This is a genomic window from Vibrio sp. 10N.222.55.B11, assembly GCF_041473705.1.
Taxonomy (GTDB): Bacteria; Pseudomonadota; Gammaproteobacteria; order Enterobacterales; family Vibrionaceae; genus Vibrio; species Vibrio crassostreae_C.
Window position 1 is genome coordinate 1 of sequence record NZ_JBFRST010000039.1, and the last position, 57,671, is coordinate 57,671.

The window sequence follows — 57,671 nt, forward strand, 5'->3', positions numbered from 1 at the left end:
TGCTAGGTTTCCAATCATTAATTATGTTTAGAGCTTGAGAAACATCCATAAAAAAATCCAAGTGCATTAAATACACTTGGATTTTGACAGCTCTGAAGGATCCTTCAACCGATCGCTTTGGCTTTAACTGATCGGCATTAACGCATCGGCGTTCCTTTTTATTATCTGCTGATTAAAAACAGATTGATTCAAAGGCTATCAACAAACAACCTTAACAGCCAAACCACCTTGAGAAGTCTCACGGTATTTAGCGTTCATGTCTTTACCTGTTTCTAGCATTGTTTCGATAACTTTATCTAGAGAAACAGTAGGAGCAGAAGAGCGACGAAGCGCCATACGAGTCGAGTTGATTGCTTTAACTGCAGCAATACCGTTACGCTCGATACATGGTACTTGTACTTGGCCAGCAACTGGGTCACATGTTAGACCTAGGTTGTGCTCCATGCCGATTTCTGCAGCCATACATACTTGCTCAGGGCTACCACCCATAAGCTCAGCAAGACCAGCAGCAGCCATAGAGCATGCCACACCAACTTCACCCTGACAGCCAACTTCAGCACCAGAGATTGAAGCGTTACGCTTGTAAAGACCACCGATCGCGCCAGAAGCTGCGAAGTAACGGATGTAATCTTTCTCTGTCACTGTTTGGATGAACTTATCGTAGTAAGCCAATACAGCAGGGATGATGCCACATGCGCCGTTTGTTGGTGCCGTTACTACACGGCCGCCAGCTGCATTTTCTTCGTTTACTGCGAAAGCAAACATGTTTACCCAGTCAACAACCGACATTGGATCATTGGTTGTTTTTTCTGAAGTCATTAGCTGTTGGCGAAGTGCTGCTGCACGGCGAGGAACACGTAGTGGACCAGGCAGGATACCTTCAGTATTCATACCGCGATCCATACACTCACGCATAGTTTTCCAGATGTTAGCGAAGTAAGTGCGAGACTCTTCGTCTGAGTGGAACGCTGCTTGGTTTTTCATAACCAGTGTACTGATAGAAAGACCGCTTTCTTTGCACTGATTAACCAGCTCTTCAGCTGTTGTGAATTCGTAAGGTGCTTTGATTGGGTTTTCTTCTTCTTTGCCGAAGTTCTCTTCGTCAACGATGAAACCGCCGCCAATTGAGTAGTACGTTTTTGAGTATGCAACTTCGTCACCAACCCATGCATGAATGCTCATGCCGTTCTCGTGTAGAGAAAGGTTGCTAGTGTGGAAGTTCATACCGCCATCGCGTGGGAACGATACTGTATGACAGTGCATGCCAACAGGAAGGCGCTCAGTTTCTTCTACGCGAGCAATGAAGCCAGCAATAGAATCGATATCAACACGCTCAGGAGTATTGCCAGCAAGACCCATGATGATTGCGATATCTGTGTGGTGACCTTTCCCTGTCAGTGATAGTGATCCATATACGTCCACGGTGATTTTAGTGATGTCGCGCAATTTTCCCATTGAACGTAGGTCATCAATAAATTCTTTACCCGCTTTCATTGGTCCAACTGTGTGTGAGCTCGATGGACCAACACCGATTTTATAGATATCAAATACACTAATCATAGCGATTACCTCAAAAAGAGAGCCTCCCAAGGGGAGTCGGGAGGCTCATTTATTATCATTATATTTTTTGTCTAATCTCGCGATATAAGATGGATGCCATCTTATAAAAACGGCTTGAGATTAAAGAGCGCCGTAGATTACAGAACTAATAGCCGCTAGACCACATAAAGCTGTAAAGATTTGCACAGGTGCTGAAGTTTTGTACTTAGCCATAGCTGGTACTTTCTGCATCGCGAACACAGGCATTAGGAACAGGATAGCTGCAATCATTGGAGCACCCATTGTTTCAATCATACCTAGGATACTTGGGTTAACTACTGCAACAATCCAAGTTGTAACAACGATGAACGCTAGAGATGCTTTTTCAATCTTAGAGATTGAAGAACCAGAGCGAGACTTGATTAGACCAACAAGACCTTCGTGAGCACCTAGGAAGTGACCGAAGTAGCTAGAAGTAATCGCTGCGAATGCTACAAGAGGACCCATGTAAGAGATAAGTGGAGACTCGTGAACGTTAGCTAGGTAAGAAAGAACAGAGATGTTCTGTGCTTGCGCTGTTGCTAGTTGCTCTGGAGATAGAGAAAGCACTACAGAGAATACGAAGAACATTACAAAACCCATCAGCATCATTGCTGCGCCACCAGTGATCGCGTCAGTTTTCTTAACTGCGTCATCACCGTATACACGACGTTGCTCTTTAGAGAACTGTGAAATGATTGGGCTGTGGTTGAAAGAGAACACGATGATTGGAATAGCAAGCCAGATAATAGAAGGCATTGTTGACCATTCTGGGCTTACGTCCATCATTGAAGTGTTCCAATCAGGAACTAGGTAAAAAGATAGCGCTAGTAGGATGAATACTAGTGGGTAAACCATTGCTGAAGTTGCTTTAAGCATCAGCTCTTTACCGAATACAACACCTGCTGTCATAGCAAGGATAAGTGCACCAGAAAGAAGAGGACGTGGAATAGATTCCATACCCATTTGGTTTACTAGGAAAGAATCAACTGTGTTTGTGATACCAACACCGTAGATAAGAACGATCGGGTAGATAGCGAAGAAGTAAGCAAAAGTAATAATGTTTGCGCCAGTCTTACCGAAGTGCTCTTCAACTGTGTCTGTAATATCAGCTTCAGGGTTTTTAGCAGACAGTACGAAACGAGCTAGAGATTTGTGTGCGAACCAAGTCATTGGTGCCGCAATTAGAGCTAGGATAACTAATGGCCAAAAACCACCCGCACCAGCTTTGATTGGAAGGAATAGTACGCCAGCACCAACTGCTGTACCGAATAGTGATAAACACCAGGTAAAATCTTTATAGTTAAACTTGCTTGAATCTTTAACGGCATTTGCCGAAGAAGTTGTTGTGTTCATGTTAAATTACTCATTTTTTGGGAACAGGAAATAAGTCGGGGCTAATTCTGCAGAATTTTCTTCTGCAAAAAATAGATCTAAATCATGTAATGAAACGGCGTGTCACATGATATGCGAAAAACGGATTTTTGATCACGAAAATAGCGTGCCACAGGTGATTTATGTTTATGCTTGGTATTACTTTTATTTATGCGAAAGGCGGGGTTGTATAGATTTATACCAGGGAAACGTTTGCGTAAAATTGCATTAATAAATCTGTTCCATAGAAAGTCTGGATTTTGTTAACAGAGATTAAACAAAACGTAGTTGCTATGTAATTTGTTGCACTACATGTTGCTGCAGTGAATGGATGATTTGCGCCGTAACGCCCCAAATTAGGTGCTCTTGGAAGGGCATAGCAAAAACTCGATGCTTGATTTGTTTAAAGTTAACAGTGTGGCTGTGTAACTTGGCTTGGTCTAAAACATAGGTAGCGGGCACCTCAAAAATTGAGGCAACTTCGTTCTCATCGATGATGGCTTTATAGTCAGGATCGACCATGGCAACAATCGGCGTCACAGAAAATTTACTAATAGTACTCAATGCAGGTAATTGCCCAACAATTTTAACTTGATCCGATCGAATTCCCACCTCCTCATGGAGCTCTCTGAGTGCAGTGAATTGCATAGAAGGGTCAGAAAGTTCGTGTTTACCACCAGGAAAGCTGACTTGGCCGGGGTGATGCTTTAAATGAGCCGCTCTTTTAGTAAAAATGACATGTAAACCATCTTCTCTTTCAACTAAACCTACCACCACTGCCGCTTTACGTAATTGCTCGCCACTGATGTGCGAAACACGCTCTACTGACTCTGGGTGATAGCCAACGGTAGGGTTAAGTTGGAATTGCTGAAGGAAGTTTTCTTTATTCATATCAAGCCAATATATTGATTATTATGATTTTAATTATAGACATAACCGTGGGTTGATTACCAATATTGAGTTTTTCTTCATTCACTTTCCCTCTTTTAGTTATTAATTGGGCGTCATGAGGGGCTGTTTACCGATGAATCTCCTCAAAATGACGATTTTTGCTATATTCAATATGTGCATACAGGCGAGTAAGCGTTATCGATGTCATAAAATTGGGTGACGAAACGTAGATTTTTTGTTTAAGAATTTGATAACAATAACTTAGTGGACCATTCTAAAAAGAAATAGAAGAAAAGGTATGAGATGAAAGGAATCATATTCACCGAATTTTTAGAGCTTGTTGAAGACAAGTTTGGGCTAGAGCTTTTGGAAGAAGTTCTAGAAATGTCAGAAGATGAAGGAATCTATACGTCGGTCGGCAGTTACGACCACAAAGACCTTGTCAGGTTGATTATCAACTTGAGTAAGAAAACCGATATTGATGCGGCAAGCTTGCAACGCGTGTTTGGGCAGTCTGTATTTAAGAACTTACTGGCCTCATTACCGAATAAAGCGAGCCTTGCTCACAGCAATACCACCTTTCAATTTATTCAGCACGTAGAGCGTTACATTCATGTTGAAGTGAAGAAGCTCTATCCAGATGCTGAGCCACCTGAATTCAGTTTTATCACCACGACCGAAGCACAACTTGTTTTTGACTACAAAAGCGCAAGGTGTATGTCTCATGTTTGCTTAGGGCTTATTGAAGGATGTGCTGAATACCACGGTGAATCTATCGCGGTGGAGATGACGCCACAAAATGATGACCAAAGCGTGGTTAGGTTTAATCTCAAAGTAGAAAAGTAATATGGATCTGGCATCTGCCCTAGAGAAGAAGCTTAAGCGTCAAATCGCGGCAAGGAAAGCGGCTGAAGGATTGTTGGAACAGAAGAGCCTCGAACTGTTCGAGGCTAACCAACAGCTTGAGCTTGCTTTGCGTCAGTTAGAAAAGCGCTCCAACGCGAATATACGCCGCATTGAATTCCAAGAACAAATCGACAACCTGTTGATTGATTTTGGGCGCGCGTTTCTAAGAAATGATCTCGATGATGTCATGCTATCTGAACTAACGACCAACGTGACTAACAGTTACTTAATCGAAGCCAGTCGTTTGATTCTACCTCCCAAGCTCATCCCTCAGTTACAGACCTATGATTATGGCGATGAGACTGTCGAGGTGTTAGAGCAAGACATTCAAGAACCTCATTGGCAAGACAACCTACTGACCGTGCCCTTAGAGGTTGAAAAAGTCATAGTTGGTGCGTTAATCGTCAGAGTCAGGTTGTTAGACCAAGACTACGAGTTTATCCAAAGCCAACTGTTGTTGGTCACGGACCTTATCTGCAGTGCCTTAACCCATCAACTAGCAATCAACCGAAATATTGAATCACGTAAACGAGCGGAAGAGTCCGAAAGGGCAACGCGTGACTTTGTGGCCATGATTAATCATGAGTTAAGAACTCCACTTAATGGCTTACTAGGCAGTGCCGAGTTGATCAGTGATACCGAACTGAATAGCTCTCAGCGTGAGATAGTGAACAACCTGAGCCAATCTGGAGAGTTTCTCCGAACCATCATTAATGATCTATTGGATTACAGCAAAATTAACGCAGGGATGTTAGAGCTTATTCCAAAGAAATTTGCCCTACGTGATTTGAGAAACACGATTGAAAGCATCTTCGTCAATCGAGCAATTGAGAAGCAGCTCGAATTCAATATCAGTGTTGCGTCAAACGTTCCCTCCCATTTCCAAGGCGATTTAGAGCGCATCACACAACTGTTTGTGAACTTAATAGGTAATGCGATTAAATTTACAGAAGAAGGGCATGTGAATGTTGATATTGAGTGGGACAAAAACCAATTTGTTTTCTCTGTAGAAGATACCGGAGTCGGAATCGCTGAATCGGCGCATAAGACGCTGTTTGAACCTTTTACGCAGGCAGATAACTCAAGTAGTCGGAACTATGAGGGCACCGGGCTTGGCTTAGCGATTTGTCGCAAACTGGTGGCTCTGATGAATGGCGATATTGGGGTGACCAGTGTTGTTGGCTCAGGCACGACCTTTACCATCTCGATTCCTCTTCAAGTTGTCGATGTTCCGGCAGAGAGTGATAGTGTCGCCAAGGGCTTTGAGTCTGAAGCGGAATTGTCACTACTTAAAGTGCTGGTGGTTGATGATATTAAGATGAACCAGATCATCATCCAGCAAATGCTTCGTAAACATGAGATTGAACCTGCTATCGCAAGCAATGGTGTCGAAGGGTTTGAGCTCGCGTCAGACAACGAATACGACATTGTATTCATGGATTGCAGAATGCCTGTTATGGACGGGTTTGAAGCAACAGAGAAGCTAAGAGAGAAGGGTTACGTTAAATCTATTGTGGCACTGACCGCCGGAACGACATTGGAAGAACGCGAACGTTGTATTCAGTGTGGAATGGATGACATTTTGAGTAAGCCTTACACCGCCAACGATCTGAAAGAGATGCTCAAGAAGTGGGGTGTCTCAGCGGTGAAGGTCGCTTAAACACGCGAATAAAGCGTTGTGAGTTATGTACTCTAACTTACAGACTAAAAAACCGAAGTGATCTTACGATCCTTCGGTTTCTTTTTATATCGAACTTTTGCTAGCCGTTAAGCTACGGAACTCGCAGTTAATGACACTAGGTTTAGCAATCTTCAAGTACCGGTAGAATTCGACTCAGCTTATCCAGTGTTTCTTGGTATTCAGAAGCACAATCACTATCAAATACCACACCACCGCCAGCCCAAGCATAAAGCGTGTTGTTCTCGGCGACTAATGTACGAATGGTAATACTGGTATCCATTCTGCCATTTCGGCTGATGTAGCCAATACTGCCGCAGTACGCTGAACGTCGATGCGGTTCTAACTCTTCAATGATCTGCATCGCGCGAACTTTTGGTGCGCCAGTAATCGATCCTCCAGGGAAACAGGCTCTCAGAAGGTCAGTTGCAGAGTATTGGTCATCAAGGTCCGCTCGTATCGTGCTCACTAAGTGGTGCACGGCAGGGAAGCTTTCAATATCGAAGAGCTTTGGTACATGCACTGTGCCCGGTTTTGCTACTCGGCCAATGTCATTACGAAGTAGGTCGACGATCATCAAGTTTTCCGCCTGATCTTTATCGGCGCTTGCTAGGTCTTGCGCGTTGGCATTATCAATCATCGGGTCCTCAGAACGAGGTCGTGTGCCTTTGATTGGCTTGGTTTCAATGACGTTGTCTTTGAGTTCTAAGAAACGCTCTGGCGAAACACTGATGATTGCGCAGTCGGCCAAACGGATAAAACCCGAAAAGGGCGCTGAGTTGTACTGTTCTAACTTGTCATAAGCCAGCCATTCACTACCTTGGTATTGGGCATTGAAGCGCTGAGCCAAGTTAATCTGATAGCAATCGCCGGATAACAGGTACTCTTGAACACTATCGAATTTCGTTGCGTAGTTCTGTTCGCTCATATTGGATTGCCACGGTGTGGTTAACCCAAAGGGCGCATGTGATAGGTGTGATTGAGCCATCTGCTGCATTAGCCAATCATGATGTTCATCGATATTGCTACCGACAATACACGCCGTTTTCAATTGGTGGTCAACGATAACAGCCCATTCATACAAGCCAACTGCCATGTCAGGTGCTTCAATATCACGCTTTGCGAGTGATGGAAGTGTCTCGACTCTGCGCCCTAAATCATAGCTAAAATAGCCTAAAGCGCCGCCAACGAATGGCAACTGAGTGTGCTCTTTAGTCGCAGGCAATAATTGTTGCTGATATTGGTCGAGTAGTTCGAAAGGATCAGAGTCTGAAACCTCGCACGTCTCATTAACATTAACGGTCGTTTCTGCACCGATTGTCTCGAAGGTGGCGATGGGTTGAGCAACTAAAATATCGTATCGACTATCAACGTGGCTTTCTGAAGCGGAGCGTAATAGCATTGCCCACGGCAGGTTTTCAATATGGGAAAACAGCTGTTTAGCTAAAGTTGATTGATATTCAAGCGGCTTGATTTGGATAGAGCGAAATTCGTTGTTATTCATTTGTTTAATTTGTGACAAAGAGTTCGATCACTGCATGGCGTGTGAGAGGAAGCAAGAGTATCATAAATTGAAAATAAAATGGGTTCTTGATTAGAACGGAGTAATCCAAGTGGTTTAGTTTAAAGCTATGCAAGCGATTGCTAAAGCAACTAAATACAGCTCAACACAATAAAAAGCTAAACCACCTAATTCGATTTGGCACATATAGTCAAACTGTGAACCCACATGGAACCAGAACAATAAAGAGGCATGCAATGACGGTTATTCGTAAGCAAGATGTGATCAGCAGTGTCGCTGACGCACTTCAGTACATTTCTTATTATCACCCTTTAGACTTTGTCCAAGCCCTAGAAAAAGCGTACGAGAAAGAAGAGAGCCAAGCAGCAAAAGATGCGATCGCTCAGATTCTTATCAACTCGCGCATGTCTGCGGAAGGCCATCGTCCAATTTGTCAGGATACGGGTATTGTTACTTGTTTCGTGAACATCGGTATGGATGTTAGGTGGGAAACGGATCAAACAGTACAACAGATGGTTGATGAAGGCGTTCGTCAAGCTTACAACAACCCAGATAACCCATTGCGTGCATCTGTCCTAATGGACCCTGCAGGTAAGCGTATTAATACCAAAGACAACACACCAGCGGTTGTTCACATTAATATGGTTCCAGGCAACAAAGTTGAAATTCAAATCGCGGCTAAGGGCGGCGGTTCTGAGAACAAAACCAAGATGGTTATGCTGAACCCTTCTGATGATATTGCAGAATGGGTAGAGAAGACGCTGCCAACAATGGGTGCAGGCTGGTGTCCACCGGGTATGCTAGGTATAGGCATCGGCGGTACGGCTGAGAAAGCAGCTGTGCTAGCGAAAGAATCTTTGATGGAACACATCGATATCCAAGAGCTTATCGAGAAAGGTCCTGAGAACGCAGAAGAAGAGCTTCGTTTAGACATCTTCAACCGTGTAAACAAGCTTGGCATTGGTGCACAAGGTCTTGGCGGTCTCACTACTGTGGTTGATGTAAAAATCAAAACAGCACCAACTCATGCTGCTTCTAAGCCTGTATGTTTGATCCCGAACTGTGCAGCAACGCGTCACGTTCACTTCACACTAGATGGCAGCGGCCCAGCAGAGCTAACGCCACCTAAGTTAGAAGAGTGGCCAGACATCACTTGGGAAGCGGGCGCAAATACACGTCGTGTTAACCTTGATGAAGTGACTAAAGAAGACGTACAAGAGTGGAAGACCGGCGAAACGGTTCTTCTGTCAGGTAAGATCTTAACCGGTCGTGATGCTGCTCATAAACGTATTCAAGGCATGCTAGAAAGCGGCGAAGGCTTACCAGCTGGCGTTGATTTCAAAGGTAAGTTCATTTACTACGTGGGTCCTGTTGATGCTGTAGGTGATGAAGCGGTAGGTCCTGCGGGCCCAACAACTTCAACACGTATGGATAAGTTCACTGACATGATGCTGAACGAAACTGGCATTATGGGCATGATCGGTAAAGCGGAACGTGGCCCTGCAACGGTTGAATCAATCAAAGAGCACAAAGCGGTTTACCTAATGGCGGTTGGTGGTGCAGCTTATTTAGTCGCAAAAGCAATTAAAAAAGCACGCGTTGTTGCGTTTGAAGATCTCGGTATGGAAGCGATTTACGAGTTTGAAGTTGAAGATATGCCTGTAACGGTAGCGGTTGACTCTAACGGCGTGAACGCACACCAGATCGGCCCTGACACGTGGAAAGTGAAGATTGCTGAAGCTGAGAAAGCGTAATTAATCGACGCCAAAAAATCGTAATTGTCGCTAACTTCAGCGTTTGAATTGCAATTTTTGACAGAAAGTTAAAGACAAAAGTGCAGCATTATCTGCACTTTTGTCTTATTATCAATGATATAGTGATAAACACATAGTTTGATATAAGAACATAGGAGAGAGGAATGCCTCGTTTTATTCAGATCCTACAGATTATCTTGGCAGTGGTGATTGGTGCTTTTGTTGGCTACGACCTGATCTTGAAAGGGATCAGTATCTTTGATAATAAATACGTGACGATTACATGTGCGCTTTGGCTAATTGCAGAGATTGCGCTGTTTGTTATCTACAAGTTGATTGAAGACGATTAAACGTCGGATATCGTGCAAAAATTCTAAAGCCCCTGATTATGAATGTAGTCAGGGGCTTTTATTCATCTAGCATTAAGAATGTGTATTGCATACTCATCAACATCAACATAAGCAAAAGCATACAAACTATCCCAATTGGGAAAGAACATAGGCTTGCCTCTCTATTATCATAACCAGCTAGCCTAACTATCACGGAGTCGTTCAAATGAAACACCTAACTCAAGAAATGAGTGACTTTATAAGCAGAGGAACGGATTCTCATATTCGAGTAGCGGTCACGGGTCTTTCTCGTGCGGGTAAGACAGCATTCATAACTTCGCTGGTTAATCAGCTTCTTCACACGTCTACCCATAAAAACCTGCCACTGCTTGCATCGGCGAGAGATGGAAGAATTATTGGCGCAAAGCGCATCCCGCAACACAACATGATGATTCCACGCTTCTCTTATGATGAAGCGATGGAGTCGTTGAATGCACAGCCACCAGAATGGCCGGTACCAACGCGTGATGTCAGTGAGATTCGTTTAGCCATCAAATATAAGCCTGCGAAGGGCGCAAAGAAGCTACTGAGTAAAAACAGCACCCTTTATCTCGATATTGTCGATTATCCAGGTGAATGGTTGCTTGATTTGCCGTTACTGGATATGGACTTCGATACCTGGAGCCAATCTCAGTTTGCCGCATTGAAAGGCGACAGAGAAACTTACTCGCAACAGTGGAACGTAATGCGTGGTGATATCGATTTGCTAGCAGAAGCGGACGAAAAGAAACTGGTCGCGATTGCCGATAGCTACACCCAGCACCTTCATACTTGTAAAAGTAACGGACTGCATTGGGTACAACCGGGTCGATTCGTATTACCGGGTGAGCTTGAAGGCGCGCCTGTGTTGCAATTCTTCCCGTGTCTCGCACCTGAGGGTAAGTTCTCAAAAACAAGTAACTATGCGGTACTGAAAGCGCGTTATGAAGAGTATCAACAGAAGGTCGTGAAAGCGTTCTACAAGAATCACTTCGCGACGTTCGACAGACAAATCGTGTTGGTGGATTGCTTACAGCCACTTAATGCGGGCTATGACTCTTTCATGGATATGCGTGGCGCGTTAGAACAGTTACTTAAGAGCTTTAAGTACGGTCGAAGCAATATCTTAAGACGTTTATTTGCGCCGAAGATCGACAAGATCTTGTTTGCAGCCACCAAGGCTGACCACGTGACACCGGATCAACATCCGAACTTGGTGTCACTGTTACAACAGATGGTACATCCGGCTTGGCAGCAGGCGGCGTTTGAACACATCGACATGAGTTGTATGAGTATCGCGTCTATTCAAGCGACCAGCGCGGGTTATATCTCGTCTGGCTCAGACAATGTTCCGGCGTTGCAAGGTGTGACTTTGGATAATGTCCCTCAAACCATGTATCCGGGAGAGGTGCCGCGTAAGTTGCCCAACAAACAGTATTGGGAAACCAACCAGTTTGATTTCACGAGCTTTAGACCGATGGAGCAACATTCCGATGAGCCTTGCCAACATCTAAGAGTCGACAAGGTTTTAGAGTATCTCATTGGCGACAAGTTGAAGTAATTGAGGCAATCAAAATGAGTGAATTAAAAACAAAGCAGGTCTTTAATGAACCGTTGAAGACCTCTTTTGATGAGCAAGACAAGAGTGACGTTGGCCCGGATTTAGGCGCTCAACAACTGTTCACAGAGCAAGAGAAATTTGTCCCTGTCGCACCGCAAGTGAAAGCTGATCTTGATGGTGAAGCTGAGCAGCAATTGGAACAAGTGATTCGACCGAGCAAAAAGAAGAAGTGGTTTGGAACGGGTTTATTGGTCGCTTTCTCTGGCCTAGTTGGATGGCAGGCAATTGATTCGGTCATTACCGCGATTCAATCGGCTGACTGGCTGGCGTTAGGTTGGGCAGGCTTCATTGCTGCCATTGCTTCATTGGGTTTAGGCGCAATAGGCAAAGAGCTGTGGAAACTGCGTTCACTTAAAGATCACTTTAGTGTGCAAGAGCAGAGTGAAGAGCTACTCCAAAGTCAAAGTGTCGGCAAGGGCAAAGCGTTCTGTGAAAACATCGCCAAGCAAGGTGGCATTATCGCTGAGTCTCCTTCGTACGATAAGTGGCGAAACAGCATTAACCCAGCACACAGTGATGCAGAAGTGTTGGATATGTACGATGCGTTAGTCGTGAGTCAACAAGACAAAGTAGCGACTCAAATCGTCACTAAGTTTTCGACCGAATCGGCGGCTTTGGTTGCAGTGAGTCCATTGGCGGCGGCTGATATGTTGCTGGTGGCTTGGCGAAATTTCACCATGATCGACAAGCTTGCTGATGTGTATGGCATTGAGCTTGGCTACTGGTCTAGGATTAAGCTATTTAAATTGGTGTTAATCAACATGGCAGCAGCGGGAGCCAGTGAACTCGCAATTGATGCAAGTATGGATCTCGTCTCGATGGATCTTGCAGGCAAAGTCTCAGCTCGAGCAGGGCAGGGGCTAGGTGTTGGTATTCTTACTGCAAGACTGGGTCTAAAAGCCATGACATTGCTTCGACCTATGCCTTGGCATAACGAGAGAAAAGTAAAACTGGCAGACCTCCGCAAAGCCGTCCTTTCAGAAATAAAGCGTATCACTCTCAAATAAAGCATTTAAAGCTCAATAGTTTGAGAAGAAGAGTAAACATATGTTTACTCTTCTTCTTGACTGAACTCAGAGCTTAATCCACACTACTGTCAACTTATCCTGACACCTATAATAGGACTATTTGTGCGTCTTGAAGTATTGTGTGAAGACAGACTCGGCTTAACACGTGAGTTGCTCGATATCTTGGCCTCAAAAAGCATTGATTTAAGAGGAATCGAAATTGATGTTAAAGGTATTATTTACCTAAACTGCCCTGATATCGATTTTGATGCTTTTAGTGAACTTATGGCTGAAATTCGCCGAATTTCAGGTGTGAAGGATGTACGTAAAATCCAATTTATGCCAAGCGAAAGGCATAACACAGAGCTGATTGCTCTGCTGGCAAACCTACCTGATCCTGTTATTGCGATTGACCTTAAAGGCTCAGTCGATATGGCTAACCACGCTGCATTGAACCTTTTTAATAAGCAAGAAGACGCAGTCATCGGTGAACCGCTAGCGACGTTTGTTCCTAGTTTTAACTTTGCTCGTTGGATCGAAGGCGATGTAACGCGCCATCGTGAAGTTGTCGTGTTGGATGGTTTAGATTTCTCGATTGAGATCCTGCCGATTTACCTTGGTGGTGATGTCAACGAAGCGGTACTGGCAAGCGCAGTAATGACGATTCGTTCTTGTAATCAAGAGATGAACTCGCCAGATTCAATCCCAGAACAGAACAACCTAGGTTTCGAACATTTTGTTGGTGTCTCTAATCGCCATAAAGCCTTGATCAGCCAAGCTAAGAAATTGGCTATGCTGGATCAGCCTCTATTAATTGAAGGCGACACAGGTACAGGCAAAGAGATGTTGGCGAAAGCGTGTCATAACCGTTCAAATCGATCGTCTTTCCCATTCTTGATTCTAAGCTGTGCATCGATGCCTGATGACGTAGCGGAAACGGAATTGTTTGGTCATGCGCCGGGTTCATTCAACCATGAGCAAGGTCATAAAGGTATTTTCGAACAAGCGAATGGCGGTACGGTATTTTTAGATGAAATTGGCGAGATGAGCCCGCATCTTCAAATCAAGCTGCTGCGTTTCCTACAAGATGGTTCATTCCGTCGTGTTGGTGAAGAAGAAGAGATGCACGCGGATGTTCGTATTATTGCATCAACGCGCCACCGTCTTTCTGAATTAGCCGACTCGGGTTCGTTCCGTGAAGATTTGTTCTACCGCTTGAATGTACTGACTCTGTCTATTCCAGCATTGCGTGAACGCTCAAACGACGTAGCGCCACTGTTGGAACTGTTCGTTGCAAAGTACGCGCAGCAGTTAGGTATGTTAAAACCAAAACTGACTCAAGAGTTAGTCGACCAGCTTGGTAATTACCAATGGCCGGGCAACATTCGTCAGTTAGACAACATGGTTCTACGCGCACTAACAGAGTTGGATTCAGACACGCTAACGGTTGAGCAATTCCACTTGCCACAGCTTGAAACATTGACGGCAGGAATGGCGAACCTGAGCTTAGACGGCTCGCTCGATGAGATCATGAAAGACTATGAATCTCAGATTCTAGAGAAGCTTTATCAGTCTTTCCCATCCAGCCGTAAGCTAGCAAAACGTTTGAATGTATCTCATACCTCAATTGCGAATAAGCTTCGTGATTACGGTATCAGAAAGAACTGATCGAATAAGAACAAGATTATGGAAGATTTGAGTACACCAGAGCGCATTTATAAGCATGATGGTAATCTGATTTTACGCACGGCTGAAATCGATGACGCTGGCATGATCAGCGAGTACTTTCAGGTTAACAGAGAGTACCTGAAACCTTGGGAACCGATTCGCGAAGACGCGTTCTTTGATAGAGCGAGTTGGGTGCAGCGACTGATCAAGTTAAACGAGCTTCATAAAATGGGGCTAGGCTATTACTGTTTATTGATTAACGCTGACTCTAATGAAATGTTAGGCACCATATCGTTCAGTAATTTGTCGCGTTTCCCGTTCTACGCTTGTAATGTCGGTTACTCATTGGCGCAAAGTGCACAGGGCCACGGTTACATGCGCAGAGGTTTGAGCATGGCCAAAGACTACATGTTTGATGTGCAGAACATGCACCGCTTAATGGCGGGCTACATGCCTCACAACGAACGCAGTGCTGGTGTATTAGAACATCTTGGTTTTGTCCGAGAAGGTTTTGCTAAAGACTACCTACAGATTAACGGTAAATGGGAAGACCATATACTGACGGCATTAGTTAACCCAAACTGGGAAGATAGACGCGCTGTATAGAGATCAATAGTCATTAGGCGTAAGTACCAATTAAGCGTAAATACAGATTTAGAGGCAGTGACGACATAGATAAAATGAAACCGTCACTGCATCAAAAAGAACAGATAGGCATGGTAAATCCATCAGCCTGAGAAGATATTTGAGGAATTTTGATGTCATACACAACTTTGGACGAATACCAAAGAAAATGGATTTTCACACACCAGTCAATGCCGCTGCCGGCAGAGGACTTGGAAAAGATTAAGCCAATGACACAGGCGAGAGCATCTCAGTTCTGGAAAGAGAACGTGAGCCCTCAAAGCCCAGACGCAGAACGACTGAGCTCGCAAGACTGGCCAAGCAAAGCATCGAACTGGAATGAAGAGATCAGCTGGATGGCGCATTGGGAAGCGGATGAGCCTGAAATGCCAGAAGAGATTCTTAACTTTATTGATTGGCAAGATGACGTAACTGTTTATTTTTGTTATGAAAAGTACAATGTTCTTGAAACCAAATGGGCGATTTTCAAGAAGCATTGGAAGAACTTTTTGTTCTACGATGATGGCCCGATTTTAATCGGTCGTCGTCGTTCAGAAGCCCTTTGGTTTGCTACCAATGGCAAGGTGAAAATCGGTAACCGTGCTTAATCTCGGTGTGATTTAATCGAGTGAGTGTTGGTGTTTCGATCAACAGATAGAAAAACAAAAAGCGAGCATCGAGCTCGCTTTTTTTGTGCCTAATGATCTTCGAAGATCATGGGGAAAGACCCACTATTTGAGCCCAACTAAAGGTGACCATATCCACTCATTTAAAGCGAGTGAATTACGAAATTGAGATCGCTATCTCATTGGGTTAGTTGAAGTTTCATGGGGTTGAGCTATCTTTATATTACTGCCTTAGTGGAGGTGAAGTATTATGATTTGGGATACTCTCGAACGTGTAAATAAACTTCGCAAGGAAGCAATGGAGGATCCAGAGTTTTTGGATTCAGCAAAAATGCATGAGGAATGGCTTTTAAGCGAAACTCATAATCAATCGAACAAAGGAGCAAAAGAGAAGAAACCGAAAAAACTATCTGACATTTATGAAAATACGGATTTTCCTATCAACCCAACTGGAACCAAACATTAACAATGATGAACTGCAACACGGTTAAGGCTCTTAACCAAAAAGCTATAAGTCGATTACACATACCAGCCTTAAGCCACCAATAAAAAAGCCACTTTCAACGAATCGAAAGTGGCTTTTTCTTTTCTTGCTAGCTTCTTTACCATTAGCAACGAAAGCTAATCGTTTTCAAACCTAGTTATTGATTAGGCTTAATCCGCTTGGTAACGCATCACCAAACACACGCTTAGATTCACTCTCAGAAAGCTCAGTCACTTCACTCACTAGTGTTAACCATGAGTCAGGTACCTTGCTTTGCTTAAGCTTCTCAATCACTTGATTGCGATAGTCGTCAGAGATATCAAACTGACGGTCACCGGTTTTTCGACAAATCATCACCGCTGCGAAGGCGATCATCTGCTCTTTCTGCCAGTTCTGTTCAAGCAGTTTTGGTAACCACTGTTCAGCTTGCTCTCTAGGAATTACGCTGTGTTGGCTGCCATACAAAGGCGTTCTTGATGCTAATCGTCCTAGCGCCCACCAGTGAGCCTGTTCAAATTGGTTATGGTTGATCGCTTTGCTTAAGAACCAACTTGCCAGCAGCACTTTGTCTTCAACCTCAAGTTGCTCAAGTGACGCCGCTAAACGGACCATGGCTTCATAACCATTATCTTGCGCATCTTTGGCTGTCTTAGGGTTCTTCATTGCACCTGGGTGAAGGTATTTAGCGATGTCAGCCAAGATACTCTCTTGCTGCTCTTGGTTTAGCCCACCAGCGACACGACGCCAGAATACCCACCAGTCTGTCCAGCCTTGGTGGTTCTTGAACTGAATGTTCTGTTGGTAAAGGCCCCAAATCTGTTCGATACGCCATGAGTCAGTCGGATCGCCAAAGCCAGGACGTAGCGAGTATCCCGCCAAACGTAGCCAGTTCTTCTCGTGTGCTTCTGAGCGACGACGACGTTTACGACCTAATGAGAAGGTATCAAATAGATGACGAAGGGTCGTGAAGTCCCATTCATCGCGTTTACCTAGTCGCTTCTCAAGATCTTTCGATAGTGTTTTGATCTCTTTCGATTCAGCACTCTTCTTGTTGCCGCTGTACAGACGAGAAATCAACTCCTTACACTCTTCCAATCTTGGGTGAAGCGCGGAGGTATCAGATTCATCGCCTTGCTTGTTTCTTACTTCAAACTCGAGCAACCAACGCTTAGAGTCATCTTCTATACTCACACACTCCATTTTCAATGTGCCGACTTCGGTTAACTGACAAGCGAGCAGTACTTCAACACGCTCTTTTTGGTTGGCTTGGAGCTCTGCAGTACCTGAACCTTCCAGTGTAGAAATATACGGTGGAAGAGGGGAGAACAAGTCGGCATCCACATTGACCATCACACCGTTTTGAATGGCGGTGTCATGAGCAATTTGATCGTGTGTTGAAGTCAGAAGATTAAATCGTACTGGCTCACCTAAAGTCAGCGAGAAACGACGGCTGTTCAAGCGTATCTCTTGGCCTTCTTCGGTTCCTTTGGCAAGCAGACAAAGCGCTTTACCCATCTTGTTTTTCTCTTGCAGATGCAAGAAGTAAGAACGGGCAGCACCGCCACCGATTTTCAGCTGTGCACCGCGGCGTGCTTTACCAAAGGCAACCGCGCCAAGGGCAACAGACCAATCTGGATGAGGGTTATCAAGCACTGTGATAGGAGAACCGTTCCAGTTGCCAAGTAGCTGAGTAATTCGCTCTGTTACCAGTTCACTGTTAAACACACCACCATTGAGCAGCACGCCAACTGGAATTGCAGGTTTGGTATCATCAAACTCAACAGAGTCTGACTTTTCCAATGCGGCTTTAGATACTTGCTGATGTGTCGCTAGGAATTCGGCAACGTGCTTACTCACCGCAGGGTCAGCCACGTAAGGCAGACCAAACTCAACCACAGCACTGCGGCGTTTGTCGGGTGTTTCAGTAAACTCAGAAAGCGGGAAGAAACCTTCCAATGCGATTTGATGGACTTCTTGTTTAGTTAAACCAATACTCTTAGTACCGCCAAGCAGTTTTGAACCGCTGCCCAGCATGGTGATCTTTACATCATCGGGCGCATTGGCAGAAAGCAGGCTCTCTTTTGCGGCGCGAGTCTGTTGAATCAGTTTGGTTAGGCTAGAGGCATTGAGCTTTTTGTTTTGATTGAAGCGTTGCTCAGCGAGGTGAGCAAGCGCTAAATCGAGGTTGTCACCACCGAGCATCAAGTGTTCACCAACACCAATACGGTCGAGTGCGAGCTCGTTATTACCGTCGCTGTTCGCATCGAATTTGGCTTCAATTAAGCTTAAATCGGTGGTACCACCTCCAACATCACACACTAGAATCAGTGGGATTTGTTGAAGTTCATCTGCTGCGGTTTGTTGGTGACGGGCATACCAGTCATAACAAACGGCTTGCGGCTCTTCGAGTAATAGAATCTTACCTAAGCCCGCCAGTTCTGCGGCTTCGAGTGTTAGCTTACGTGCTGTCTCATCGAAGGAAGCAGGAACGGTAACCACAACATCTTGGTCTTCCAGCTTGTTGCTCGGGTTACGGTAGTTCCATGCTTGGCGAATGTGGTTGAGGTAGCTTGCACTCGCCACAACTGGCGAGACTTTATCGACATCAGCTGCGCCAGCCCAAGGCAGAATGTCGGAGTTACGATCAACCGCTTGGTGTGATAGCCAACTCTTAGCACTCGATACTTGGCGGCCTTCAACCTTAGCGCCTAATTCACGAGCCCATTCACCGACGATAACGTTCTTAATATCGCCTTCAACGGGGCTTGGTTCCCACGGCATCGTCAGGTCAGAAGGGGAGATTTGACCTTGTGCTGGGTGGTAACGAAAGGATGGAAGTAGGGGCTTGCGAACCACTTCACCGGGGCCGATGAGTTGGTCAATATCGAAAAGAGAAACGGGAGCATGTTGTAGGTCGTCGTTGATTTCACAGTAAGCGACAACCGTATTGGTTGTACCTAAGTCAATGCCGACTAAAAAACGAGGAGTTGCCATACAAAACCTTATTCTTCCAGAGTGATGACCAGTTTTTTGATAGCTTTGGTCTTATTGTTGTTATTCGTAAACGTCATTCCTGAGAAACAGGCAGGACTAGATTGAGAAATGCATTGATAAAGTAACGGCACCCGCTAAGGTGCCGTTGATTCATTATGCTTGTTCGTTTGAGTCGTTATTCGAGTCTTCACGAACATCGAACTCAACGTGCCACTTCTGACCGTTGTCAGTAGCAATCGCTTCTAGGTGTAAGGTGCCTAGCTCAGTAACGCGAGAAGCCAAAGTCACTGGAACCACTTCACCTTCGCGACGGCCTTCAGAAACCGGCAATGTCACTTGGATTTCAGGAAGCTCATCAAGCTCTTCAGGCGCCCAGTGATCAAGGTGCGTACCCGCTTCATCTTCACGACGAATGGTTGAACCGAAGAACTGGAAGTGTACTGGCTGACCAATCACTAGACCAAATTCTTGGCTAGGTACTTGTACGCTTGAACCTTCTTCCATACCAAATGGTGCAACACACAAAGCTTCCATCGGAGGAGCCATACCTGGGATAGCTGGCATCGCGCTTTCAATTCCTACGTAGTAAGAAGAAGCGATACCACCGCGGATACGAACGCCTTGGCCACGACGAACTGCGCCGTAGTATGAAGCGCCACTTGCAACCGCTAGGTCTAAATCTAAACCTGAAAGCTGTTTTGCGAACTCTTCGTCAGCATTGATCAACCATTCGTTGATCGTATCTGAAAGACGATCAGCAAGTAGGTTCGATTTTAGAACACCACCATTGAACAGGATTGCTGTTGGCTTGATGAAGTCTGCCGCTGGCGCTTCTGACCCTTGCGTACCGGGCATACCGGGCATGTTTGCAAACGGGTTGAAATCTTGCTGAGCCGTTTCGCTATTTCCAGAAAGCGCGTTCGCTTGCTTAGAAAGGAATGCGGCAATGTGACGAGTAATACCTGCGTCTTGAGCGTAAGGCAGGCCCATTTGAGTCAGTGCGCCACGCGTCTTTTGTACAGGGTGCTCAGTTACAGCAACTTTAGGGAAGAAGCCGTCCACTAATGTTTGTTGAACTTCTTGCTGAGTCAGTTCTGTTTTCAGTGTTGCGCCAAGCAGTTTAGAACCACGGCTTGGAACAACGATAGGCACAGATTGCAGTTCAGCATCGTTAAGCAGTGCTTCTTTCGCATCACGACATGCGTGAGTCATTGCTTGAACCTGCCAAGGAGCCAGTTCTTTGCCTTCTTGCGCCAGTTTCATTTTCAGACGGTAAGCCAGTGCTAAGTCCATGTTGTCGCCGCCAAGTAGGATATGTTCACCTACTGCGATACGGTTCAGGCTTAGGTTGCCGTCATCTTGTGTTACTTCAACTAACGAAAGGTCGGTTGTACCACCACCGATATCGACAACAAGAACGATGTCACCAACGTTTACTTCATCACGCCATGTGTCGTTGCTGTTATCAATCCAGCTGTACAGAGCCGCTTGTGGCTCTTCAAGAAGCGTTAGGTGAGTGAAACCAACATTACGTGCAGCTTCTGCTGTTAGGTCACGAGCCGCAGGATCAAACGAAGCTGGAACCGTGATCGTTACATCTTGGTCTGCTAGTTTGTGTTCTGGGTTTGCGTGGTTCCATGCGTCTTTAAGATGCTCAAGGTACAATTCAGTTGTCTTAAGCGGAGATACTTTTTCAACTTCTTCAGGGCTGCCTGCAGGAAGGAAAGCATCGCGACGGTTAACACCACCGTGGCATAGCCAAGATTTTGCACTTGCTACCAAACGGATAGGGGTTTTCGAACCAAGGTTACGTGCAATAGCACCAACCAGTGCTTTAGGCTCAGAAGACCAAGGAAGAACGCGAGATCCCGCATTCATTTCATGTTCGTGCGGTTGGTATAGGAACGAGCCAAGTTGGCTGCGAGTTTCTACTGTACCTGGCGCCGTCAGTTGAGGGATTTGCATCACCTCAACGCGAGCGTCTTCATTGCTTGTGTCGATGTAAGACAAAACGCAATGTGTAGTACCTAAATCGATACCAACACTGAACTTGGGTGCCTGGTTTTGCTCTTGAGAAGATGGCTCTTGAGCTGAATGACTTTGGTGTTCCATTATAGCTCCACCTCTGCCGGTGCAATTACAGATGCATCGTAGTTTTCAGCAAGCTTAGGCAGGTTCATGTCAGTTGCTTTCCAACCTTTGTGAACCAGTGTGCCGTTGAATGGCGCATTACCCGTTACGTTGCCAGTTAGGCGAATTTCTTGAGGGTTGAAACCTTCAGCAATAGTGATACGTGTTTCTTCATCTTCAGTGCGGATGTGAGACAGCGTTACGTAATCAGCCAATACTTTTTGACCGCCAGTGTGAATAACACGAGCTGCTGCGCCAACTTCTTCATCAGAGAATGACGTTAGGTCTTCTTTTAAGAAGTCGATAAGGCGCGCTTCTTGCTGCATGATAGACAGTAGCTGCATTGCAGAGTCTGTTGGTGCTGTAGCAAGCTTAGATTCAACTTCTACTACTTTTTCGATCACACGTTCAACTTCTACTACTTTCTCTACTTCGACAATTTTCTCAACTGGCTTTTCAACTTCAACGACCTTTTCTACTGGTTTTTCTACGACTTTCTCAACCACTTTGGTTTTACGAGAAACGGCAATTAACAGTAGTAAAACGCTTGATGCAGTTAGGCCTGCGTGAAGCATATCAAACGTTTGTGGGATTAGGTTCAAATCAACGATCATAGTGATTTCTCTTTAAAATTGATTTAACGGTATATTCGTCGGTTTAAAGGAATATACAGGTTGGAAAGAAACTCAGTGGCATAAGGCCGAAATGGTCACTTTCAAGCTATAAATATGGGTGGATACTAGCATATTCAAGGCTTAAGGGCTTTATTTAATGTTTTCAATAAACTGGCTTTTTGGTGAGTTAGCTTAAAAGTTAATCGAGATTTGTTGGTTTATTAGCCGTAAATGTCCATGGGTTGTAAATAGTGTTAGTTTTATCCCATTGTGAGAGTCAAAGATAAATAGAGCCTAGCATTCCGGCAGTGTATACTTTCGACTCAAAATAACATCATATGGGAAGCTGTATGCCCCACACTACCGACCCTATAACAGGGTTGAAGAAACGAACTTTGCCGTTAGTTGTCTTTTTTGCCACATTTTTGATGACGGTGTTGTGTTTTGTTTTGGTTGCGGCGAATCAAAATAGGTCTTTGAATGAGAATCTGGATAGCTTTGCTCAGCATCAAACGCTCAGTTTAAAAGCGTTTATTGATAACGATGTCGCTTATATCGGTTCCGGTGCAAATTTTTTCTATTCTAATGATGTCGATAGTCGGGATCGATTTGATCGTTTTGCTCAGCAAACGATTAACGGTTCGAAAAGCCTGATCGGATTGCAGTGGATGCAAAAAGTAGCGGTAGAAGATATCGCCGCGCACACCGCCAAAATGAAAGCTCAATACCCATCCTATAGAATGTTTACTATCCCTAAACATGGGCCAAAAACTTATGGTTATGTCTTGGATGGCGAGCCCGTATTTATCGCGACAGATATTTATCCGAATGATCCAGTGAACAACGGTGTTTTGGGTTTTTACTCTTCTCGTGAGCGGTTTAATCTGGTCATTGATAACATTAAAAAAACACGTGAAGCGAATATTTCAGACAAAGTTCGTCTGTTGCAAGACGGTTTAGACAGCAACACACCTAAGAGCGGAATGTTGGTCTACCACCCTGTGTTTGATGGTCAAACGGACAATTTGTTAGGGGTTGTGATTGGTGTTGTTCGTACCACATATTATTTTGAGAAACTTCTGGCATCTACTGTCGGCGATATGGACGTTTATGTGCGTGTTACCGATAGCGGATTTGAAGCTGAAGATGCCCCGATAATGTTCGAAACCAATGGTTATGAAGCGGTAACTGGGCAGCACATTACAAAGACGATTACATTAACTAACCGTGAATGGATTATCGACTTCAAGATAGATGCATGTATTTCATTTAATGGTTACTTAGTGTTGGCGGGAATCGGCATAGTTGGTACCACTATCTCATTACTGCTTGCTTATATTGTGAACCTGCAAATTCGAGAGAAAGAGCGCTTATATCGAATGATTGATGAAAGAACAGAAGAACTTCGTTTTCTTGCCAATCATGACAGTTTAACGGAAATTTATAATCGCCGAGCTTTTAATAAGATGCTTGGTCAATCGATACAAAGCGATAAGCCGTTTAGCTTAATAGTGTTTGATGTTGATAAGTTTAAAGAGATCAATGATAAGTTTGGGCACCCAGCCGGTGATGCGTTACTTATCCATGTGATTAAGGTTATCTCAGTGAGCTTGAAGTCTGGAGACAACCTATTCCGGATGGGAGGGGATGAGTTCGGTATCATTTCGAGCATCACTGAACATGACTCATTGTCTCGCTATTTAGAATGTATTTTAGATACGGTGAGTGAGTCTCATTGCGAGCATTCTGGCCAGCTATTGAGTTGCACTCTAAGCATCGGGGCAACCATCCGCACTAATGAAGACATTGAAGCGCTCCTTCAAAAAACTGACAGCATGTTGTACCTAAGTAAGTCAAATGGCCGAAATCGAGTGACAATTGCAGGCTAAATGAGCACTTGATACAACTGGGGTCGAGTTCTTTATTAGGCTCATGTACAATTTCACGAAATTTTTGACGAGAGAATTAGGCGACGTATGAATCACAATCGAGTGGTGTGTTTCGATTTGGAAATGTGCTGTTGGAGCGAAGACGGTGTGGGAACAACAGGGGAGATCATTGAAATTGGTCTTGCTGAGATCGATCTTGTATCTGGAACCATCGTGAAGCGCGCGCAATATTACGTTAAGCCCGAAAAAGACGAAGTCTCTCTATTTTGCGCCGAGTTAACGGGCATTACCCCTCGTAAAATCGAAAAGCAGGGTCGCCCATTAGAGTCTGTTATCAAGTCGATGATTAAGAACTTCGGTGGCCCAAAGAAAATCTATGCAGCGTGGGGACGCGACGATCTTATCTTACACAAAGAGTGTATTGAGAAAGGCATTGAACCTCCGTTTAGCGAGTTCTTAAACATCGCAACGCTTTACCGTGTTCAGAATCGCTTGAAAGACAAACGCATTGGTCACCGCGCTGCTCAAGAAGCCAAAAATATTGAGTGGGAAGGTCGTCAGCACTCGGGTTATGTCGATGCTTATAATCTTGCGAAACTCACATTAACTATGTTGTAGCTAAATTTTTAGCTCCTCTCAGCCCTGTTTAGTCAGCTTTCAGTTTACCGATTCAAAAAAGCGACCGGTTTCTTAACCCGTCGCTTTTATTTATTTCAGTTTCCAATTCATTATTTCAGGCACTAATTTTCGCCTAAAACACTTAACTTACTCTTGATGAAGTCACAGTGGTCGACGTAGAGCAGTTCTGCTGTTTTACGGATCACAGAATCTTCGATAGGGTCAATTTCCCCGTCGGCATGCGCTACTTCCCACATCGCTTTGATTAAGTCGATTCGCACTGGCTGAGATAGGTCTCTGAGTTGCGATGTAAAGTCATACAGCGATACTGATTGCTCTACTTTCGGCTCTGCTTGCGCGAGCAGTACCTTTGCTTGTTCTTCATCTAAATCCAGCAAACGCTGCAGAAGCTGTAGCTTAGCGACTCTTTCTGATTCATTGATCTGATGGTCGGCACCCGCGACTTCACACAACAAACTCGCGATGGCGATATTAGGTGATGTGCCTTGGTTTTTGCTTAGGTCCTGGCCTTCAATCAATTGTTTAAACATTGATGTGAGAGAATTGAACATAACGAGCTCCAGTTAAAATTTGTATCGAGTTCCGTAACGCTGATAGCTATCAACTATAACCATAAGCATAAGCATAAGCATAAGCATAACTATTGGGTCTACAGAGTGTGATCGCAAGCGTCTTTACTAAAAACTGACATTACGGATACGCGAGCGATAAGGAGCATTTTATCAATCGGGCTCTGGGAAACGGGTAATTTTACCGTCGCCACTGAGTGTCGTGATCGATTGCGGTTTCCCATCAGTGTCTAGCCTCAATTCTCCAATCGCACTGCGGTTTGAAAGGCGATAGAAGGTCTGATTGTCAGGGCTTCGCTTTTCGATCTTCAAGCGTTTACGCTTAGTGAAGTAGTTCAAAACTGAGCGAGGGCTGTATAACAGGCGGTCCCATACATCGCAGAATTTAAGCAGCGGAGCAGGGAACTGATTTTTAATACCACTGCAGGTGATTTGATAGATGTTCGGGCTGTTGCGACGATACCTAAGCTTGATGTCATAAGCGAAGGAGTAGTGAACATCGCCAGAAAGTACCACGAAGTTGGTCGGTGTTTTGGTATGGGTAAAGATGCTGATCAGCGTATTAGCACTGCCCGGATGTGCCATCCAGTTTTCAGCGTCAATCACTAATGGCTTGCCGATTGTGGTCGCCATCTTTTGCAGTGTTTCAATAAACTTCACGCCAAACATCGGTGCAGCAGAAACGATCACCACTTTATCTTGATTCATTAACTGATGTTGAAACTCAATCAAGGCTTCCCAGTCCATTAAACCTGAAGGCTTGTTCATGCGTGACTCTGAACGCCAACGACGCGTACGAGTATCCAACACAATGACTTTGGGTGAGGTATCTATTGTGTAATGCCACTCTTCAAAGCGACTCAGCATCTCAATAAAGGCTTGATGCTTGTCTGGCTCGATGTTGCCAATAGAGTGAGTAGTCGCTGCATTGCCGGCTTCATTATGAGTTTGTTTACTAATGCGCGGTTGTTTAGTAATGAGCGGTTGAGCGACAAAAAGCTGTTTTGCTTGCTCGATAAACGTTTCATCGAAGCTCTCCGGTTTGTTACCCCAACCTTGACACATCCAGTAAGCCGCAAGGCCGTTACCAATGACTTGGGTCGCGAACTGGTTTTGGTCGACGGCATGCTCCCAACCCACGGTAAGGTTCCAATCATCCGTCACATCGTGATCATCGAAGATCATGTACGTTGGAATATGCGCGAACAGACGTTGCACTTGCGGTAAGCCAGCAATGAAATCATCCATGATGACGCTTTCATCACGCCATTGTTGCTGCTCAGTCGGTGTTAATTGGCGTCCACCTTGAGTGAAGTTATTCTCAATTAAACGCTCTCGATTGACGCATTGCCACAGTGTCGGAGACCAAACCAATAAGTACATCGCGATAAACTCAGACAGCGTGACCAAGTGGTTTTCACAATCGGTAGAGCTAAAAATCGGCACGCCACGGTTCGGGAATAACTTATCGATCATCGATTCTGAAGCTGTGTGGTGCGGCAAATAGTGATGACGCTGGTATAAGTGGTATTCACTGTTATACAGAGCGTCACTGTTGTTGATTTGTTTAATTTGCGAGTCAGTCGGTAAGCTTTCGCCTACAAGGCCAAGCAGGTGAATCACTTGTTGAATAGCATCAAGTGTTGGGCCTGCCACATGGTCGGCGTAGATCTGATCGCCGCTCATCATCAGCATGTCGGGTCTTTCAGCGACGGTTTGATCGGCCATCTTGTTATCGGCTGCAACTAGGCTGTCTTTGCTTGGATGATGCGGGTTGCGGCAAGAGCCATGAAGAATGTAATCAGCTGAGGTCGATATCTTAAACTCAACGCGAGATTTACCGTTGTAAACAAGGTGAGGGGCGAGCTCTTTTAGTGAACCTGACTCTGTGTGAATGTCATATTCAAGCAGCGTATTAGTCGGAAACTCACCTTGTAAGCGAATTAGCGTTATCCACGCATGTGTACCGATTTGAATCGAATCATGTTCTTCAAGCGATGAGGTATAAAACGGCTGGTCTTGTGCTGCTTCAGAATCGTCTATTTCTTGAGTATGAAGCTCGGCTCTGCCTGTAAGAGGCGAGCTGGTGGCTAACCAAAGTACCACTTCAGTCGCGGTGGTTTTTCTTAAAATGGGTCCGGCGAGTAACAGGGGAAGAGATGATGTCGTAGAGGGTTTCAATACGGTACCTAAAATCGTTGGTGGCTAGTCGTCGTGGTGTTCTTTTGTTTCGAGCTTGTTCGTGTCTGGCTTTGTGGTTCCAAGCGTTGATGCTTCAAATTCTACTGAGTCAGATTCTGTTGATTATGCTCTGCAATCTCAGGCTCTGTCGTTTCAGATTCTGTTGATTCAAGAACTTCGATAACTTCTGAGCTAGAAAGTTCATGGCCCATTAGAAATATTGCCAATAGGGCATCGGCTTTGGTCTTGGTATCGGAAGGCTCGTCTAATAACAGTTCGAGCTTTTCTCGAATCATAGCAATCTCGTGCTCAACAAAGCCACGGCCTTCTTCATCCCCTTGATTGTCTTCAGGGGCATTATCGAATTCAAGAAATAGCATGTCACCGTCTAGGTTGGTATCCACCAAACGCTCAGGCAACCACGCCTCACCCATAACAATATCTGGATCGGAATCTTTGGGTAAGTGATCTATAATGTTTTGTAATTCGGAGACTTTCACAATACTTTCATTTAACCGAGAATATTCTACATTGTAACGGTCAATGCCGAGCAAACCTAAAAATAGTTAGCCGTCATGGTTAATAAATGTCTAATCAGTAACACAATATTTTTTCAAAGAGTAATTACACAAGAATGAAGCTCAAATATTTACCGACTCTTCCTTCATCTGGATTGGTTTTACTAGGTAGCGCTTTCCTAAGTGGCATTTTCGTAAGTGCTAATGCGTGGGCCGCTGAAGAGCAAGAGTGGGGCATCGCTGCAATGTTCCGTACAGCAAGCATCCCTTATGACACGTCTGGTGGCGACCAATCGGTTAGCTCATTCGTACCGATGCTGTTTTTCAAGAACGATTATGTGTTTATTGACGGTACTGAGATGGGGGCATACCTCTATCAAACTGACGATGAGAAGTGGTCTTTCAATGCTATCTCTCGCATGCGCTTTATTGATATTCCTGCATCTGAGCAGAACGCGATTGAAGGCGATACGGCGGACTTTGGTGCTCAACTGACCTACCAACTTGATGATTCTTGGTCTGTCGAGACGGAGTTAATGAGCGACAGTGAATACAACTTCCACGGTAACTTACGAGCTAAAGCCAAGTATGAAACTGGAGATTGGGAGTTTTACCCGAGCGCGACGCTGCGTTATAAAAGTGCTGATTTCAACAGTGAGTATTACTCCGCATCTAATGAAACCATTGGTGCTGGTGTTGACTTAAATGTTGGTGTTGAAACGCGTTACCATGTGGTTTCTAACTTGTACTTATTGGGTTCAACCAGTGTGACTCGATTGGACGATAACGCTTACGATTCTTCGATTGTTGAAGACCGTTATCAGGGGGAATTGTACCTTGGCTTTGGTTTCTTTAACGACAAAGAGAAAGCGCCAAAACCTAAACTGAGCAATGCGCCGTACTTACGTGTCGCACACGGCTGGGGAACGCCATCCAATATTGGCGACATCATGAAGTTCAATCGAGAGAAAGACGAATACAACAACCAGTTGACCTCGTTCTTCTATGGACACCCGTTAACCGATGAGATCTTCGGTTTGCCACTGGATATCTATTTAACCCCAGGTATTGCGCACCACTGGAGTTCAGACGTTCAATCGAGCAGCACCGAATACATTATCGCAATCAAGGCGTACTACACCTTTGATTGGCCAACTCAGTGGCGTGTTGGTGTGGCAGAAGGTATGTCTTACATCGATTCGATTACCTATATCGAAGGCTCTGAGATGGACCGTAAAGGTTACACCGCAAGCCATCTATTGAACTACTTAGACTTCTCATTCGATGTCAACGTTGGCGACTTGATTGGTAAGAATGACTTGAACAACTTATGGTTCGGTTATTCATTGCATCACCGTTCTGCAATCTTTGAAAAATCCTCTCAGTATGGTCGTATCAAAGGCGGTAGTAACTACAACACGGTTTACTTCCAATATGAGTTTTAAGCGCAGTTTTTAACGTTAGCTTTAAACCAGAGTTGACTAAGTACGAATTACATTTGACCGCGCTTTCATAGCTCCTGCGAGTGTTAGCGAGATTAATCAGCCTGATAGCTAAAGGTTTTCCCTTTGCTGTCAGGCTTTTTTGTTTGAGACTTGTGATATAATCGCGCGAGTTTAATAAGTACAAGAATAGGACACGCTTTGACTTCGTCTCCGGAAAAAGCAGATAACAACAAGAATGCAGCACAGCCAAGTTCTTCACAGAGCAAAGCGAAACCAAACCAAGCTGCATCGAAAAAATCTGCTGAACAATCAGCGACAAACAACAAATCATCTCAGAATAGCCCAGCCTCTCTTCGTAAAGCGCTCAACGAATGTATGATACGCGATCGCTTCCGTTTGAGTAAGCGAATTGCTGGTGCGAGCAAAATTAAGAACGAACAAGCTAAGCACGCTGTCTTTGATGAGATTGCGTTAGACATTGCTAAGTCGATGATGACGGCAACTCAGCGTGCGGCACAGAAACCAACGATTGAATACCCAGAAATTCTCCCGGTTAGCCAAAAGCGCGAAGACATCGCGAAAGCCATCGCTGAAAACCAAGTGGTTATCGTGGCGGGTGAAACGGGTTCGGGTAAAACCACTCAGCTACCAAAAATCTGTTCTGAGCTTGGCCGCGGCCGCTTTGGCTTAATTGGTCACACTCAGCCCCGTCGTCTTGCGGCGCGTTCGGTTGCGAACCGTATTGCTGAAGAGATGGAAACACAGCTGGGTGAGTTCGTTGGTTATAAGGTTCGATTCAACGACCAGATTTCTGACAATACCCAAATCAAACTGATGACCGACGGTATTCTACTGGCGGAGATTCAACACGACCGTTTCTTAAATCAGTACGACACCATCATTATCGATGAAGCGCACGAACGTAGCCTGAACATCGATTTCATCATGGGTTACCTGAAAGAGTTACTGCCAAAGCGTCCTGATCTGAAAGTGATCATCACGTCGGCAACTATCGATCCAGAGCGTTTCTCTAAGCACTTTAACAATGCACCGATCATTGAAGTGTCTGGTCGTACTTACCCAGTTGATACGCGTTACCGCCCATTAGGTGGTGATGAAAGTGATTCAGACCGCGACCAAATCGAAGGCATCTTTGAAGCCGTTGATGAGCTGTGTGATGAAGGCCTTGGCGATATCTTGATCTTCATGAACGGTGAGCGAGAAATTCGTGATACCGCAGATGCATTAAGTAAACGCAACCTTCGTGATACCGAAATTGTCCCGCTTTACGCGCGTCTATCGGCGGGTGAGCAGAACCGTATCTTCCAGTCTCATACTGGTCGACGCATCGTTCTGGCAACCAACGTGGCAGAAACCTCGTTAACCGTTCCGGGCATCAAGTATGTTATCGACCCGGGTACGGCGCGTATTAGCCGCTACAGCTACCGAACTAAAGTACAACGCCTACCGATTGAACCAGTATCTCAAGCGAGTGCTAACCAGCGTAAAGGTCGTTGTGGTCGTGTTGCGGAAGGTATCTGTATTCGTCTGTACTCAGAGGAAGATTTCGAATCACGCCCAGAGTTTACTGACCCAGAAATCCTTCGTACTAACCTAGCGTCTGTAATTCTTCAGATGACAGCGCTTGGTCTAGGCGACATTCAAGCGTTCCCATTTGTTGAAGCGCCCGATAAGCGCAACATTCAAGATGGTGTAAGGCTGCTTGAAGAGCTTGGTGCGATCGCCACCGTTGAACCGTCAGCGAACAAAAACAAGAACCACGGCGACGACAAGAAGAAGCTAACCGCGATTGGTCGTAAGCTGGCAAAACTGCCTATCGATCCACGTTTAGCGCGTATGGTAATTGAAGCGCCACGTAACCGATGCCTACACGAAGTGATGGTGATCGCGTCTGCGTTGTCGATTCAAGATCCGCGTGAGCGTCCATCAGATAAGCAACAATCGTCTGATGACAAGCACAAGCGTTTCTGCGATAAAGAGTCTGACTTCATCACGTTTGTGAACTTATGGGATTACATCAAGCAGCAGCAAAAAGCATTGTCGAGTAACCAGTTCCGCAAACAGTGTAAGCAAGATTACCTCAACTATTTACGTATCCGTGAATGGCAAGATGTGTACTTCCAAATTCACCAAGCAATGCGTGAACTGGATACTAAGTTGAATACAGAACCGGGCAGCTACGATGGCATTCACATGTCACTGCTATCAGGTCTGCTTTCGCACATCGGTATGAAAGACCAAGAGAAGAATGAATATCAAGGTGCTCGTAACGCACGCTTCCATATCTTCCCTGCGTCTGGCTTATTCAAGAAGCAGCCTAAGTGGATCATGTCTGCTGAGCTGGTGGAAACCTCAAAACTATGGGGTCGTGTTATCGCGAAGATTCAACCGGAATGGATTGAACCGCTAGCGAAACACCTGATTAAACGTAGTTACAGCGAACCACATTGGTCGAAGAAGCAAGCGGCAGTAATGGCACACGAAAAAGTGATGCTTTACGGAATCCCAATCATTCCAAAACGCTTAGTTAACTACGGTGCGATTGATGCCACTGTCAGCCGTGAATTGTTTGTACGCAGTGCATTGGTTGAAGGTGAGTGGGAAACCAAACATACGTTCTTCAAACAGAACCGCAAGCTCCTGCAAGAAGTGGAAGAGCTTGAGCATAAATCGCGTCGTCGCGACATCTTGATCGATGATGATGAACTGTTCGACTTCTATGATCAACGTGTTGGCGAAGAGGCAGTGTCAGGCCGTCATTTTGATACGTGGTGGAAGAAGACCAGTCAGAAAACTCCTGAGCTGCTTAACTTTGAAAAGTCGATGCTGTTCCGAGGCGATGCTAGCCACGTTACTGATTTGGATTATCCGAACTTCTGGCACCAAAACGGTATTAAGTTGAAACTGAGCTACCAATTTGAACCAGGTGACGACAACGATGGTGTAACGGTACACATTCCGCTGCCTATCTTGAACCAAATTGACCAAAACGGTTTTGATTGGCAGATCCCAGGCCTGCGTCAGGAACTGGTGATTAGCCTAATTAAGTCACTACCAAAAACGCTACGCCGTAACTTTGTACCTGCGCCAAACTACGCAGATGCGTTCTTGGCACGTGTGACACCGCTTGAAGCACCGTTACTGGATTCTCTTGAGAAAGAGCTACGCCGCATGACGGGTGTGGAAGTGGTACGTGATGACTGGAAGTTAGACCAGATTCCAGAGCACTTAAAGGTAACATTCCGCGCTGTAGATCATCGCAAGCGTAAGCTGAAAGAACAGAAAGATCTGCATGAGTTGAAAGAGAGCCTGAAAGACAAGGTTCAAGAGACGCTTTCTAAAGTGGCAGACGACGATATCGAGCAGCAGAACCTGCACACGTGGAGCTTTGGTGAATTACCAAAAGTCTACCAACAGAAACGTGGTGGCTACGATGTTAAAGCCTTCCCTGCGCTGGTGGATACCAAAGACAGCGTAGAGATCAAACTGTTCGAAACCGAGCAAGAGCAAATCTCGGCAATGAAATCGGGTCAGCGTCGTTTAATCTTGTTGAACGTGCCATCACCGATCAAATACTTGCACTCGAACCTGCCGAACAAATCGAAACTTGGCTTGTACTTCAACCCATACGGACAGGTACTCGATCTTATCGATGACTGTATCGCTTGTGGTATTGATAAGCTGATTGAAGAGAAGGGCGGTTTGGTTTGGGAACCAGAGCAGTTTGAAGCTCTGAAAGAACACGTACGTGCAGAGCTGGGTGATACCGTAGTAGAGATTGCTCAACAGGTTGAAACCATCCTAACCACGGCATTCAGCATCAGTAAAAAGCTGAAAGGACGCGTGGATCTTTCTATGGCATTCGCACTTTCTGACATAAAAGCTCAAGTAGAAGGTTTGATTTTTAAGGGTTTTGCCACAGAATGTGGGTGGAAACGCTTGCCGGATATTCTACGCTATATGAGAGCGATTGAACGCCGCATGGAAAAACTGCCAATTGACCCGAACAAAGATCGTCTTCACATGATCAAAGTTGAGTCAGTAATGAATGATTACAAAGAACTGCTGAATAAAATTCCAAAAGGGATCGCGGTTCCAGAAAATGTAAAAGAGGTGCGTTGGATGATAGAAGAGCTTCGTGTAAGCTTCTTCGCACAGCAGCTCGGTACGCCTTACCCAGTATCAGATAAGCGTGTTAAAAACGCGATTGATGCTTGCTAAAGGAATAAAGCTAGACGCAATGGCAAGGTTTGGGTATAAATCTTGCTTATTGCATTACTAATTGAATAGTTATTACATACAGGGCGACTTGGTGGCAATTTATTACCACTCAAGGCCTGCCACTAGGACGAAAAAGGTCGAATATGAAAAAAACGTTATTGGCACTAGCACTACTAGGTGCATCTTCAACAGCAATGGCTGATTCTTGGTTGTACGGCGGTGTAATGGGTGGTCAAAACTCATTCGCTGGTGAAGATGAAAACGCGGTGGGCATCCACGTAGGTACAGGTATCCTTCCACTAATCGGTGTTGAAGCGGGTTACTGGGATCTAGGTTCTTTCGGCAGCGTTAATTACGGCAACCGCGATCTTAAGAATTTAGACGCAAGCACTGCTTACCTAGCGATTAAACCAAGCATCGATTTTGGTCCTCTTCACGTATACGCGAAGGGTGGTCTTCACTCTTACGAGCTTAAAGCTGATGGCTTCAAGCAAGACGATGTTGATATCATGTACGGTGTAGGCGCTGAATACTTCATCTTTGGTCCACTATCTGTAGGCGCTAGCTACCAAAACTTCAAAATGAAAGATGACGACTCTGGCGTATTCACGCTAAACGCAACTATCCACCTACTGTAATTACTTGCAGTCAGTGACAGACGTACCGTTGGTCACGGATATTTGTAGAGTTCGTAAGAATTCGTAAAAAATGCCAGCTTGATAGCTGGCATTTTTGTATCTGTTAACCGTGTAATCGCTACTCTGTTTTCTTATAACAGATAGCAAGCGGATGGTTATTTTTTACTGTTCAGAATACGCTGAATTCTTGGGTTAATCGATTTACCGTGTTTACTTTCGTACTCTTCACGTTTTAAATCGTTCAGGTTCTTTACAGAGTTAGCGGCAAGAAGGAATTCTGGTAACTCAGTTTCAAGCATGCCTTTCTCATCTAAACGTTTCGCTTCCAAGTAATACTTCTTGAACAGGCCATCGAGTTTGTTTTCAGCCGTGCGCTTTAAATCGTACAGTTTATTCTGGATTAACCATTGCTCAATCTTATTATCTGCAGAGCGTGACAACACTCGAATACGGCTATCCAACAACTCTTCTTCAGTCAAAGAATCTTTCAGGATCCAAAGCTCACCCATTTGCGGCGGCCAACTGTTGCCAAGTTGAATACGTTCATGACAGTGCATTAGCACGCGGTTAAGGCCGTCTGAATCGACTGAGTTAGCAAATTCAATAAACTTACCGCTCGGCTCGCTACCGTATTGGTATTCCCATTGTGTTTCGTACACGCTTAAGAAAGAACCAAACACATGGATACACCAATCAGTCAGCTCTAACTCTGCCGGATCTTGATCGACAACAGGCACTTTTTGAGACGAGCCTGCGTCGGTAGCGTTAGGTGTCGCTACATTAACTTCAGTGCTTTTTGCTTCAATTATTTCAGATCGTGCAGGAACGTCAGATACAACAGGCTCAGAAGGTTGGCTTTTTGCCTTTTTGAATGAGCTGCTGCCTGAAGCGTTCAGATGGGCTAAGCTTTTGTCTATACCCATTTCCTTGAGCTTGTCCTGCATTTCCTGAATATTGAGCGGTCTTCTGCTGTTGTTGTCTTTCATTTTGCTTCTCGTTAACTAGCCAGTACTGCAGCTTGGATTCAATCCGAGATAGTGGCATTAATTCATTAGCTTTGGCTTTATACCAAAGGACAAATTTCTTCCATACTAAACTATGGTCACCGGCCAAGCCGGAGAATTTAAACGCACGTTCTGCCCATGATGGGATCTCTTCTTCGTTGAGATCATGAGTAGAAACGGTGTTGCTGTTCATTGAGCCTCGGCCTTGTGGGCGAGGAGCATATTGCGTGTTTTGCATTGGTGCCGGAGCAGGCTGAAACTTGGGTGCAGGTGCAGGTGCAGGTGCAGCTGCAGTAGAGTAAACCGGAATACTATTGACCGGTTGAGTTTCAACTTGAACCGCAGCTTGCTCTTGCTCAATGAGCATTTTGAACACGTGTATCTCTTTCTTGTCTCGATAATCTACTTTTACTTTATCGAGGAAACCTTGGTCGACTAGACACTTAAGGCAATCGGCTAAACCGAACGTCGAGAGAGCACAAAGTTGACCTGCTGTTTGTAGGCACACATTGGTGTAGCCGAATTCGTCAGCACCGTCTGCAAGCATCAATAAAACCAGCTTTTCTGCAGGGCTAGAAGTATTCACTTGCCAAGCTAAATAAGAATATTTGGCGCTCAATATCGTGTTCTCAAAAAAGGTAAGTCGTTGTCACTATTGTAAGTCACCCCTTACCGAATTTATAGCAACTTAACAGAAAACGGCATTAGTAAGCCAAATATTGACCATAAGGAGACGTCTGCCCCATAAAGTAAGCCTACAGTCATTCATTTTTGTGGTTTAAGCTAGGAATCATTGGGCATGAATACGCATAGCAGCTTAAAGTGCCTACATTCTTTGTTAGGTTAAGAATGCCCAATTCGCGTCCACATTCTGTTGGTCACAATACAGGTCTTTTTTTAAAGTCTTCTCTTTAGGTCAACTATTGATGATTTTCTTAGCTATATCCCATTTATTCTCTTTCCATTCACAAAGTGTATTTAATTTATAAAACCCCTTGATATGATCAATACTTGCGCTATTATGACGATAAGTCAAAAATGACGAAGCGTCACAAAATGGTTAACTACATGAATTTACTATTCGTGTTAATATATTGGATAGGAGTGTTTTAAATACTGGCGAAGCTTAGATAACGGCTAAGCTCATATACGGACTAAAAAATTATGTTTGGCTTTGGTTGTAAAGGCGATAAACAAGGTATCTTTGGTTGCAAAGGCGTGTTGTCTAAAAAGCAGCAGTCTATTGCAGACCGAGAAGTAGAGTTGATGTTGTTAGCAAAAGATCTGGTTCGAGAACAAGGGTTCGGAAACCTCACGATGGACAAGCTAACGGCAGCGAGCTCTTATTCTAAAGGTACGATATACAATCACTTTTGCAGCAAAGAAGACGTCGTTTTAGCGTTATGTATTCACTCTCTCAAGACAGAAGCAATGATGTTTGCTCGCTCTGGAGAGTTTGAAGGCAACACACGTGAAAAGATCGTCGCATTGCACGTTGCTTACCGAATCTATGCTCGCATGGAACCGGTACTATCAACCTGTGCGATCATGGCTAAAAGCCCGTGGGTACTAGAGAAAGCGTCTAGTGCACGCGTCGCCGAGATGAATGAACTGGAAGAGTTGGTGATTGAACAATGCGACTCTATGGTTAACCAAGCGGTAGAAGCGGGTGACCTAAAGTTCTCTTCTGGCGTTGGCTCAGATGCCATCGTTTTTGCTAACTGGTCAATCGCATTTGGTTCAAATGCCTTGTCACAGAACGCATCAAACAGTCATTGTATTAAGCGGTTACAAGACCCGTATTCAGTATTACACAACGCGAACATGATTCTAGACGGCCTAAATTGGCAGCCCCTTTCTAGTGACTGGGATTACCGCAAAACTTGGCGTCGTGTAGAACAAGAACTGTTCAGTGAAGAGATCGCTTACTTAGAGTCTGTAGGTCGATAGCTTCCGTTAAGCCCACACATGTGGGTTTATTAATAACCATTTTTGACGATTCGTCACAAACTTGAGACTGACCGACTGTGGTTGCTGTTTTCTTGAGTGTTTGACTAAGCATTGTGTCTTTTGTCAGCTTCGGCTGGCTTTTTATGACACAAATATGACGAATCGTCACAAATGGAGACTGTGATGAAACATGACAGCCAGAAGCCCACGTTCGATCAGCAAAACCGAGATAACCCTAATGCTGATAGCGCAAACACAGATCTAAACAGTTGGCACTCAATACCTACCAAGCGTTCGTTTATCGTTCTGCTGGTGGTGTTTTCAATCATCATTCTCTCTGCATTAGGGGCTAAGAACCTCTACTTTAGAGGGGACTACAACATCTTCTTCGAAGGCACCAACAAGCAGTTGATGGCGTTCGATGAAATCCAAACCACCTTTGCAAAAACCGACAACCTTGCGATTGTTGTCGCACCTGAAGATGGCAATGTCTTCACCCCTGAAACTCTCACCCTGATTCAAAATCTTACGGTTGATGCGTGGCAGATCCCGTATTCAAGCCGTGTCGATTCCCTTGCTAATTATCAGCACACCGAAGCCATTGAAGATGATCTTTTGGTAGAAGACTTGCTGTATGAAGAGTACGAACACACACCAGAACGCATCGCCAAAGTAAAACAGATCGCCCTTAACGAGCCGTTGCTTAAGAATGCCTTGGTGTCGGCCTCTGGCGATGTGACGATTGTGAACGTCACCGTGCAACTGCCAGAAGTGGACAAAACCGCAGAAGTGCAAGAGGTGATTGCGGCAATCAATACCATGATCGGCAAGTACCAAGCTCAGTATCCTAATGTCGAATTCCATAAAGCGGGCATCATAGCCATGAACAACGCATTTATGACTTCGGCTCAAGAAGACAGCTCAACGCTCGTTCCCTTAATGCTGTTGGTGGTACTGGTGTTCCTGACCTTTATGCTGCGCTCGTTCTTTAGTGTGGTGGCGACGCTCATTGTGATCATCTCTTCGATTGTTGCCACCATGGGATTGTCTGGTTGGGCAGGGATGTTCTTGAGTACCGCAACCGTGAATGTGCCAACCTTGGTTTTAACTTTGGCGGTGGCTGATTGTGTTCACGTGATTGTGACCATGAGACAAGCGATGCAGCGCGGTATGGAGAAAGCACAAGCCATTCAATACAGCATCAAGCTCAATGCGATGCCGATTCTGATCACCTCGGTGACCACTGCGATTGGTTTCCTGATGATGAACATGTCGGACTCACCAGTGCTGCGTGATTTCGGTAACTTATCGGCACTGGGTGTACTTATTGCGTGCTTCTTGTCTGTGACTATGTTGCCAGCGTTGCTAAAACTGCTGCCAGTCGAACGTCTACCTGCCAACCCTAAGGCGGCAGACAAAGTCACCTTCATGGATAAGCTGGGCGATTTTGTCGTAACTAACCGTAAAGCACTGCTGCCGATTTCTACGCTAGTGATTGTTGGCGCTGCCGCGTTAATTCCGCTCAACAAAGTCAACGATGAATCGGTGAAGTATTTCGATACCTCAAGTGAATTCAGACAAGCGGCTGACTTCATGGAAGAGACCGTAAGCGGCATGACAACCCTCAGTATCGCAGTGAAAACTAACGAGTCTCAAGCGATTGCTGATCCTGTGTTCTTGCAAGCAATTGGTGACTTTACTAAGTGGCTACGCGTTCAACCAGAAACTGACCATGTGGCAACGCTTTCTGATGTTTATATGCGTTTGAACAAGAATATGCATGCCGACGACGACAGCTACTACAAGCTACCGCTGAACCGTGAACTTGCCGCGCAATATCTGCTGCTTTACGAAATGTCTCTGCCGTACGGCTTGGACTTGAACAACCAGATCAACGTCGATAAATCATCGATCAAAATGGTACTCACCGTCGATAACCTTGGCAGCGTTGAGCTAGTCGAACTCGAAGAGCGCATTTACTCATGGTTTGCAGCCAATGCACCGCAATATGAAGTGGTGGCTTCGAGCCCGTCACTGATGTTTGCTCATATTGGCGAAACCAACATGGCGAGCATGCTATCAACTTTGCCTATCACCCTAGTGCTTATCTCTGGCTTGATGATCTTTGCATTGCGCTCGGTTCGCTTAGGCATGATCAGCCTAGTGCCCAACATTGCGCCTGCGATCATTGGCTTTGGTTTATGGGCGCTTATCTCAGGTGAAATCAACCTCGGTTTGTCAGTCGTGGTCACGCTCACGTTGGGTATCGTGGTTGATGATGCGGTGCACTTCTTGAGTAAATACCAGCGCGCAAAAATCGAAGGGAAATCAGCAGAAGAAGCGGTTCGATACGCTTTCCACACCGTAGGTCGCGCTTTGTGGATCACCACTGTTGTGCTAGTGGCCGGTTTCTCTGTACTGGCGATGTCGAGCTTCAGACTCAACTCCGACATGGGCTTACTCAGCGCGATTGTGATTTTCATTGCGCTGGTGGTCGATTTCATCTTGCTACCAAGCTTACTGATGATCTTCGACAAACAGACCCACTATTCAGCTAAAACTCAGCACGAATCAAAGCCAGATACCAAGTCGCAGCCTAGATCGACAGCCGAACTGACTACTTCGACCAAATAAGGAAACGTCGGCCTGCTGCGGTGGGCTGACTCAAGGAGATATTTATGAAAAGCGTTAAACAAACATTCGCTACTACATTACTTACTGTTAGCTCGTTGGCACTGAGCACATTCGCCGCTTTCCCAGCATTAGCAGACCCAGCGAAAGGCTTAGAAATTGCCGAGCAACGTAAAGCGGTCGATGTCGGGTGGGGCGATTCTGTCGCAACCATGGAAATGCTACTTCGCAACAAACAGGGCGAAAGCAGTACACGTCTGATGCGATTGAAATCTTTGGAAGTCGATGACGATGGCGACAAAGGCTTAACCATTTTTGATGAACCACGCGACGTAAAAGGCACGGCTTTCCTAAACCATTCGCACATCACCAAATCCGATGACCAGTGGTTGTATCTTCCTGCACTCAAGCGTGTAAAACGCATCTCTTCACGCAACAAATCTGGCCCGTTTATGGGCAGTGAATTTGCGTATGAGGACTTAAGCTCGTTTGAACTTGAAAAGTACACCTTCAACTACATTGAAGACGCGAAACTGGAAGGCGTAGACACCTTTGTTTTAGAGCAAGTACCGACCGATAAAAACTCAGGCTACACCATGCAAAAGGTATGGCTAGACCAACAGCACTACCGCCCAATGAAAGTCGAGTTTTACGACCGCAAAGGCGCACTGCTTAAAACTCTATCGTTCCAAGATTACAAACAGTACCTAAACCAATACTGGCGCGCACACACCATGGCGATGCAAAACCATCAAACAGGCAAAAGCACCGTATTAACCACGACAGATTTAGTGTTCCAGACCGGTCTTAAAGACAAGGATTTCCAAAAGAACACACTAAAACGTGCGAAATAAGGCAGGAATATGAAAAGGATTGTGGCAACAGGAACCCAATTATCCTTAACCTTGGCGGCGACCGTCGGGCTTATGCAGGTGTCGTTGCCTTGTGTGGCGGCAGGCTTTAGTCCTGATATCGCAGGGCAGGTTAACCTTGAACATAGGCAGTTCTTTAGCGACGGCTTTCAAGGGCAAGACAAAGGACAAAGCTCACTGGTGTTGCAGCCAGAGTTTTACTGGGAGCAACAAGAGGACAACGGCAGCATTACCTTCACCCCGTTTTATCGCCTAGACAGTGAAGACGATGAACGAACTCATGGTGATATTCGCGAAGCCTTGTATTTAACCTATTGGGATGATTACGAACTGCGAGCGGGTGTTGGAAAGGTATTTTGGGGCGTAACCGAATCGGCGCATTTAGTGGATGTGGTAAACCAGACCGATGCCATTGAATCGGTCGATGGCGAATCCAAGTTAGGTCAGCCTATGGTGCACTTCACCTCGATAAAAGAGTGGGGCACCATAGACGCCATGTTACTGCCGTATTTTCGTGAGCGTACCTTCGCAGGCGAAGACGGTCGATTAAGGCCAACCGTGCCAGTATCGGACGATGCGCTTTACGAATCTTCACGAGAAGAAAAACACGTTGATGTGGCATTGCGTTACAGCCAAATGTACGGTGATTGGGATGTCGGTTTAAGCTACTTAGGCGGCACAAACCGCGACCCTTATTACCGTGTGGAAGGCAATCAACTCAAGCCATACTACGCCCAAATGCAACACTTCGGATTGGATGTTCAAGGCATTATCGGTGACTGGTTATGGAAGCTGGAAAGCATTTATCGCGACAGCTACGACAACCATACCGGCGTGGCGACAGGCTTTGAATACACTTGGGTAGGGGCGCTTGAATCGTATTGGGACATCGGCTTCATCGCTGAATACTTGTATGACAGCCGAGGCAACAATGCCCAAACCATCGGCCAAAACGATGTGTTCCTTGGCGCCCGTTTCGCCTTGAACGATGAAGACGGCACCGAAGTGCTTACTGGTATCACTCAAGACTTAGATAACAGTGATGTCTACAGTGCCAAGCTAGAGGCATCGAGCCGTATTAACAACAATCTCAAGTGGCGACTGAATGCTTGGTTGTTTGAGAACGAAACCCCAGAGGACTTGTTGTTCTTCGCACGCAAGGATGACTTTGTTGAGATGGCGTTGGAATATTATTTCTAATGTTAGCTTCGTGGGGCGTTCCTGTTGGGGGGACGTCTCAAATTTAAGATGAGCCATATTTAGAATGTTCAAAGTCGTCTTTTTATAAAGTGGATCAAACAATCGAATAAACCTACATGTAAAATGGTTATATTTTTTCAGCATCTATAACCTCCGAATATGCATGTAAATCGTGCTGGTGGTATCGGCCTTAAGGGATTTATGAATTCATTTAATTGGGATAAAAACTTTGAAACAGGCATTGGTGTTGTAGATGAACAGCATCAATATCTTGTTGGTATTATCAACCACTACGGAAATCTGTTGTCAGAGAACACTATCTCTATCGACGACATAAACGTCGCTTTACTCGATCTCACATGCTATGCCGAATTTCACTTTAAAGAAGAAGAATCTTTGATGAGAGATTGCGGTGTGTATGAGCGACACATTGAAGAGCATATCAAAGTGCATCGTGTATTTATGCAAGATATCTACAGTATGCAAGCTTTCATCATGGAAGAAGATCAGTCGTCAGCACGGCAGTTACTTGATTTATTGATCCACTGGCTTGCTTACCACATCCTCGGCATCGACCAAAACATGGCGCGACAAATGACCGCGATAGAAGAGGGCGCGACACCTCTGCAAGCCTTTGAAGCGGAAGAAAAGCAGCAAGATTCTGCGACTGTCCCGCTGTTGGCTGCGCTTAACGGCCTGTTTGAACAAGTCTCTGAACGAAACAAACAGTTGTTACGCTTCAACCAGTTACTCGAAGATAAAGTTGAGGAACGTAAGGCAGAATTAAAACGAGCGAATAAGAGACTTGAAGAACTGTCATTAACCGACTCTCTTACTAATTTGCATAACCGTCGTAGTGCTTTTAAACAGTTAGCGCTGCATTGGCAAGACTCCAAAGAACTGGGTATGCCTTTAGTGTGTATTATGATTGATGCCGACCACTTCAAGCGCATTAATGACACCAGCGGCCATGATGCAGGCGACTTGGTGCTACAAACCCTCTCGCGTGAACTGAAAAACACGTTCCGTAATGATGATATTGTTTGCCGGTTAGGTGGCGATGAGTTCTTGGTTATTTGCCCAAACACCGACCTTAAAGGTGGGATGTACATCGCGGAAACCGCTCGACAGAAAGTGTCTGAATTAGAGGTTGAAACCAGTCATCAAGTTTGGATTGGCAGTATTAGTGTCGGTGTCGCTGAAATGACCCAAGAATTCGAAACCATGAACGAATTGATTAAAGCGGCGGATGAGTCCGTCTATTTAGCAAAAAACGCAGGGAAGAACAGCGTTTGTTCTATTCAGATCTAGCCTTCAGGTCATTTCCAAATTAAGAAGTGGAACCTGTAATTGTTCCACTTCTTCCTACTCCTCATTAATATCCTGTTAAATTTGCCGTGTTTTTAGGCAATAACTTGTTCTTTTAGCGATTCAATTTGGCATTGGTTGCGTGTTTGATTACTATGTGTAGCTATCTAAAAAAACTAATCATCCGATACGGACACTACCAACTGGTAGATGAGGAAATGATGCAACATCTAGAAGAGATCATTGCTAATGCAACGACTGCTATTGATACAGCAGATTCGTTAGTCGCACTTGATGAAGTGCGAGTTCAGTATTTAGGTAAGAAGGGTGAACTAACTCTTCAACTACAAAGCCTAGGTAAACTTCCACCTGAAGAGCGTCGCACTGCTGGTCAAGAGATCAACAAAGCGAAAGGTGCTGTTCAACAAGCGATCGCAGCTCGCAAAGACGCACTACAACGTGCAGAGCTTGAAGCGAAACTAGCTGAAGAAACTATCGATGTGAGCCTACCAGGTCGTCGCATTGAGAACGGTGGTCTTCACCCAGTTACTCGCACTGTTGAGCGTATCGAACAGTTCTTTGGTGAGCTTGGCTTTAGCACTGAGTCTGGCCCTGAGATCGAAGATGCATTCCACAACTTTGATGCACTAAACATCGCAGACGATCACCCAGCTCGTACTGATCACGATACTTTCTTCTTCAACCCTGATCTAATGCTACGTACGCACACTTCTGGTGTTCAAATCCGTACGATGGAAAACGGCAAACCGCCATTCCGCTTCATTGCTCCGGGTCGTGTTTACCGTAACGACTACGATCAAACTCACACGCCAATGTTCCACCAAGTGGAAGGTATGTTAGTTGATGAGAACGTAAACTTCGCACAACTTAAAGGCATTCTTAACGATTTCCTTTGTAACTTCTTTGAAGAAGAAGTTGAAGTGCGTTTCCGTCCTTCATTCTTCCCGTTCACAGAGCCTTCAGCTGAAGTTGACGTGAAACGTAAAGATGGCAAATGGCTAGAAGTTCTAGGCTGTGGCATGGTTCACCCTAACGTACTTCGCTCTGTTGGCATCGACCCTGAGAAATACTCTGGTTTTGCATTCGGTATGGGTGTAGAGCGTCTAACGATGCTTCGTTACGGCGTAAATGACCTTCGTGCGTTCTTCGAGAACGACCTTCGTTTCCTTAAACAATTCAAGTAATCCGGGGCAGTCGAAACTATGAAATTCAGTGAATCTTGGCTACGCGAGTGGGTTAAACCTGCAATTAACAGCGAAGAGCTAGCTCACCAAATCACTATGGCTGGTTTGGAAGTTGACGATGTAGAACCTGTTGCCGGTGAATTCACCGGCGTTAAAGTAGGTAAAGTGGTTGAGTGCGGTCAGCACCCAGACGCAGACAAACTACAAGTAACTAAAATTGATATCGGCGAAGAAGAGCTGTTAGACATCGTATGTGGTGCATCTAACTGTCGTCTTGGCCTAACTGTAGCAGTAGCAACAGTTGGCGCAGTACTGCCTGGTAACTTCAAAATCAAGAAAGCAAAACTACGTGGCGTTCCATCGCACGGCATGCTTTGTTCTTTCTCTGAGCTAGGTATCGACGTAGAGTCTGACGGCATCCTTGAGCTACCAGAAGGCACAACGCTAGGCATGGACGTACGTGAGCTTCTTGAGCTTAACGACGTAACTATCGACGTAGACCTAACAGCAAACCGCGCAGACTGCTTCAGCATCCGTGGCCTTGCTCGTGAAGTTGGCGTACTAAACCGCGCAGACGTTACAGAGCCAACAGTTGACGCTGTTGCAACAAGCATTGAAGACACAGTATCTGTTGAAATCAAAGCAACTGATGCTTGTCCACGTTACCTTGGCCGTGTGGTTAAGAACGTAAACGTGAAAGCGGAATCTCCAATCTGGATGCAAGAAAAACTGCGTCGTTGTGGTATCCGTTCAATCGACCCAGTTGTAGACATCACAAACTACGTGATGCTAGAGCAAGGCCAACCAATGCACGCATTTGATCTCGCTAAGATCGAAGGCGGTATCGTGGTTCGTCTAGCAGAGCAGGGCGAAAAGCTAACACTTCTAGATGGCAACGAAGCTGAACTAAACAGCAACACGCTTGTTATCGCTGACCAAAACAAAGCACTAGCAATCGCTGGTATCTTTGGCGGTCAAGATTCAGGTGTTACTACTGAAACGACAGACGTACTTCTTGAAGCAGCATTCTTCGCACCGGATCACATCCGTGGTCGCGCACGTGCTTACGGCCTTCACACTGATTCTTCTCTACGTTTCGAACGTGGTGTTGATTCAACGCTACAAGCAGCAGCTATGGAGCGTGCAACACAGCTTCTAGTTGAAATCTGTGGTGGTGAAGTTGCGCCAGTAAACGGCAGCGAATCTGAAGCCTCACTTCCTAAAGCAAACGTAGTTGCTCTACGTCGCGCTAAGCTAGATAGCCTACTAGGTCACGAAATCCCATCTACAGACGTAGTGGAAATTCTTACTCGCCTAGGTTGTAACGTTGAAACGACAGACGCTGGCTGGACGGCAACGTCTCCATCTTGGCGTTTTGATATCGCAATCGAGCAAGACCTAATTGAAGAAGTAGGTCGTATCTACGGTTACGATAACATTCCAAACCAAGCGCCTAAAGCGGCACTTAAAATGAATGACCACAAAGAAGCTGACCAACCGCTTAAGCGCGTTCGTGACCTTCTTGTAGACCGTGGCTACCACGAAGCAATCACATACAGCTTCGTAGAACCAGAGCAGCAAAAACTTGTTGTACCTGGTGTTGAGCCGCTAATCCTGCCATTCCCAATCTCTGCGGATATGTCAGCAATGCGTCTTGGCCTAATCCAAGGTCTACTAAACACAGTTGTTCACAACCAGAAGCGTCAACAGTCTCGCGTTCGTCTATTCGAATCAGGCCTACGTTTCATCCCTGAAGCAACTGCTGAAAACGGCATGCGCCAAGAAATGATGCTTGCGGGCGTTATCTCTGGTACTCGTGGCGAAGAGCACTGGGACATTGCAACTAACACTGTAGATTTCTTCGATCTTAAAGGTGACCTAGAAGCAGTTCTTGAGCTTTCTGCAAACGAAATCGCATACAGCTTCAAAGCAGCTAAGCACCCAGCACTTCACCCAGGTCAAACTGCGGCTATCGTCGTAGACGGCAAAGAAGTGGGTATCATTGGTACTGTTCACCCAGAACTAGAGCGTAAGTTTGGTCTTAACGGCCGCACTATCGTATTCGAAATCGAATGGGCAGCTATCAACACTCGCGCGCTTCCAGAAGCAGTAGCCGTATCTAAGTTCCCTGCAAACCGTCGTGATATCGCAGTAGTTGTTGACGAAGCAGTAGCTTCTGGCGACATCGTAGAAGCGTGTATCGCTGCTGGTGGCGAATTCCTAACAGGCGCTAAACTGTTCGACGTATACGTTGGTCAAGGCGTTGAAGAAGGTAAGAAGAGCCTAGCAATCGCACTTAGCCTACAGTCTGTAGAACGCACACTTGAAGATGCAGACATCGCTGGTTCAGTAGATGCTATCGTAGCTTCAATCTCAGAGAAATTTGGCGCAGCACTTCGCGACTAATCTCTTCTGATAGATAGAAAAACCAAAGGCCTCGCATTGCGAGGCCTTTTTGTTTTTGTGGGGTAAGGAGTCGGGGGGCTAACTGTTAGGTTTGATTCAGAAACACGATCGTTGCTTATGCGTAATGTTAATTAACTCGCTTGGTTGTTCGAATAGAGATGTAAAGGCAGAGTTGGTCTTCTGTGATTGTCAAAATAGGCCACCTACATTGTTCATCACACCCGAAAAGAAAGCAGAGTATGGGCTTGTATTGCTCTTATCTAAAATAACAAGATTCTCTGCTGCTCTTGTGATGGATGTATAAACTAACTCTGGCGTGTCTTTCTCATCCATTAAATAAAATACCGTCTTGGACTCCAGTCCTTTAAAACTGTGAATAGTGGACGCTTTAATCAAACCACTATTCGCATAGAAATGATTTTTCTTCATACGACGAGCGTGTTCTAAATCTCGCTTTAGCTTTGGGTGCTTCTTGATAAATGTATTTAACTCAATCTCAGACATTGATTTAAGTTTCTCAGCATCACAGCTAGAGTCATACATTCGCGACAGTTGTACTAATTCATCATACGTTTCAAACATACAATGTGTTTTTTCAACACCATTAAACTTATCAGCCAATTGACGAGCCAAATATACATTCGAAGCCAGTATAACAATATCATTAGGATGTAGGTTATGCTCTCTGACGTAGGCTTGAATCAATTCAAATGATTCATTCTCCCAATTCTGGTTTACCTGATGATATTTAAGAAGCTCAAAAGTCATTCCTAGTTGAGTCTGTGTTGTCTCAAGCAGTTCTGTGTCAGAATATTTCTCAACAAGATAATTTTGCTGGAAAGCCTTGAACACCTGATTCAGAGATGAATCCAAACTAGTTCTATATGAACGCTTTAATTTATTCCAACGCCCAAAACCCTGAGCAATAACCGCTGCTCTTTCGTTATCACGAGCATAGATATTTTGAGACTCATCGCCAAATAGAACCATTTCGCCATCATTCGCCAAGAAGTTATCCCGAATGATTTTTACCCATTCACTTTCAAAGTCTTGAACTTCATCAAGCAATATAGTGTGGTATTTCTCTACGTCATGTACCTTGAACAAATCAGTAGAGTAAAGCTTCTCCAATCCATACTCTCCAATCAACCTTTCGATATCTTGCCCTGTGGCATTAAGTTGAGCATTAAAAAACTGATGGTAATTTGTTACCGCATAGTTTTCATTATCTCGATAACCTAATACATCACTAATTCTATCCTTAATAAGATTCTTTAGAGTGATGTTATACGTAATTATCAACACTTTTGAATCGTGCCTAGAGTGAGCGTTTACGGCTCGATTAGCGATGATTGTTGTCTTGCCACAACCAGCAACGCCTTTAATTTTCTCTTTACATTCCGCACTAAGAATCAGCTTTTCCTGTTTTGCATCTAAGGGAATTTTCTTACCTTGTTTTAGTACGTGATCGCAAGGCTCTAATCGTCGCTTAAAGTCATCATACACACGCTCATCAAAAAGAACGTGGGTGCCATAGCTCTTAATTTTACGAACTAGATTTTGCAACATGTCAGAGCCATAAGACATCGCCTTGTCTCTAGTCAGTTTCTTCCTACTTGAATCAATACCATCGGCTTTTCGATTGTATTGTTCAATCGCAATTTTATTGGCTTTTTTTTGTTCAAATAAAAGTCTGGCACTTTCTCTATTTTCATTTTCAGATTTTTTATAAAACCCATCGATTTCAGATTTATTCGCTTTATGGAAATAGACCAATGGCTGAACGAGATTGAAAAAATTGCGATTAGACAAATAACCCAACCCTAAGACAGGCAAATGCAGTTGATATAAGTTATTTTTATACGTAAATGCTTGTGACTGTGGCGAAGAAATACGAGAAGCACCTTGATTACTCATTACCGACCATTTATTAAAACTATCAACCATATAGTTTTTAAGTTCATAGTCTTTTACTTCAATGACAAAAATGGCAACGTCTTTTTTTAAAATGATAATGTCAGGCCTGTCACCGTCCAAAAAAGGGTTGAAAAAAACTTCATAGCTTTCATCTAAGTTATCGTTTAGATAATTAACTAACCAAAGCTCTCCTTCGGTTGGTTTTACTTTTAAACGCGATATATTTTCTAATGACGGGTAAATCGTCGCCATCATACTATCATACTTCCTTACAAAAATGGTAATCCAAACAAAGCACCAATAATACCAATCGGGCTAATAGGTAAAGCTACATCAGCTACAACTTCAGCGAGTCCCTCGCTTGCAACGTCACTTGCTACAGATTCACTGACATGGTTGGCAATTTCGCCAGTTAATACCTCTGATACAGCTTCATCCAGTGCAACATTATCGATCCCAGAGTCAATCACCATTGCACTATCGAAGCCATTAGCGACTTCACTAGTCACAATAATTGGGATATCTGGGCTCTCAGCCAATGTCTCGTTTATATAAGCAATGCTGTCGGTCGCTTTTAATTGCACTTCAGCCGCAATGTCGCCATCACTCATTAATGCAATATCAGAAACAGGGTGGTTAGTGGCTTCAAAAAGCATGGCATCGATTCCTTGCTCATTGAGTGCAGTAACAACTTCTTGTTCAAAGACGATACCTTTGATGTTGCTGATATGCCCCGACATAGCGTCGGGGTTAACATCAGCAAAGTAATCAAGGATTTCGTCGTTACTTGCAAGTTCTAACTCGTTATAGCCGCGACGGACTGCATCAAAAACAGAGTTTTGAGCAATCATTGCTGACGCGTTCCATCAATTAGAGCCATTACTTTTTTTGCATAAGTCTCTCGCTTGCTTCCAGAAGCGCTTCTTTTATAATTCAAACTTGCTAATTCACGTGCTGCATTTCCATTTACGGTCTCGAATTCGGTATTTGACCCTAACTCAAGTAGCATATCAACTGACTCAAAAAAACAATTGTCTGCTGCAACCATCAATGGCGACCAACCATCTTTATTTCGCAAATCAAGGTTAGCCCCTTTGCTATGCAATAGCCTTAGCGTAGATGACTTATTATAAGTAGCAGCCCAATATGCAGCGGTGCGACCAGACTTACTCTGAAGATTGACATCTGCTCCTTTATCAATCAGCAATGCAATGAGTTCATTTTTGCCATTTTGAGCCAATAAAGATAAAGCGGGATATGAATCTTTATTTCTCGCGTTAGGATTCGCACCAGCAGCAACGAGCGCTTTGATCATTTCATCATCACCTTTAGTAATGGCAATAATCAGCATCGTTTCTTTATCTTCGTTTTCAACGTCTGGATTAATATTATCAGCCAGTAGCTTCTTGGCGATGTTGATGTGCCCATTTTGATACGCTGACAGCATGGCGGCTTCTGAATACTTGGCGCTGAATACAGCACCTTTAGCGATTAGCTTATCAACTATCTCTATGCGTTGTTTGAAGTAAGCGCCTGTTACCGCATTCCAACCATCGTTGTTACAAACATCAACGGCGGCACCGTGCTTAAGCAGAAACTCAACCGCTTTGACTCGACCTTTCATTGATGCCCAAATTAATGGCGTCCAGCCCTTGTCATTACGAATGTTAACTTCTGCGCCTTTTTCTACCATCAATTCAGCGAGATCAAAGTATTCGTTATCTAGGCATAAGAGTAATGCGCTACTCATTTGCTGTGGTCGATAATTAGGGTTTGCTCCAATTTCAAGTAACTGTTTGGCGATATCTAAGTAACCTAAATCGATCGAAAGCCTCAAAGGGTTATGGTCACTGTAGTTTAAATCAAAACCTGGTAACTTTATGAGCATTTCTGCAATTGCAGTAAAACCATAGTCTAAAGCAACCTCAAATGGAGTGGCTTTATGCTCGGTAAGAATCGCATTTATGTGTTCTGGCGAGTCTTGTAATATTTCCATCAAGGCTTCTTTATCACCAGCCTTTAGCGCGCTAATTAGTTGATCAGTCATTGTTAAGTCTTAGTTGAAATACGCTCTATCTAAATAAACAACAGATGTACTATCAAAGTTGTATCTTGTATTGCATTACATATAGTGCAGCGCAAATGTTTAGTACTCTGGAGGTTAATTGATAAGTACGATTAATAAAGTCGACTATATCTAAGTGTGTACTTAAGAGATTTGATAAATGTCATTTTACGGTCCGTTGTTTTGTATTTCTTCATGTGACTTTACTAAAAGTGATATCAAGATGGTGCGATTGATAGTTATTGGGTTACTTGTATCGTTGGCTTATTAGGCCTCTAAGTGGAGCCCATTATCATGAAGATAGGATCTTCGGATAGCTCTTGACCCGTCTATAACTTCACACTTTATAGTGGCTATATTGATTGAGAGGGATGCTTTCTGTGTTCCCTCCAAAGTAAGTAGAGAGACACTATGAAACGTTTAATTCTAAACATCACACTCTTGGTATTTATGGCGCTTGGTAGTATGAGTGCCATGGCTCATGATTCAACGGTTAAGTACGGTATTGCGATATCTCACGATGGTGAGCAAATTGCGTATGGCAAAAGTGGGAGCTGGGAGACGGCGCTGATCTTCATTCACGGCTGGAGCCTAGACAGCAGGCTATGGCAAAACCAAGTGAGTGAGGGCTTTTAACGTGCAGTACAGATCCTGAAACGACTAGGGCAGATGTACGTGAGAATAGGCTGATAATCCCCTCCTAACCTCCCCTTGGTTTACATCTCTAATCTCTTGCCGGTCATGGGAAAGGGGAGGAACTGAATACCGATCGCTACATGTGCTGCTATATGTTCAGCGGCAAAGAATGTTCTCCCCCTCATTCATATATCTCAAGAGATCGAGTCACTCCATTCGAGGGGGAGTTAGAGGGGGAGGCTTTGGTCTACTAGAACCATTCCACAATGTTGATGAAAGCGGTGAAGTCAGTGAAGTAGGGCGCTGTAGTTGTTAAATGGTGGATGTAATCATTCTATAGATAAAACTAAGGCCTCGCGTGTGCGAGGCCTTGTTAGACTCGTTCAACACAACACTGATCAAAGTGATTAAGAATTTTTGTATTCGCAATAGTTAAGCTTTTTTGAAAGCGACTCTAGGCTAAGTTTTGCCAATGTGTCTTTAAACGGCGAATTATGTAAGGCAGTAGTGAGGATGTCGCGCTCTTCTGCTGAAAGCAAATTAGCATGCCTGAATAAGACGTAATCTAATGCGACGTGCAGGTACAATGTTGAGAAGTCAGGTCCAAGCAAATCATCATTGTTATTCAACTGCCCGATAAGTGCTTTAACGCTTCTTTTAATACCTTCCTTTCCCCTAATCGTTAGCTCGTTTTGCTCAGCTTCGAAGCGGCCCAGTGCAGCACACCGAAAGGCCACTTCCATCAACGTTTTACTCACTCCCAATAACGACATACGTTGAGTGTCGCTAGCCTTGGTCACTGTTAGTTTTTCTGTTGGGTATGCTTGCATGAGGAACTCACAGATCGTTAAACTCTCGGTCAGTGCAACCTCATCACTGGTTTCTAGAACCGGAATGGTACTAAATGGATTAACTGCGACCAATGTGCTGGGTGTTTGCCACGGGTCGACCCATTCAAGAACCATTGGAGCATCACACAAATAGGCCGTTGCCAGCACTGCTCTGGAGAATGGAGAGGTGTCGTTTAAATACAGTTTCATGAGCGATTCCTTTGCTAAGAACTTGTTTGAGCAGTGTTTAATGTCTGCTGTTTGGTTGATGTAAATGCGATGCAGAGTATCGACAAAATCAGTGCACTCGCGCTGATCATAAATAAGAGGTTATAACTGGTGAGTTGAGGGGCGTAGTGAGCCATAACGAAGCCGACTATTCCTTGCGATATAGCAAAAGCCATTGTCATTGCTCCCCAAGATTTCGTATGGAGCTGAGTCCCGACGATTTCTAAGGTGTAGGTTGATACCAGTGTTACGGTGCCAGGCGTAAACATACCGACCAACAAAGATGAAGCAAAAAGTGCTGTTTCACTGGTGCTTAATAGTGGAAGAGCAACCCCAGCAGCTTTACAAATAAACGCCGCTAATAGTGCTTTTTTAAGTCCAAATTTATCCCCTAGTATACCAGTCACTATTGGCCCAATCGCTGCTCCTATTCCAAACACAGCCCAATAAAAACCACCGCTCGCAAAACTCATTTTTAGCTCTCGAACAATATAGTCGACCCAAAAAAGAGTATGAGGTAAATAACCAATGGCGCTAAAGGTGTAGGCTAAAAGTACGTAGCTAATACTAATGCGCTTATTCTTAGATAAGGCATCAAACGTCGATGGGCTTTTATCACAATGGTTTGGTTTAGCTTCAAGAGCCCATGTCTTCCACGTCAAGACAGTTGCGAGAAAAGCGATCGCTCCCATACCTAACCATGCACTTTCAACACTTTGGTAGATAAGCAAAGGTATGATTGTTCCTGAAATCATGGCGCCGAGGCCAATGCCTGAAAATACGACGCCACTGATTCTTGCTTTCATCTCTTGAGGGTGAAGGCTGGTGATCACGGGTGGTGCGAGTACCATGAGTACGGCACCTGATATACCCGCAATGGTTCTAAGCGTTAAAAACCATTCAAAGGGGGCAGATTTTAAGGCACAACCAAGATAGCTAAAGCTACTTAACAACAAAGAGGCACGTATGAGTGTGCCTGTTGAATAATATCTCTGTAAAAAGCTCGATGCAGGAGCTCCGAATATATAGCCAATCAGTGTTGCAGCGCCGAGTATGGAGGCATCTTCGCTTGAGAACCACCCACTTTGAATGAGCACAGGCATTAATGCTATGTAGGCAAAGCGACCAATGCCGTTCCCAACTAATGTTGCTGCGAGCCCAGCGAAGGTGTTGCGGTTTAAGAGTTTTACGTGCTGCATATCTCGTACTGTTGGTTTATATATGTAACATTACGCTAACATTTAAACTTGAACTATCTAAGCTGAGTTTTTGCTCTAATGTTTAAGGTTTGATGACAACTTACATTTTTTGTAAGTGTCAGATTGGTCATTTACATTTCTAATCTCTAGCTGGTATAGGTAAAGCTAATGGGAGGGGGGGAGTATCTGAATATCGATCGTTACAACTATAGCCATATGTTCAATGGCAAAGAATGCTCTCCCCCTCGAACGTTAATCTAAAGAGATCTTGAGAGGCTTTGATGCTAGATCCGTTCAACGTAACGTTGATGAAAGCGTTGAAGTTAGTGCAGTAGGGTGTTGCCGCTGATAAAGATTAGCTGTAACCGTTCGATAGATAAAACAAGGCCTCGCGATTGCGAGGCCTTTTTGCGTTCTTACTAAAACTAAATATTAATCGAGCTTAACGAAAACTCGGGATAATCGCTGGTATGCCCGGTAGAAGGCCAACCAGCGCCATTACACCACTAAGCACAATAAACATAGTTCCAGGCAACACCCAACGGCTCATTTTACTCAGTTCACTACTACGTTCTTTACAACCGACTAAGCCTAAGTTGTCCAACAGCATGGTGAGAGCCCAACCAAATGCTGGGTTAACGAGCGCTGAAGAAAATACAACAATCGCTGCCGACTGTGTGGTTTTTCCTTCACGCGTCATTTCCATTCCAGCTTCTAGCAATGGAACAAATACCCCAACAATCAGCGCCACACACAGTACAGGTTGCCAGATAGCTAAATCCATCGGGTAACCCCAAACTGCGGCGATGATACAGAACAGAGCTGTGAGCAGCGCGCCAGCAGGAATAGGGCGTTTAGCTATCGCCGCTGGTACGATGTAAGTACCCCATGAAGATGTAAAGTTAGTACCGCCAAGCAGAGAACCGAACGTTTGACGAATTGATGCCGTGGTCATGGTGTCGTCGATGTTCATGTGTACTTTTTCGGTACGTTCTGGGTAGCTGATCTTTTGGAATACTTGATGCCCTAAGAAATCCGGTGACCACATCGCTACGGCTAGAATCGCAAACGGCAATACCACCATGAAGTGTTCAATCGTCGGTAGGCCTAGCATCCAACCTGTATCTTCTCCCCACCAATACATAGGGTTCATGTTGGGCAAGCCTGGCTCTGTGTGGAAAGCAAATGGGGCGCCCATGGCAAATGCGATCGTACCACCCAACAAGCAGCTAAGAGGTACTGCTAACCAACGTTTGCGGAAGTGTTCCAGTAGCGCGTACAAGATAATGGTGCAAAAGATCACCACAAACGCGATGTGGCTCATACCGATTCCTTCAGCCCAAGCGAAAAGCTTTTTCACTTGAGAGGCGGTTCCAACAAAGCCGAGGTAGAGCAATAAGCCGCCACACACGCCTTTACTGGTGAGGTTGGCCAACATGCTGCCACCTTTACTGATGGCTAAGATGAGGCCAAAAGCGCCAATCAACAGGCCAAACGCCATCGGGTGTCCACCTGCTGCAACCACAATCGGAATCAAAGGGATAAGTGGGCCGTGGGTCCCTGCGAGGTTTGCAGTCGGCAATAAAAAGCCAGAGAAAATAATAATGAAAACAGAGGCGATGAGCAGTTCATAACGAACGTTTTCTAGAATGAAGTCTTCATTTAATCCGAGAGCCCCAGCAAAGGTGGCTGCAATCGCGCCCACCATAACCACTTTACCAATGGTCGCCGCCATCGCTGGGATGGTGTCTTCTATCTCAAATCGATAATCTTTAAACGGCAAATTTGGACGCCAGCGCTTAGGCGACATGATTTGCAATTCGTGTTCTAGATACTGTTCTCGGGATTCAAACTCTGAGCTTGGTTTATGTTGTTGTTCATAGGTGAGTTCATCCTCATTGGCTTGAGGCTTCTCTGTTTGTATATGTGCGGACTCTAAAGTAGTGCTCATTTTGATTCCTTTCGTTCACACTCTTAGGTGTGTTATTCCAACAAACGTTGTTGACTCACGGTATGAAGTGCAAACAATGCGTCAACTTGTAATTAAAAACTCATTAACATTTAGTTGTTAGTACCTTATACCAAACCAAAAAAAACAAATAGACTCAGTCGGTTAGACATTAGTCGTAGAGTCGGACGACTAGTATTAGACCCTGTAGATAGTATGTGTCTGGTTATTTGTAGTCCCTTAATTTCTCCCACGTTCTGCACTTGATAGTGATAGAATCTCCGCATTAGAGTTATCGAGAAACTAGGTATTTATAAACAATGTTTATCCATCACGTAAATGGCATCGACTGGCTGGTAATTACAGCCTTTGAAGAACTGAAAACTATGTTTATCGAAGATGCAGGCCCAATCCCAGCTTGCTTTTCTACCGCCAGCGAGTTGAGCCTGATTGATCAAGCCAAACGCAGTTATGGATTTTTGCCTAAACTCCGCGGTGTGATCACCGATACCGGCACTTTTCAAAGTAGAGATATTGAAGAAGATTTGAACCCACAGCTTGCGTGTATCGTTGAAGGGCGTGGTCGGGTTTTTATCTATCACGGCGACTACGTGGCTTTTGTCGATGACGAGCAAACCTTCATTACCCGTATGGACTGAGAGTGATTCAGTGAGTTGAGATCGGCGAATTGGTAAATCGGCGAGTTAGCCCACCTAGAATTTAAAACTAAAGGATTAATATGATGGCAAAAACGATCTCATTGGTACTTGGCAGTGGTGGCGCAAGAGGCTTGGTTCACGTTGGAGTCATCCGCTGGTTAATTGAGCATGGCTATCAGATAAAATCCATTTCTGGCTGTTCAATTGGCGCACTTATCGGTGGTGTCTACGCTGCGGGCAAGTTGGATGAATTTGAAGAGTGGGTCACCAGTATCGACCAAGGTGATATGGCGATGTTGTTGGACTTTTCATGGCAGTCGAGTGGTATGTTCAAAGGGGACAAGATCATCGACACTCTGCGTGGACTGATCGGCGAGATTTCAATTGAAGATCTGCCCATCCCTTATACCGCAGTTGCCGCTAACGTCGCCGATGAAAAAGAGGTTTGGCTGCAATCAGGTTCTCTGTTTGATGCCATTCGCGCCTCTATCTCTTTGCCACTGTTCTTGACCCCTCACGTTATCAATGGAGAAGTGCTGATTGATGGCGGCGTTCTTAATCCCGTACCGATTGCGCCTACCTTTGGTGATAATACAGACTTTACACTGGCTGTGAATTTAGGTGGTGAACCTGAAATGGTTAAACAGGAAGTGATACCGGTTTCCCTGCCAACAAAAGAGAGCAACCTGCATGAGAAGGTTGTTCACTTTATCGATAACCTCGGTAGCAGTGTAAAAAGCAAAATGAGCTTCAATTTTGCTGCCTACGACATTGCCAACCAAGCGTTTGATGCGATGCAATCGACCATTGCTCGCCAAAAGTTGGCCGCTTACCCCGCCGATATCACGCTTGAGATCCCACGCAATGCTTGTGGCACCCTAGAGTTTGATCGCTCACAAGAGATGATCGACAGAGGCTACCACTTAGCACAGGCTAAACTGGGCAATCGACTTTAATGTATTTGCTGCTGAATGAGGCTAACTATGGAAACTGAACTCAAACTATCTGAACTCAAAGAATTAGTCACAACAAAAGATGTCATCGTGCTCACCAGCATAGAAGAGCCTGCTGTATCTTGGTTGATAGATTGCTATCAAGAGAATGCTGATATCCAAATTATCGAGAACGCACACCAACTAGATACTGAAGCGATTTTGTCGCAATGCAGAAGCAGCCTTAACGAAAGTAAAAAGGTCATCCTTACAGCGCAGTTTCGTAGCCAACTGCCTATCATCAATATCGCTTCACTGTGTAATGAGAAGCGCAAGTCATTGATCAATATTGAGCTATTAGGCTGGGATGAAGAAAAACGCGTTCCTCAATCGTACAGTTGTTTTTAGCTGAAAGTGTTTCTGGACAGTTTGCCACTGTCTCTATGGTTTTGTAATTGTCCGGGGACTGATGTTGCACTTTGCGTTTCTGTATTGGCCACTTAAGGCTTTAGTTAGATCCATTCCCAATCACTTCCAATACATGGTTAGGTGGTGATCAGTACATCGATCATCCACTTGCTCTGTTGCAGCTTGTATCTGGTTGGTACCAACAAAAGTCGCACAAGAAATTAATAAGATTGTGGACGGCAGTTCGAGCATAGAAAGCTCAGATGCGACAGGAAATATACGTTACGAAAAAGCTTTTGGTGGCGCACTTGTC

General features: G+C 44.8%; 44 protein-coding genes and 1 pseudogene (1 of these 45 running past the window's edge). 27 read left to right on the forward strand and 18 right to left on the reverse strand.

Annotated features, from left to right (window positions below):
* Window positions 1–198: 198 nt before the first annotated feature.
* From AB4503_RS14000 to AB4503_RS14010, 3 genes are all read right to left on the reverse strand, one after another.
* On the reverse strand, window positions 199–1,560 hold the full coding sequence (locus tag AB4503_RS14000) for an L-serine ammonia-lyase (RefSeq protein ID WP_017060420.1): 1,362 nt from the start codon (window positions 1,558–1,560) through the stop codon (window positions 199–201).
* A 120-nt stretch (window positions 1,561–1,680) separates the two neighbouring features.
* Window positions 1,681–2,934, reverse strand: a complete 1,254-nt coding sequence (locus AB4503_RS14005) for an aromatic amino acid transport family protein (RefSeq protein WP_048609200.1) — start codon at window positions 2,932–2,934, stop codon at window positions 1,681–1,683.
* Window positions 2,935–3,243: 309 nt separating this feature from the next.
* Entirely contained in the window at window positions 3,244–3,843 is a 600-nt protein-coding gene (locus AB4503_RS14010; protein WP_102333204.1) for a CoA pyrophosphatase, read from the reverse strand.
* A 303-nt stretch (window positions 3,844–4,146) separates the two neighbouring features.
* On the opposite strand from AB4503_RS14010, the gene AB4503_RS14015 reads away from it, so the two are divergent.
* On the forward strand, window positions 4,147–4,689 hold the full coding sequence (locus AB4503_RS14015) for a heme NO-binding domain-containing protein (RefSeq protein ID WP_017060423.1): 543 nt from the start codon (window positions 4,147–4,149) through the stop codon (window positions 4,687–4,689).
* Between the two features lies 1 nt (window position 4,690).
* Complete coding sequence (locus tag AB4503_RS14020) at window positions 4,691–6,409, forward strand: ATP-binding protein (protein ID WP_136979629.1); 1,719 nt, start codon at window positions 4,691–4,693, stop codon at window positions 6,407–6,409.
* A gap of 142 nt (window positions 6,410–6,551) precedes the next feature.
* Here AB4503_RS14020 and pabB read toward each other — a convergent pair whose 3' ends face one another.
* On the reverse strand, window positions 6,552–7,931 hold the full coding sequence (pabB, locus tag AB4503_RS14025; RefSeq protein WP_372115142.1) for an aminodeoxychorismate synthase component I: 1,380 nt from the start codon (window positions 7,929–7,931) through the stop codon (window positions 6,552–6,554).
* 254 nt (window positions 7,932–8,185) lie between these two features.
* On the opposite strand from pabB, the gene AB4503_RS14030 reads away from it, so the two are divergent.
* The 8 genes from AB4503_RS14030 to AB4503_RS14065 all read left to right on the forward strand — a co-directional run bounded on the left by AB4503_RS14030 (window position 8,186) and on the right by AB4503_RS14065 (window position 16,083).
* Complete coding sequence (locus tag AB4503_RS14030) at window positions 8,186–9,703, forward strand: fumarate hydratase (protein WP_017068776.1); 1,518 nt, start codon at window positions 8,186–8,188, stop codon at window positions 9,701–9,703.
* A gap of 164 nt (window positions 9,704–9,867) precedes the next feature.
* Entirely contained in the window at window positions 9,868–10,053 is a 186-nt protein-coding gene (locus AB4503_RS14035) for a hypothetical protein (protein ID WP_004734731.1), read from the forward strand.
* Window positions 10,054–10,258: 205 nt separating this feature from the next.
* The gene (locus AB4503_RS14040) at window positions 10,259–11,632 is read left to right on the forward strand and encodes a YcjX family protein (protein WP_372115144.1); all 1,374 of its coding nucleotides are present in this window, start codon (window positions 10,259–10,261) and stop codon (window positions 11,630–11,632) included.
* Between the two features lie 14 nt (window positions 11,633–11,646).
* Window positions 11,647–12,699: a YcjF family protein gene (locus AB4503_RS14045; protein WP_102333205.1), complete on the forward strand. Its 1,053-nt coding sequence runs from the start codon at window positions 11,647–11,649 to the stop codon at window positions 12,697–12,699.
* 123 nt (window positions 12,700–12,822) lie between these two features.
* The gene (gene tyrR, locus AB4503_RS14050) at window positions 12,823–14,367 is read left to right on the forward strand and encodes a transcriptional regulator TyrR (RefSeq protein WP_229647229.1); all 1,545 of its coding nucleotides are present in this window, start codon (window positions 12,823–12,825) and stop codon (window positions 14,365–14,367) included.
* Between the two features lie 18 nt (window positions 14,368–14,385).
* Window positions 14,386–14,973: a ribosomal protein S5-alanine N-acetyltransferase gene (gene rimJ, locus AB4503_RS14055; protein ID WP_050643212.1), complete on the forward strand. Its 588-nt coding sequence runs from the start codon at window positions 14,386–14,388 to the stop codon at window positions 14,971–14,973.
* Between the two features lie 152 nt (window positions 14,974–15,125).
* Window positions 15,126–15,599, forward strand: a complete 474-nt coding sequence (locus tag AB4503_RS14060; RefSeq protein ID WP_017060433.1) for a DUF2947 domain-containing protein — start codon at window positions 15,126–15,128, stop codon at window positions 15,597–15,599.
* A gap of 268 nt (window positions 15,600–15,867) precedes the next feature.
* The gene (locus AB4503_RS14065) at window positions 15,868–16,083 is read left to right on the forward strand and encodes a hypothetical protein (RefSeq protein WP_012604204.1); all 216 of its coding nucleotides are present in this window, start codon (window positions 15,868–15,870) and stop codon (window positions 16,081–16,083) included.
* A 171-nt stretch (window positions 16,084–16,254) separates the two neighbouring features.
* Here AB4503_RS14065 and AB4503_RS14070 read toward each other — a convergent pair whose 3' ends face one another.
* The 3 genes from AB4503_RS14070 to AB4503_RS14080 form a co-directional block, all read right to left on the reverse strand.
* Complete coding sequence (locus AB4503_RS14070) at window positions 16,255–19,095, reverse strand: Hsp70 family protein (protein ID WP_372115147.1); 2,841 nt, start codon at window positions 19,093–19,095, stop codon at window positions 16,255–16,257.
* Between the two features lie 153 nt (window positions 19,096–19,248).
* Window positions 19,249–21,207, reverse strand: a complete 1,959-nt coding sequence (locus AB4503_RS14075) for an Hsp70 family protein (RefSeq protein WP_017065433.1) — start codon at window positions 21,205–21,207, stop codon at window positions 19,249–19,251.
* Window positions 21,207–21,839 carry a DUF2760 domain-containing protein gene (locus AB4503_RS14080; RefSeq protein ID WP_017060436.1) on the reverse strand — a complete coding sequence of 211 codons (633 nt, stop codon included), beginning with the start codon at window positions 21,837–21,839 and terminating at the stop codon, window positions 21,207–21,209. The genes AB4503_RS14075 and AB4503_RS14080 overlap by 1 nt, the downstream gene beginning before the upstream one ends.
* A 350-nt stretch (window positions 21,840–22,189) precedes the next feature.
* On the opposite strand from AB4503_RS14080, the gene AB4503_RS14085 reads away from it, so the two are divergent.
* A complete protein-coding gene (locus tag AB4503_RS14085) occupies window positions 22,190–23,728 on the forward strand; it encodes a sensor domain-containing diguanylate cyclase (RefSeq protein WP_017060437.1) in 1,539 nt (512 codons plus the stop codon).
* Between the two features lie 87 nt (window positions 23,729–23,815).
* Window positions 23,816–24,346, forward strand: a complete 531-nt coding sequence (locus AB4503_RS14090; protein WP_017060438.1) for a 3'-5' exonuclease — start codon at window positions 23,816–23,818, stop codon at window positions 24,344–24,346.
* 122 nt (window positions 24,347–24,468) lie between these two features.
* On the opposite strand, the gene AB4503_RS14095 is transcribed toward AB4503_RS14090, so the two are convergent.
* The 3 genes from AB4503_RS14095 to AB4503_RS14105 all read right to left on the reverse strand — a co-directional run bounded on the left by AB4503_RS14095 (window position 24,469) and on the right by AB4503_RS14105 (window position 27,671).
* Window positions 24,469–24,918 carry a TerB family tellurite resistance protein gene (locus AB4503_RS14095; RefSeq protein ID WP_017060439.1) on the reverse strand — a complete coding sequence of 150 codons (450 nt, stop codon included), beginning with the start codon at window positions 24,916–24,918 and terminating at the stop codon, window positions 24,469–24,471.
* A gap of 171 nt (window positions 24,919–25,089) precedes the next feature.
* A complete protein-coding gene (locus tag AB4503_RS14100) occupies window positions 25,090–27,117 on the reverse strand; it encodes an alkaline phosphatase family protein (protein WP_372051705.1) in 2,028 nt (675 codons plus the stop codon).
* 101 nt (window positions 27,118–27,218) lie between these two features.
* Window positions 27,219–27,671 carry a hypothetical protein gene (locus AB4503_RS14105; protein ID WP_102428589.1) on the reverse strand — a complete coding sequence of 151 codons (453 nt, stop codon included), beginning with the start codon at window positions 27,669–27,671 and terminating at the stop codon, window positions 27,219–27,221.
* An 80-nt stretch (window positions 27,672–27,751) separates the two neighbouring features.
* Between AB4503_RS14105 and AB4503_RS14110 the strand changes: the two genes are divergently transcribed.
* From AB4503_RS14110 to AB4503_RS14120, 3 genes are all read left to right on the forward strand, one after another.
* Window positions 27,752–29,080, forward strand: coding sequence for a MipA/OmpV family protein (locus tag AB4503_RS14110; RefSeq protein WP_017070881.1), 1,329 nt, complete (start codon window positions 27,752–27,754; stop codon window positions 29,078–29,080).
* A gap of 198 nt (window positions 29,081–29,278) precedes the next feature.
* A complete protein-coding gene (hrpA, locus tag AB4503_RS14115) occupies window positions 29,279–33,322 on the forward strand; it encodes an ATP-dependent RNA helicase HrpA (protein ID WP_372115149.1) in 4,044 nt (1,347 codons plus the stop codon).
* Window positions 33,323–33,465: 143 nt separating this feature from the next.
* Entirely contained in the window at window positions 33,466–33,960 is a 495-nt protein-coding gene (locus AB4503_RS14120) for an outer membrane beta-barrel protein (RefSeq protein WP_017065440.1), read from the forward strand.
* A gap of 155 nt (window positions 33,961–34,115) precedes the next feature.
* On the opposite strand, the gene AB4503_RS14125 is transcribed toward AB4503_RS14120, so the two are convergent.
* Window positions 34,116–34,883 carry a hypothetical protein gene (locus tag AB4503_RS14125; RefSeq protein ID WP_171732213.1) on the reverse strand — a complete coding sequence of 256 codons (768 nt, stop codon included), beginning with the start codon at window positions 34,881–34,883 and terminating at the stop codon, window positions 34,116–34,118.
* On the reverse strand, window positions 34,804–35,583 hold the full coding sequence (locus AB4503_RS14130; RefSeq protein ID WP_372115151.1) for a hypothetical protein: 780 nt from the start codon (window positions 35,581–35,583) through the stop codon (window positions 34,804–34,806). The genes AB4503_RS14125 and AB4503_RS14130 overlap by 80 nt, the downstream gene beginning before the upstream one ends.
* Before the next feature lie 545 nt (window positions 35,584–36,128).
* Between AB4503_RS14130 and AB4503_RS14135 the strand changes: the two genes are divergently transcribed.
* From AB4503_RS14135 to pheT, 7 genes are all read left to right on the forward strand, one after another.
* Window positions 36,129–36,914 (forward strand): TetR/AcrR family transcriptional regulator, encoded by a 786-nt coding sequence (locus AB4503_RS14135; protein ID WP_004741595.1) that lies wholly within the window; start codon window positions 36,129–36,131, stop codon window positions 36,912–36,914.
* A 171-nt stretch (window positions 36,915–37,085) separates the two neighbouring features.
* On the forward strand, window positions 37,086–39,548 hold the full coding sequence (locus tag AB4503_RS14140) for an RND family transporter (RefSeq protein ID WP_372115153.1): 2,463 nt from the start codon (window positions 37,086–37,088) through the stop codon (window positions 39,546–39,548).
* Window positions 39,549–39,592: 44 nt separating this feature from the next.
* On the forward strand, window positions 39,593–40,399 hold the full coding sequence (locus tag AB4503_RS14145; RefSeq protein ID WP_017060448.1) for an outer membrane lipoprotein-sorting protein: 807 nt from the start codon (window positions 39,593–39,595) through the stop codon (window positions 40,397–40,399).
* A gap of 9 nt (window positions 40,400–40,408) precedes the next feature.
* Window positions 40,409–41,617 (forward strand): hypothetical protein, encoded by a 1,209-nt coding sequence (locus AB4503_RS14150; protein WP_372115155.1) that lies wholly within the window; start codon window positions 40,409–40,411, stop codon window positions 41,615–41,617.
* A 201-nt stretch (window positions 41,618–41,818) separates the two neighbouring features.
* A complete protein-coding gene (locus AB4503_RS14155; RefSeq protein WP_372115157.1) occupies window positions 41,819–42,928 on the forward strand; it encodes a GGDEF domain-containing protein in 1,110 nt (369 codons plus the stop codon).
* A 218-nt stretch (window positions 42,929–43,146) separates the two neighbouring features.
* Entirely contained in the window at window positions 43,147–44,130 is a 984-nt protein-coding gene (gene pheS, locus AB4503_RS14160) for a phenylalanine--tRNA ligase subunit alpha (protein WP_004734764.1), read from the forward strand.
* A gap of 18 nt (window positions 44,131–44,148) precedes the next feature.
* A complete protein-coding gene (pheT, locus tag AB4503_RS14165; protein ID WP_372115159.1) occupies window positions 44,149–46,536 on the forward strand; it encodes a phenylalanine--tRNA ligase subunit beta in 2,388 nt (795 codons plus the stop codon).
* Between the two features lie 189 nt (window positions 46,537–46,725).
* Here the strand turns inward: pheT and AB4503_RS14170 are convergent, their stop codons facing one another.
* Genes AB4503_RS14170 through AB4503_RS14180 form a run of 3 tightly spaced genes read right to left on the reverse strand, consistent with a single transcriptional unit; the run spans window position 46,726 to window position 50,500 of the window.
* Window positions 46,726–48,708: an NERD domain-containing protein gene (locus tag AB4503_RS14170; protein ID WP_372115161.1), complete on the reverse strand. Its 1,983-nt coding sequence runs from the start codon at window positions 48,706–48,708 to the stop codon at window positions 46,726–46,728.
* A 14-nt stretch (window positions 48,709–48,722) separates the two neighbouring features.
* Window positions 48,723–49,304, reverse strand: coding sequence for a hypothetical protein (locus AB4503_RS14175; RefSeq protein ID WP_372115162.1), 582 nt, complete (start codon window positions 49,302–49,304; stop codon window positions 48,723–48,725).
* Window positions 49,301–50,500, reverse strand: a complete 1,200-nt coding sequence (locus AB4503_RS14180) for an ankyrin repeat domain-containing protein (protein WP_372115164.1) — start codon at window positions 50,498–50,500, stop codon at window positions 49,301–49,303. Before AB4503_RS14180 ends, AB4503_RS14175 begins: the two co-directional genes overlap by 4 nt.
* A 429-nt stretch (window positions 50,501–50,929) precedes the next feature.
* On the opposite strand from AB4503_RS14180, the gene AB4503_RS14185 reads away from it, so the two are divergent.
* Entirely contained in the window at window positions 50,930–51,154 is a 225-nt protein-coding gene (locus AB4503_RS14185) for an alpha/beta fold hydrolase (RefSeq protein ID WP_372115166.1), read from the forward strand.
* Window positions 51,155–51,561: 407 nt separating this feature from the next.
* Here the strand turns inward: AB4503_RS14185 and AB4503_RS14190 are convergent, their stop codons facing one another.
* The 3 genes from AB4503_RS14190 to AB4503_RS14200 form a co-directional block, all read right to left on the reverse strand.
* A complete protein-coding gene (locus tag AB4503_RS14190) occupies window positions 51,562–52,194 on the reverse strand; it encodes a glutathione S-transferase family protein (RefSeq protein WP_372115168.1) in 633 nt (210 codons plus the stop codon).
* A gap of 14 nt (window positions 52,195–52,208) precedes the next feature.
* Window positions 52,209–53,411 (reverse strand): YbfB/YjiJ family MFS transporter, encoded by a 1,203-nt coding sequence (locus AB4503_RS14195; protein WP_372115170.1) that lies wholly within the window; start codon window positions 53,409–53,411, stop codon window positions 52,209–52,211.
* Window positions 53,412–53,853: 442 nt separating this feature from the next.
* Entirely contained in the window at window positions 53,854–55,362 is a 1,509-nt protein-coding gene (locus AB4503_RS14200) for a DUF3360 domain-containing protein (protein WP_017059070.1), read from the reverse strand.
* Window positions 55,363–55,679: 317 nt separating this feature from the next.
* On the opposite strand from AB4503_RS14200, the gene AB4503_RS14205 reads away from it, so the two are divergent.
* The 4 genes and pseudogenes from AB4503_RS14205 to AB4503_RS14220 all read left to right on the forward strand — a co-directional run.
* Complete coding sequence (locus AB4503_RS14205; protein WP_017059071.1) at window positions 55,680–56,018, forward strand: hypothetical protein; 339 nt, start codon at window positions 55,680–55,682, stop codon at window positions 56,016–56,018.
* A gap of 83 nt (window positions 56,019–56,101) precedes the next feature.
* Window positions 56,102–56,974, forward strand: coding sequence for a patatin-like phospholipase family protein (locus AB4503_RS14210; protein WP_372115204.1), 873 nt, complete (start codon window positions 56,102–56,104; stop codon window positions 56,972–56,974).
* Between the two features lie 15 nt (window positions 56,975–56,989).
* The gene (locus AB4503_RS14215; protein WP_372115172.1) at window positions 56,990–57,358 is read left to right on the forward strand and encodes a hypothetical protein; all 369 of its coding nucleotides are present in this window, start codon (window positions 56,990–56,992) and stop codon (window positions 57,356–57,358) included.
* 160 nt (window positions 57,359–57,518) lie between these two features.
* Window positions 57,519–57,671 (forward strand): annotated as a pseudogene (locus AB4503_RS14220) (type II secretion system protein); its annotated part runs 48 nt beyond the window's last position; the annotation flags it as partial.

Excerpts from the sequence above, each read along its gene's own strand:
- AB4503_RS14000 (WP_017060420.1), bottom strand. The coding sequence starts at position 1,560 with ATGATTAGTGTATTTGATATCTATAAAATCGGTGTTGGTCCATCGAGC.
- AB4503_RS14005 (WP_048609200.1), bottom strand. The coding sequence starts at position 2,934 with ATGAACACAACAACTTCTTCGGCAAATGCCGTTAAAGATTCAAGCAAG.
- AB4503_RS14010 (WP_102333204.1), bottom strand. The coding sequence starts at position 3,843 with ATGAATAAAGAAAACTTCCTTCAGCAATTCCAACTTAACCCTACCGTT.
- AB4503_RS14015 (WP_017060423.1), top strand. The coding sequence starts at position 4,147 with ATGAAAGGAATCATATTCACCGAATTTTTAGAGCTTGTTGAAGACAAG.
- AB4503_RS14020 (WP_136979629.1), top strand. The coding sequence starts at position 4,691 with ATGGATCTGGCATCTGCCCTAGAGAAGAAGCTTAAGCGTCAAATCGCG.
- pabB (WP_372115142.1), bottom strand. The coding sequence starts at position 7,931 with ATGAATAACAACGAATTTCGCTCTATCCAAATCAAGCCGCTTGAATAT.
- AB4503_RS14030 (WP_017068776.1), top strand. The coding sequence starts at position 8,186 with ATGACGGTTATTCGTAAGCAAGATGTGATCAGCAGTGTCGCTGACGCA.
- AB4503_RS14035 (WP_004734731.1), top strand. The coding sequence starts at position 9,868 with ATGCCTCGTTTTATTCAGATCCTACAGATTATCTTGGCAGTGGTGATT.
- AB4503_RS14040 (WP_372115144.1), top strand. The coding sequence starts at position 10,259 with ATGAAACACCTAACTCAAGAAATGAGTGACTTTATAAGCAGAGGAACG.
- AB4503_RS14045 (WP_102333205.1), top strand. The coding sequence starts at position 11,647 with ATGAGTGAATTAAAAACAAAGCAGGTCTTTAATGAACCGTTGAAGACC.
- rimJ (WP_050643212.1), top strand. The coding sequence starts at position 14,386 with ATGGAAGATTTGAGTACACCAGAGCGCATTTATAAGCATGATGGTAAT.
- AB4503_RS14060 (WP_017060433.1), top strand. The coding sequence starts at position 15,126 with ATGTCATACACAACTTTGGACGAATACCAAAGAAAATGGATTTTCACA.
- AB4503_RS14065 (WP_012604204.1), top strand. The coding sequence starts at position 15,868 with ATGATTTGGGATACTCTCGAACGTGTAAATAAACTTCGCAAGGAAGCA.
- AB4503_RS14070 (WP_372115147.1), bottom strand. The coding sequence starts at position 19,095 with ATGGCAACTCCTCGTTTTTTAGTCGGCATTGACTTAGGTACAACCAAT.
- AB4503_RS14075 (WP_017065433.1), bottom strand. The coding sequence starts at position 21,207 with ATGGAACACCAAAGTCATTCAGCTCAAGAGCCATCTTCTCAAGAGCAA.
- AB4503_RS14080 (WP_017060436.1), bottom strand. The coding sequence starts at position 21,839 with ATGATCGTTGATTTGAACCTAATCCCACAAACGTTTGATATGCTTCAC.
- AB4503_RS14085 (WP_017060437.1), top strand. The coding sequence starts at position 22,190 with ATGCCCCACACTACCGACCCTATAACAGGGTTGAAGAAACGAACTTTG.
- AB4503_RS14090 (WP_017060438.1), top strand. The coding sequence starts at position 23,816 with ATGAATCACAATCGAGTGGTGTGTTTCGATTTGGAAATGTGCTGTTGG.
- AB4503_RS14095 (WP_017060439.1), bottom strand. The coding sequence starts at position 24,918 with ATGTTCAATTCTCTCACATCAATGTTTAAACAATTGATTGAAGGCCAG.
- AB4503_RS14110 (WP_017070881.1), top strand. The coding sequence starts at position 27,752 with ATGAAGCTCAAATATTTACCGACTCTTCCTTCATCTGGATTGGTTTTA.
- AB4503_RS14120 (WP_017065440.1), top strand. The coding sequence starts at position 33,466 with ATGAAAAAAACGTTATTGGCACTAGCACTACTAGGTGCATCTTCAACA.
- AB4503_RS14125 (WP_171732213.1), bottom strand. The coding sequence starts at position 34,883 with ATGGGTATAGACAAAAGCTTAGCCCATCTGAACGCTTCAGGCAGCAGC.
- AB4503_RS14135 (WP_004741595.1), top strand. The coding sequence starts at position 36,129 with ATGTTTGGCTTTGGTTGTAAAGGCGATAAACAAGGTATCTTTGGTTGC.
- AB4503_RS14140 (WP_372115153.1), top strand. The coding sequence starts at position 37,086 with ATGGAGACTGTGATGAAACATGACAGCCAGAAGCCCACGTTCGATCAG.
- AB4503_RS14145 (WP_017060448.1), top strand. The coding sequence starts at position 39,593 with ATGAAAAGCGTTAAACAAACATTCGCTACTACATTACTTACTGTTAGC.
- AB4503_RS14150 (WP_372115155.1), top strand. The coding sequence starts at position 40,409 with ATGAAAAGGATTGTGGCAACAGGAACCCAATTATCCTTAACCTTGGCG.
- AB4503_RS14155 (WP_372115157.1), top strand. The coding sequence starts at position 41,819 with ATGAATTCATTTAATTGGGATAAAAACTTTGAAACAGGCATTGGTGTT.
- pheS (WP_004734764.1), top strand. The coding sequence starts at position 43,147 with ATGCAACATCTAGAAGAGATCATTGCTAATGCAACGACTGCTATTGAT.
- pheT (WP_372115159.1), top strand. The coding sequence starts at position 44,149 with ATGAAATTCAGTGAATCTTGGCTACGCGAGTGGGTTAAACCTGCAATT.
- AB4503_RS14170 (WP_372115161.1), bottom strand. The coding sequence starts at position 48,708 with ATGATGGCGACGATTTACCCGTCATTAGAAAATATATCGCGTTTAAAA.
- AB4503_RS14175 (WP_372115162.1), bottom strand. The coding sequence starts at position 49,304 with ATGATTGCTCAAAACTCTGTTTTTGATGCAGTCCGTCGCGGCTATAAC.
- AB4503_RS14180 (WP_372115164.1), bottom strand. The coding sequence starts at position 50,500 with ATGACTGATCAACTAATTAGCGCGCTAAAGGCTGGTGATAAAGAAGCC.
- AB4503_RS14185 (WP_372115166.1), top strand. The coding sequence starts at position 50,930 with ATGAAACGTTTAATTCTAAACATCACACTCTTGGTATTTATGGCGCTT.
- AB4503_RS14190 (WP_372115168.1), bottom strand. The coding sequence starts at position 52,194 with ATGAAACTGTATTTAAACGACACCTCTCCATTCTCCAGAGCAGTGCTG.
- AB4503_RS14195 (WP_372115170.1), bottom strand. The coding sequence starts at position 53,411 with ATGCAGCACGTAAAACTCTTAAACCGCAACACCTTCGCTGGGCTCGCA.
- AB4503_RS14200 (WP_017059070.1), bottom strand. The coding sequence starts at position 55,362 with ATGAGCACTACTTTAGAGTCCGCACATATACAAACAGAGAAGCCTCAA.
- AB4503_RS14205 (WP_017059071.1), top strand. The coding sequence starts at position 55,680 with ATGTTTATCCATCACGTAAATGGCATCGACTGGCTGGTAATTACAGCC.
- AB4503_RS14210 (WP_372115204.1), top strand. The coding sequence starts at position 56,102 with ATGGCAAAAACGATCTCATTGGTACTTGGCAGTGGTGGCGCAAGAGGC.
- AB4503_RS14215 (WP_372115172.1), top strand. The coding sequence starts at position 56,990 with ATGAGGCTAACTATGGAAACTGAACTCAAACTATCTGAACTCAAAGAA.